Origin of the sequence: Kribbella pratensis (assembly GCF_004366075.1) — a bacterium.
Lineage (GTDB): Bacteria > Actinomycetota > Actinomycetes > Propionibacteriales > Kribbellaceae > Kribbella > Kribbella pratensis.
Genome location: NZ_SODU01000003.1, coordinates 847342 through 903845 on the forward strand (window position 1 = coordinate 847342; position 56504 = coordinate 903845).

The 56504-nt window shown below is 68.7% G+C and carries 55 protein-coding genes (2 of these 55 only partly in view); 22 read left to right on the forward strand and 33 right to left on the reverse strand.

Translation table 11 applies throughout. The features are described 5' to 3' along the window. The 3 genes in view from EV137_RS28250 to EV137_RS28260 are tightly spaced (each overlapping or abutting the next) and all read left to right on the forward strand, a layout consistent with a single transcriptional unit that may run on beyond the window. Window positions 1–233, forward strand: the 3' portion of a protein-coding gene (locus EV137_RS28250) for a GntR family transcriptional regulator (RefSeq protein WP_165549724.1). The gene continues 160 nt to the left of window position 1, outside the view; only the last 233 of its 393 coding nucleotides appear in the window; its start codon lies off the left edge, out of view; its stop codon occupies window positions 231–233. Continuing rightward, a complete protein-coding gene (locus EV137_RS28255) occupies window positions 230–1108 on the forward strand; it encodes an ABC transporter ATP-binding protein (protein ID WP_134009037.1) in 879 nt (292 codons plus the stop codon). Before EV137_RS28250 ends, EV137_RS28255 begins: the two co-directional genes overlap by 4 nt. Continuing rightward, the gene (locus EV137_RS28260; RefSeq protein ID WP_134131424.1) at window positions 1105–2148 is read left to right on the forward strand and encodes an ABC transporter permease; all 1044 of its coding nucleotides are present in this window, start codon (window positions 1105–1107) and stop codon (window positions 2146–2148) included. Before EV137_RS28255 ends, EV137_RS28260 begins: the two co-directional genes overlap by 4 nt. Here the strand turns inward: EV137_RS28260 and EV137_RS28265 are convergent. The 3 genes from EV137_RS28265 to EV137_RS28275 form a co-directional block, all read right to left on the reverse strand. Continuing rightward, entirely contained in the window at window positions 2114–3457 is a 1344-nt protein-coding gene (locus EV137_RS28265; protein WP_238175600.1) for an APC family permease, read from the reverse strand. The genes EV137_RS28260 and EV137_RS28265 overlap by 35 nt on opposite strands. Beyond that, on the reverse strand, window positions 3414–3938 hold the full coding sequence (locus EV137_RS28270; protein ID WP_134131426.1) for an HIT family protein: 525 nt from the start codon (window positions 3936–3938) through the stop codon (window positions 3414–3416). Before EV137_RS28270 ends, EV137_RS28265 begins: the two co-directional genes overlap by 44 nt. A gap of 77 nt (window positions 3939–4015) precedes the next feature. After that, window positions 4016–4573, reverse strand: coding sequence for a TetR/AcrR family transcriptional regulator (locus EV137_RS28275; protein ID WP_134009032.1), 558 nt, complete (start codon window positions 4571–4573; stop codon window positions 4016–4018). A 74-nt stretch (window positions 4574–4647) separates the two neighbouring features. Here EV137_RS28275 and EV137_RS28280 point away from each other — a divergent pair, with 74 nt between their 5' ends. Continuing rightward, window positions 4648–4902 (forward strand): hypothetical protein, encoded by a 255-nt coding sequence (locus tag EV137_RS28280; protein ID WP_134009030.1) that lies wholly within the window; start codon window positions 4648–4650, stop codon window positions 4900–4902. 432 nt (window positions 4903–5334) lie between these two features. Here the strand turns inward: EV137_RS28280 and EV137_RS28285 are convergent, their stop codons facing one another. The 5 genes from EV137_RS28285 to EV137_RS28305 all read right to left on the reverse strand — a co-directional run bounded on the left by EV137_RS28285 (window position 5335) and on the right by EV137_RS28305 (window position 9932). Beyond that, window positions 5335–6171 carry a class II fructose-bisphosphate aldolase gene (locus EV137_RS28285; protein ID WP_134131427.1) on the reverse strand — a complete coding sequence of 279 codons (837 nt, stop codon included), beginning with the start codon at window positions 6169–6171 and terminating at the stop codon, window positions 5335–5337. 11 nt (window positions 6172–6182) lie between these two features. Beyond that, window positions 6183–7097 (reverse strand): 1-phosphofructokinase family hexose kinase, encoded by a 915-nt coding sequence (locus EV137_RS28290; protein ID WP_202871183.1) that lies wholly within the window; start codon window positions 7095–7097, stop codon window positions 6183–6185. Beyond that, window positions 7085–8215, reverse strand: coding sequence for an N-acetylglucosamine-6-phosphate deacetylase (nagA, locus tag EV137_RS28295; RefSeq protein ID WP_134131428.1), 1131 nt, complete (start codon window positions 8213–8215; stop codon window positions 7085–7087). The genes EV137_RS28290 and nagA overlap by 13 nt, the downstream gene beginning before the upstream one ends. Beyond that, complete coding sequence (locus tag EV137_RS28300) at window positions 8212–9168, reverse strand: ROK family protein (RefSeq protein ID WP_238175601.1); 957 nt, start codon at window positions 9166–9168, stop codon at window positions 8212–8214. The genes nagA and EV137_RS28300 overlap by 4 nt, the downstream gene beginning before the upstream one ends. Before the next feature lie 137 nt (window positions 9169–9305). After that, complete coding sequence (locus EV137_RS28305) at window positions 9306–9932, reverse strand: TetR/AcrR family transcriptional regulator (protein ID WP_134009024.1); 627 nt, start codon at window positions 9930–9932, stop codon at window positions 9306–9308. A 237-nt stretch (window positions 9933–10169) separates the two neighbouring features. Here EV137_RS28305 and EV137_RS28310 point away from each other — a divergent pair, with 237 nt between their 5' ends. Then, on the forward strand, window positions 10170–10880 hold the full coding sequence (locus tag EV137_RS28310; protein WP_134131429.1) for a hotdog family protein: 711 nt from the start codon (window positions 10170–10172) through the stop codon (window positions 10878–10880). A gap of 47 nt (window positions 10881–10927) precedes the next feature. On the opposite strand, the gene EV137_RS28315 is transcribed toward EV137_RS28310, so the two are convergent. From EV137_RS28315 to EV137_RS28330, 4 genes are all read right to left on the reverse strand, one after another. After that, window positions 10928–11533, reverse strand: a complete 606-nt coding sequence (locus EV137_RS28315) for a CGNR zinc finger domain-containing protein (RefSeq protein WP_134131430.1) — start codon at window positions 11531–11533, stop codon at window positions 10928–10930. A gap of 4 nt (window positions 11534–11537) precedes the next feature. Beyond that, entirely contained in the window at window positions 11538–12521 is a 984-nt protein-coding gene (locus tag EV137_RS28320; RefSeq protein WP_134009018.1) for an SPFH domain-containing protein, read from the reverse strand. Next, window positions 12521–12811 (reverse strand): hypothetical protein, encoded by a 291-nt coding sequence (locus EV137_RS28325; protein WP_238175602.1) that lies wholly within the window; start codon window positions 12809–12811, stop codon window positions 12521–12523. Before EV137_RS28325 ends, EV137_RS28320 begins: the two co-directional genes overlap by 1 nt. Before the next feature lie 272 nt (window positions 12812–13083). Beyond that, window positions 13084–13791, reverse strand: coding sequence for a TetR/AcrR family transcriptional regulator (locus EV137_RS28330; RefSeq protein ID WP_238175603.1), 708 nt, complete (start codon window positions 13789–13791; stop codon window positions 13084–13086). A gap of 116 nt (window positions 13792–13907) precedes the next feature. On the opposite strand from EV137_RS28330, the gene EV137_RS28335 reads away from it, so the two are divergent. Further along, on the forward strand, window positions 13908–16085 hold the full coding sequence (locus EV137_RS28335) for an MMPL family transporter (RefSeq protein ID WP_134131431.1): 2178 nt from the start codon (window positions 13908–13910) through the stop codon (window positions 16083–16085). Here the strand turns inward: EV137_RS28335 and pdxH are convergent. Genes pdxH through EV137_RS40785 form a run of 3 tightly spaced genes read right to left on the reverse strand, consistent with a single transcriptional unit; the run spans window position 16031 to window position 19223 of the window. Beyond that, window positions 16031–16675: a pyridoxamine 5'-phosphate oxidase gene (pdxH, locus tag EV137_RS28340; protein ID WP_238175604.1), complete on the reverse strand. Its 645-nt coding sequence runs from the start codon at window positions 16673–16675 to the stop codon at window positions 16031–16033. The genes EV137_RS28335 and pdxH overlap by 55 nt on opposite strands. Window positions 16676–16684: 9 nt before the next feature. After that, window positions 16685–18574: a hypothetical protein gene (locus tag EV137_RS28345; protein WP_134131432.1), complete on the reverse strand. Its 1890-nt coding sequence runs from the start codon at window positions 18572–18574 to the stop codon at window positions 16685–16687. A 31-nt stretch (window positions 18575–18605) separates the two neighbouring features. Further along, entirely contained in the window at window positions 18606–19223 is a 618-nt protein-coding gene (locus tag EV137_RS40785; RefSeq protein WP_166680036.1) for a hypothetical protein, read from the reverse strand. 158 nt (window positions 19224–19381) lie between these two features. Between EV137_RS40785 and EV137_RS28355 the strand changes: the two genes are divergently transcribed. Further along, complete coding sequence (locus EV137_RS28355; protein ID WP_133782496.1) at window positions 19382–20494, forward strand: citrate synthase 2; 1113 nt, start codon at window positions 19382–19384, stop codon at window positions 20492–20494. On the opposite strand, the gene EV137_RS28360 is transcribed toward EV137_RS28355, so the two are convergent. Next, window positions 20491–21219 carry an AraC family transcriptional regulator gene (locus EV137_RS28360; protein ID WP_134131433.1) on the reverse strand — a complete coding sequence of 243 codons (729 nt, stop codon included), beginning with the start codon at window positions 21217–21219 and terminating at the stop codon, window positions 20491–20493. The two genes, EV137_RS28355 and EV137_RS28360, sit on opposite strands and share 4 nt — an antisense overlap. Window positions 21220–21346: 127 nt before the next feature. Here EV137_RS28360 and EV137_RS28365 point away from each other — a divergent pair, with 127 nt between their 5' ends. After that, window positions 21347–22198, forward strand: coding sequence for a phytanoyl-CoA dioxygenase family protein (locus tag EV137_RS28365; protein ID WP_133782492.1), 852 nt, complete (start codon window positions 21347–21349; stop codon window positions 22196–22198). Window positions 22199–22364: 166 nt separating this feature from the next. Next, entirely contained in the window at window positions 22365–23489 is a 1125-nt protein-coding gene (gene serC / locus EV137_RS28370) for a phosphoserine transaminase (RefSeq protein WP_134009006.1), read from the forward strand. A 264-nt stretch (window positions 23490–23753) separates the two neighbouring features. Here the strand turns inward: serC and EV137_RS28375 are convergent, their stop codons facing one another. The 3 genes from EV137_RS28375 to EV137_RS28385 all read right to left on the reverse strand — a co-directional run bounded on the left by EV137_RS28375 (window position 23754) and on the right by EV137_RS28385 (window position 26590). Beyond that, window positions 23754–24875, reverse strand: coding sequence for an SdiA-regulated/phytase-like domain-containing protein (locus EV137_RS28375; protein ID WP_134009004.1), 1122 nt, complete (start codon window positions 24873–24875; stop codon window positions 23754–23756). After that, window positions 24872–26128 (reverse strand): class I SAM-dependent methyltransferase, encoded by a 1257-nt coding sequence (locus EV137_RS28380; protein WP_238175605.1) that lies wholly within the window; start codon window positions 26126–26128, stop codon window positions 24872–24874. Before EV137_RS28380 ends, EV137_RS28375 begins: the two co-directional genes overlap by 4 nt. A gap of 96 nt (window positions 26129–26224) precedes the next feature. After that, window positions 26225–26590 (reverse strand): hypothetical protein, encoded by a 366-nt coding sequence (locus EV137_RS28385; protein WP_134009002.1) that lies wholly within the window; start codon window positions 26588–26590, stop codon window positions 26225–26227. Window positions 26591–26754: 164 nt separating this feature from the next. Here EV137_RS28385 and EV137_RS28390 point away from each other — a divergent pair, with 164 nt between their 5' ends. After that, a complete protein-coding gene (locus tag EV137_RS28390; RefSeq protein WP_166680037.1) occupies window positions 26755–27345 on the forward strand; it encodes a winged helix-turn-helix domain-containing protein in 591 nt (196 codons plus the stop codon). 10 nt (window positions 27346–27355) lie between these two features. Next, on the forward strand, window positions 27356–28657 hold the full coding sequence (locus EV137_RS28395) for an MFS transporter (protein ID WP_238175606.1): 1302 nt from the start codon (window positions 27356–27358) through the stop codon (window positions 28655–28657). Here the strand turns inward: EV137_RS28395 and EV137_RS28400 are convergent. Together EV137_RS28400 and EV137_RS28405 are read right to left on the reverse strand one after the other, a co-directional pair. Continuing rightward, the gene (locus EV137_RS28400; protein WP_238175607.1) at window positions 28587–29687 is read right to left on the reverse strand and encodes a hypothetical protein; all 1101 of its coding nucleotides are present in this window, start codon (window positions 29685–29687) and stop codon (window positions 28587–28589) included. The two genes, EV137_RS28395 and EV137_RS28400, sit on opposite strands and share 71 nt — an antisense overlap. Window positions 29688–29906: 219 nt before the next feature. Beyond that, window positions 29907–31535, reverse strand: coding sequence for an acyltransferase (locus EV137_RS28405; protein WP_134131435.1), 1629 nt, complete (start codon window positions 31533–31535; stop codon window positions 29907–29909). Between the two features lie 107 nt (window positions 31536–31642). On the opposite strand from EV137_RS28405, the gene EV137_RS28410 reads away from it, so the two are divergent. The 4 genes from EV137_RS28410 to EV137_RS28425 all read left to right on the forward strand — a co-directional run bounded on the left by EV137_RS28410 (window position 31643) and on the right by EV137_RS28425 (window position 36183). Further along, window positions 31643–32737, forward strand: a complete 1095-nt coding sequence (locus EV137_RS28410; RefSeq protein ID WP_134131436.1) for a LacI family DNA-binding transcriptional regulator — start codon at window positions 31643–31645, stop codon at window positions 32735–32737. 222 nt (window positions 32738–32959) lie between these two features. Continuing rightward, entirely contained in the window at window positions 32960–34276 is a 1317-nt protein-coding gene (locus tag EV137_RS28415; protein WP_134131437.1) for an ABC transporter substrate-binding protein, read from the forward strand. Window positions 34277–34379: 103 nt separating this feature from the next. Then, a complete protein-coding gene (locus EV137_RS28420) occupies window positions 34380–35351 on the forward strand; it encodes a carbohydrate ABC transporter permease (RefSeq protein WP_134008991.1) in 972 nt (323 codons plus the stop codon). Then, on the forward strand, window positions 35344–36183 hold the full coding sequence (locus EV137_RS28425) for a carbohydrate ABC transporter permease (RefSeq protein WP_134008989.1): 840 nt from the start codon (window positions 35344–35346) through the stop codon (window positions 36181–36183). Before EV137_RS28420 ends, EV137_RS28425 begins: the two co-directional genes overlap by 8 nt. A 1-nt stretch (window position 36184) precedes the next feature. Here the strand turns inward: EV137_RS28425 and efeB are convergent, their stop codons facing one another. The 4 genes from efeB to thpR are packed head-to-tail and all read right to left on the reverse strand — an operon-like array spanning window position 36185 to window position 40054. Continuing rightward, window positions 36185–37435: an iron uptake transporter deferrochelatase/peroxidase subunit gene (gene efeB / locus EV137_RS28430; protein WP_134131438.1), complete on the reverse strand. Its 1251-nt coding sequence runs from the start codon at window positions 37433–37435 to the stop codon at window positions 36185–36187. Then, on the reverse strand, window positions 37432–38571 hold the full coding sequence (efeO, locus tag EV137_RS28435) for an iron uptake system protein EfeO (protein ID WP_134008985.1): 1140 nt from the start codon (window positions 38569–38571) through the stop codon (window positions 37432–37434). Before efeO ends, efeB begins: the two co-directional genes overlap by 4 nt. 14 nt (window positions 38572–38585) lie before the next feature. Beyond that, a complete protein-coding gene (efeU, locus tag EV137_RS28440) occupies window positions 38586–39434 on the reverse strand; it encodes an iron uptake transporter permease EfeU (RefSeq protein ID WP_134008983.1) in 849 nt (282 codons plus the stop codon). A gap of 56 nt (window positions 39435–39490) precedes the next feature. Beyond that, complete coding sequence (gene thpR, locus EV137_RS28445) at window positions 39491–40054, reverse strand: RNA 2',3'-cyclic phosphodiesterase (RefSeq protein WP_134131439.1); 564 nt, start codon at window positions 40052–40054, stop codon at window positions 39491–39493. Between the two features lie 33 nt (window positions 40055–40087). On the opposite strand from thpR, the gene EV137_RS28450 reads away from it, so the two are divergent. Next, entirely contained in the window at window positions 40088–41530 is a 1443-nt protein-coding gene (locus tag EV137_RS28450) for an LLM class flavin-dependent oxidoreductase (RefSeq protein ID WP_238175608.1), read from the forward strand. Here the strand turns inward: EV137_RS28450 and EV137_RS28455 are convergent. Then, window positions 41513–42916, reverse strand: coding sequence for a mycothione reductase (locus EV137_RS28455; protein ID WP_134131441.1), 1404 nt, complete (start codon window positions 42914–42916; stop codon window positions 41513–41515). The two genes, EV137_RS28450 and EV137_RS28455, sit on opposite strands and share 18 nt — an antisense overlap. Window positions 42917–42970: 54 nt before the next feature. Here EV137_RS28455 and EV137_RS28460 point away from each other — a divergent pair, with 54 nt between their 5' ends. Beyond that, window positions 42971–43636: a DUF4429 domain-containing protein gene (locus EV137_RS28460; protein ID WP_134131442.1), complete on the forward strand. Its 666-nt coding sequence runs from the start codon at window positions 42971–42973 to the stop codon at window positions 43634–43636. Here EV137_RS28460 and EV137_RS28465 read toward each other — a convergent pair. Together EV137_RS28465 and EV137_RS28470 are read right to left on the reverse strand one after the other, a co-directional pair. Then, window positions 43633–44952, reverse strand: coding sequence for an MFS transporter (locus tag EV137_RS28465; RefSeq protein WP_134008973.1), 1320 nt, complete (start codon window positions 44950–44952; stop codon window positions 43633–43635). The two genes, EV137_RS28460 and EV137_RS28465, sit on opposite strands and share 4 nt — an antisense overlap. Continuing rightward, a complete protein-coding gene (locus EV137_RS28470) occupies window positions 44949–45398 on the reverse strand; it encodes a MarR family winged helix-turn-helix transcriptional regulator (protein WP_134131443.1) in 450 nt (149 codons plus the stop codon). Before EV137_RS28470 ends, EV137_RS28465 begins: the two co-directional genes overlap by 4 nt. Window positions 45399–45491: 93 nt before the next feature. Here EV137_RS28470 and EV137_RS28475 point away from each other — a divergent pair, with 93 nt between their 5' ends. Next, a complete protein-coding gene (locus EV137_RS28475) occupies window positions 45492–46583 on the forward strand; it encodes a hypothetical protein (RefSeq protein WP_134131444.1) in 1092 nt (363 codons plus the stop codon). Here EV137_RS28475 and EV137_RS28480 read toward each other — a convergent pair. Beyond that, window positions 46580–48052: an NCS2 family permease gene (locus EV137_RS28480; protein WP_134131445.1), complete on the reverse strand. Its 1473-nt coding sequence runs from the start codon at window positions 48050–48052 to the stop codon at window positions 46580–46582. The genes EV137_RS28475 and EV137_RS28480 overlap by 4 nt on opposite strands. Before the next feature lie 68 nt (window positions 48053–48120). Between EV137_RS28480 and EV137_RS28485 the strand changes: the two genes are divergently transcribed. Then, window positions 48121–48456: a DUF2530 domain-containing protein gene (locus EV137_RS28485; protein ID WP_134131446.1), complete on the forward strand. Its 336-nt coding sequence runs from the start codon at window positions 48121–48123 to the stop codon at window positions 48454–48456. A 47-nt stretch (window positions 48457–48503) separates the two neighbouring features. Here the strand turns inward: EV137_RS28485 and EV137_RS28490 are convergent, their stop codons facing one another. Next, window positions 48504–49286 carry a DUF3027 domain-containing protein gene (locus EV137_RS28490; protein ID WP_134131447.1) on the reverse strand — a complete coding sequence of 261 codons (783 nt, stop codon included), beginning with the start codon at window positions 49284–49286 and terminating at the stop codon, window positions 48504–48506. A 117-nt stretch (window positions 49287–49403) separates the two neighbouring features. On the opposite strand from EV137_RS28490, the gene EV137_RS28495 reads away from it, so the two are divergent. Next, window positions 49404–51299: an MFS transporter gene (locus EV137_RS28495; protein WP_134131448.1), complete on the forward strand. Its 1896-nt coding sequence runs from the start codon at window positions 49404–49406 to the stop codon at window positions 51297–51299. A 124-nt stretch (window positions 51300–51423) separates the two neighbouring features. Here the strand turns inward: EV137_RS28495 and EV137_RS28500 are convergent, their stop codons facing one another. Continuing rightward, a complete protein-coding gene (locus tag EV137_RS28500; protein WP_134131449.1) occupies window positions 51424–52977 on the reverse strand; it encodes an MFS transporter in 1554 nt (517 codons plus the stop codon). Between the two features lie 153 nt (window positions 52978–53130). Here EV137_RS28500 and EV137_RS28505 point away from each other — a divergent pair, with 153 nt between their 5' ends. Then, window positions 53131–53865 (forward strand): TetR/AcrR family transcriptional regulator, encoded by a 735-nt coding sequence (locus EV137_RS28505; protein WP_134008959.1) that lies wholly within the window; start codon window positions 53131–53133, stop codon window positions 53863–53865. 141 nt (window positions 53866–54006) lie between these two features. On the opposite strand, the gene EV137_RS28510 is transcribed toward EV137_RS28505, so the two are convergent. Then, on the reverse strand, window positions 54007–54390 hold the full coding sequence (locus EV137_RS28510) for a cold-shock protein (protein WP_130384459.1): 384 nt from the start codon (window positions 54388–54390) through the stop codon (window positions 54007–54009). Window positions 54391–54536: 146 nt separating this feature from the next. Continuing rightward, window positions 54537–56012, reverse strand: coding sequence for an ATP-dependent sacrificial sulfur transferase LarE (gene larE / locus EV137_RS28515; RefSeq protein WP_202871184.1), 1476 nt, complete (start codon window positions 56010–56012; stop codon window positions 54537–54539). Between the two features lie 106 nt (window positions 56013–56118). Here larE and EV137_RS28520 point away from each other — a divergent pair, with 106 nt between their 5' ends. Beyond that, window positions 56119–56504: the 5' portion of a TauD/TfdA dioxygenase family protein gene (locus EV137_RS28520; protein WP_134131450.1), read on the forward strand. 544 nt of this gene lie beyond the right edge of the window; only the first 386 of its 930 coding nucleotides appear in the window; it begins with the start codon at window positions 56119–56121; its stop codon lies off the right edge, out of view.

Below are 56504 nucleotides of genomic sequence, written 5' to 3' on the forward strand. Positions count from 1 at the left end.
TGCTCAAGGCGTACCGCGAGCTCGAGCACGAAGGCCTGGTGCAGGCCCGGCCCGGGCGCGGCACGTTCGTCACCCGCACCCTCACCGACAACACACTCGCCGCCCACGGCCCGCTCCGCCAGGACCTCCGCCGCTGGCTGGCAAAGGCCCGCAAAGCCGGCCTCGACGACGAAAGCATCGAAGCCCTGTTCCTGACCACCTTTCGGTCCGCCGCTCAGGAGGACATAGCGTGACCACAGTTCTGCAGGCTCATGGGTTGGGGAAGAAGTACGGGCGGCGCTGGGCGCTGGCCGATTGTGATTTGGAAGTGCCGGCTGGGCATGTGGTCGGGCTCGTGGGGCCGAACGGTGCCGGTAAGAGCACGTTGCTGAATCTGGCGGTCGGGATGATCACGCCGTCCGCCGGGTCTGTCGAGGTGTTGTCGGCGCCGGCGGGCACGCAACAGGCGAAGGTCGGGTACGTCGCGCAGGACACGCCGACGTATAGCCGACTGAGTGTCGCGGACCATCTGCGGCTCGGGTCGCGGCTGAACCCGGCGTGGGACGATGCCCTTGCACAGCAACGGATCCAGCGCCTGAAGCTCGACCCGAAGCAGCGCGCCGGGCGGCTGTCCGGCGGTCAGCGCGCACAGCTCGCGCTCACGCTCGGGCTGGCCAAGCGCCCCGACCTGCTGATCCTCGACGAGCCGGTGGCGGCGCTCGATCCGCTCGCCCGGCGCGAGTTCCTCCAGGACCTGATGGAGGCGGTCGCCGACCAGGAGCTGAGCGTCGTACTGTCCTCGCACCTCGTCTCCGATGTCGAGCGGGCCTGTGACTACCTGATCGTCCTGGTGGAGTCGCGGGTGCAGGTCAGCGGCGAGATCGACACGTTGCTGGCGACGCACTTCCGGCTGACCGGTCCGCGGCGTGACCAGAAGGACCTGCCACGCGACCAGCATGTCGTGACGGCCAGCCACACCGACCGCCAGTCGACGTACCTGATCCGGACCGACAAGCCGATCCTGGATCCGGCCTGGACGGTCTCCCAACTCACGCTCGAAGACCTGGTGCTGGCCTACATGGGCCGCGACGTCCAGCCCGAGCGCCCGGTCCTGGAGGTGCAGCGATGATCTGGCTGACCTGGCGACAGTTCCGCATCCAGTTCCTGGTGGTCGCCGCGGTGATCCTGGCCACCGCGGTCTTCCTGGCCGTGACCGGCCCGAATCTGCTCGACGACTACCACCGCCTGACCACCAATTTCATCCAGAGCCTCGGGTACGAACGGCTCAACCCGATCCTGTACCGCGTCGGTCAACTCCTGCTGTACGCCGTACCTCCGGTGATCGGCGCCTTCTGGGGCGCGCCGCTGATCGCGCGTGAACTGGAGACCGGTACGCACCGGCTCGTCTGGAGCCAGAGCATCTCCCGCTGGCGCTGGCTGGCCACGAAACTCGGCGTCACCGGCCTGACCGCGATGGGGATCACGGGCCTCCTCAGCCTGGCGGTGACGTGGTGGTCGGACCCGATCGACGACGCGATCAACGCCGGCCAGGACTCGAACAGCTATCTGCCGCGACTGTTTCCACCGGTCTTCGCCGCCCGCGGCCTGGTTCCGGTCGGGTACACGGCCTTCGCGTTCGCCCTCGGCGTCGCGGTGGGACTCGTCGTACGGCGGACCTTGGTGGCGCTCGCGATCACCCTGGCCGCCGTGATCCTGGTGCAGGCCCTCACACCGTCGTTCGTCCGGCCGCACCTGCTCGCACCGACGGACCAGTACGTCGTCGCGTCCGCGGAGAACATCCGGGGCTTCGGGCTCAGCGGAGACGGACCGAATCCGCAGGTGACGATGATGGAGGTCGCGACCGGATCGGTCGGGGCGTGGAAGTTGTCCGACAAGACCGTGGACAAGTCCGGCGAGGCGGCCAAGCTGCCGTCCTGGGTGACCGCCTGCGCACCAGCACCACCCGGGATGACTCAGCAACCGACGAGCACCGCGGACCGCACCGCGTGTTTCCAGCGGCTGTCCGACGAGGGGTACCGGCAGCACGTGCGGTACTTCACGGCGAACACGTTCTGGGCGTTGCAGTGGCGTGAGTTCGGGTTGTTCCTGGGGCTGGCGTTGCTGCTGTGCGGGTTCAGCTTCTGGCGGATCCGGCGCGACCTGTCGTGAAGCGCCGTACCAGCAGGGCTGCGGCGAGGGCGGCCGCGGCGACGACCGCCGACGTCCACGGCAGGGTGACCGCGAGGACGACGCACCCGGTCAGGCCGATCACGTTGACGGCGCGCGGCCAGCGGCGCTGATCGGCCGGCTGGGTGAAGGCGGACGCGTTCGCGATCGCGTAGTACAGCAGGACTCCGAACGACGAGAAGCCGATCACGCCCCGCAGATCGGTCGTGAGGACGAGGATCCCGACCACCGCGGCGAGCGCGAGCTCGGCGTGGTGCGGGACCTGGTAGCGGGGATGTACTGCGGCCAGCCACGTGGGCAGGTCGCGATTGCGGGCCATGGCGAGCGTGGTGCGGCCGATGCCGGCGATCAGGGCGAGCAGGGCGCCGAGGCTGGCAAGTGCGGCACCGATCCTGACGATCGGTACCGCCCAGACCGCACCGACCCCGTCGACCGCGGCCGCGAGGGGCGCCGTGGTCGACGCGGGGTCGCCGGTCCGCAGCAGCGCCAGTGCGACGGCCAGGTAGATGCCGATGGCAATGACCAGCGCGATCGTGATCGCCCGCGGGATGGTTCGCGCCGGCTCCCGGACCTCCTCCCCCATCGTGGCGATCCGGGCGTAGCCGGCGAACGCGAAGAACAACAGACCCGCCGACTGCAGAACGCCGTACGGCGAGGTGCTGGTCGTCTCGTGATGCTGCGGGGCACCCGTGAACAGGACGACGAGCACGAGGGCCAGTACGACGAGGGTGCAGGTGATGAGGATCCTGGTGAGGCGTGCCGTCCTCGTCACGCCCCGGTAGTTGACGGCCGCCAGCGCGAGGACCGCCGCGAGGGCGATCAACCGTCGCAACCAGCCGACGTCGGTGACGTAGGTTGCGAAGGTCAGCGCCATCGCGGCACACGACGCGGTCTTGCCGATCACGAAACACCAGCCGGCGGCGAACCCCCACCACTCCCCCAGGCGCTCACGCCCGTAGACGTAGGTGCCGCCCGATACCGGGTAGACGGCCGCCAATTGCGCCGACGACGCCGCGTTGCAATAGGCAACGATCGCGGCGAGGACGAGGCCGAGCAGCAGACCGGACCCGGCGGCCTGCGCGGCCGGCGCCCAGACCGCGAAGACCCCGGCCCCGACCATCGAGCCGAGCCCGATGAGCACCGCATCTCCCACTCCCAACCGCCGCGCCAGCGCGGGACCGCTCTGCGGAGGGCTGGGGCGCCCCGGGTGAGCCGCGTCCTCGAGGCCGGGGCGGTCGGCGTTCATCTCAGTGGTCCGCCGCCATCGCCGCCGCGATCTTGGCTTCGGCATCGGCGACGTCCTCCTTGGGGGCTTCGGGCAGCAGGTCCGCCCACAGCGGCAGCATCTCCCGGCGCGCCTCGAGCATCCCGAGCGGACGCGGGAAGAACCAGACGTGGAAGTGGGCCGAACCGTCGCCCCAACGATAGACGTGCACCCGCGCGATGTCGCCGAGGGCGAGGATCGCCCGCTCGATGCGTGCGACGACCGGACCGTAGCTCTGCGCCACCTTGTCCGGCAGGTCGGAGAACGAGTCGTGGTGACCGCGGCTGGCCAGCCACACCACGCCCGGGATGGTGACGCCGGTGGCGCGGCACAGCGCCCAGTCGTCGTCGTACCAGAGTGGCGGTTCGTGTTCGGAGTTCTCGAAGTCGTCGAGCCAGTCGCACAGGCCGCAGTGTGGGCCGCCAGGCTCACCGACGCGGGGCGGTTCGGGGATCACCCGGGGCTGCGGCTCGAGGCGGACCAGCGGTTCGGCGTACGGAAGTGTCATGGCGGTCTCCAGTGTTCAGGAGCTGATGATGCCACCTAGTGAAACATGCTCGTTGCAAGAAATGCAACAGGCGTGTTTCACGCTTCGAGGACGCCGCGGAGGACCAGGTCGAGGGTGAGCCGCCGGGCCCGGGACCGCGACCAGTGGTGCCGGCCGCGCATGTGCACGTAGGTGAAGGCCGCCGAGACCATCAGCACCTCGGCGACGTCGCTGACCCGGCCGTGCGGGTGCAGCGTGCCGTCCGCCTCGCCTTCGCGGAGGAACCGCTCGAACGGGTCCAGGAACGAGACCGGCCCGTTGCGCGCCTGCTCCTGATGGAAGACCAGGTCCGACGACAGCATCAGCGGCAGATGCCGGTCGATCACGTCGAAGAGCGCCTCCAGCGTCCGGATCAGCCCTTCCCGACCGGACCCCGTGCCGGCGAGCACCGGCCACAACGTGTCCCGGTAGTCCTCGGCCAGCGCGTCGAGCAGCGAGTTCAGCAGCATCTCGACGGTGAATCCCTGCCGCCACAGCGTGACCCGGGAGCGTCCGACCTTCTCCGCGACCCGTTCCAGGGTCACGCCGGACCAGCCGTGCTCGGCCAGTACGGCGATGGTCGCCGTCCGGAGCGTCTCGTCCACCGCCACCGTCATCCGCGACCCCTCACTCTTGTGCAACGAGGTTGTTGCACTGCACGATGACTGTACCAACCACCGAGGGAGCACGCGTGGAGACCAGGACCGAGATCCAGGTGCGGTTCACCGAGCAGGAGCGGGACGGACTGACCGCGCTCGCGGCCGGTCTGCGAGGAGTGGCCGAGTCCGACCTCACCGAGGAGGACGCGCTGGTCGCGGCGCTGGAGCTCGCCCTGACCCGCCTGATCGAGGATTTCGAGGTCCCCGACCCGGCCGCCCGCGACCAGGTCCAACGCGCCCGCGACAACCTCCGAGCCAACTGGATCCGCGGCAGCGCAACCCTCTGACCAACCACCCGCCCTCGCCCCGCCGCCCTCCCTCGCACCCGCCCTCCCTCGCCCCCCTCGCCCCCCCTCGCCGCACAATGCTCACCGCACCACGCTCACCGCATCGCGCTCACCGGGCCGCCGTCTACCGCCGCACTCCCCAACACGAGGGGATATCCGTCCGCGTGTTGGGTTCTCCCCTCGCATACCAGGGGAGAACCCCTGACGAGACGGGATATCCCCTCGTGTTGGGGTGGGTGGTTGAGGTGGCGCGATGACGGGCGGCGCGTGCAATCTGGACAGGAGGTGTCGGGTCGCTGGGTAGTGCACCTGAGCGTGAGTGTCGTCGTGCGTACGGTGTCTCGCTGGTGCTCTACCTGTCGAGCTTGTACGCCGTCGGCCGGGGCGGGCGTTCGGGGTGGTGACAGGTTGTCCCCGTGGTGGGGTGGGTGGTCAGGCCGCGTTCAGCACGCCGAGCAGGCGGGCGACCTCGGTGGCGACGGCGTCTCGGGCCGGGCCGAGGTACTTGCGGGTGTCGACCAGTTTGGGGTTGTCGGCGAGGACCTGGCGGACCTTGTCGGTGAAGACGTTGTTGAGGTGGGTGGCGATGTTGACCTTGGTCATGCCGGCCTCGACCGCCCGGGTCAGGTCGGGGTCCGCGACACCGGAGGAGCCGTGCAGGACCAGCGGTACGGCGACAGCCTCGTGCAGGCGGGTGATGAGGTCGAAGTCGAGCGTCGCCGTACGCTCGGTCATCGCATGCGAGGAACCGACCGCGACGGCGAGCGCATCCACGCCGGTCGCTTCGGCGAAGGCGACGGCCTCGTCGGGACGGGTACGGGCGCCGGGCGCGTGGACACCGTCCTTGCCGCCGACCTCGCCGATCTCCGCCTCGACGAAGACACCGTGATCGTGGCAGTAGGCCGTCACCTCAGTGGTCGCTGCGACGTTGTCGGCGTACTCGAGCTTGGACGCGTCGTACATCACCGACGTGAACCCGAGCGTGACGGCCTCGGTGACCAGGTCCCGATCCATCGCGTGGTCCAGGTGTACGACGACCGGCACCGTGGCGGCGGCCGCCGCGGCCAGCGTCGCGACCCCGATCGGCTTCAGCGCACCGTGGTACTTCACCGCGTTCTCGCTGATCTGGAGGATCACCGGCGCACCGGCCTGCTCGGCACCCGCGATCAGCGCGATCGCGTGCTCCAGCTGGATCACGTTGAACGCGCCGACCCCACGGCCGGCCTTGGCCGCGGCCAGCACGACCTCGGCACCGGATACCAACGGCATGGGAACTCCTTCTAATTAACGATGACCTGGGGTTGCCAGCGCCGATAAGCGGCGAGATCGATGTCTCCGGCAACAGGTGTCAGCACAGCGGCAGCAGAAGCGGCGACAGCGGACTTGAGTACGACGGACCAGTCCGGCTCCGGCGATTCCGCGACAGCTGCCGCGACGACCGCCGTACACGCGTCGCCCGCACCGGTCGGGTTGCCGCGCACGGTCTCGACCGGTAACGCGCGCCAGACGCCCTTCTTGCTAGCAGCAACCATCCCGCGTGGTCCGTCGGTGATCACGGCCGCGGTCGCACCGAGCGCGACCAGCTCCGACGCACCCTCCTCGACCTCGACGTCGCCAACGGCAGCACGCAGTTCGGCAGCGTTCGCGCGCACCACCGCACCGGCGCGCGCAGCGGCGTTCAGCGCATCGCCGCCCGCATCGATCACCGTCAGTACGTCGTGGTGCCGGGCGCGGACCGCGATCTCGGCGTACGCGTCGGCCGGCAGCCCCAGCGGCAGGCTGCCCGAGCAGGCGAGCACCCCGAGCCGTCCCCACGGCATCCGGTCGCCGAACGCTCGCCACTCGTCCGCGGTCACCGTCGGCCCGGCCTCGTTGAAGATCGTGGCGTCCCCGTCCACATCATTGACGATGGCAACGGTACGGCGGGTCTCGCCGGCGATCGGGGTGAGGAGCGCGGTCAGCCCGGCGTCGAACAGTTCCTCGGCGACCAGCTCACCGGTGACCCCGCCGACGAATCCGAGCACCAGCACCTGGTGCCCGAGCGTCGCTGCCACCCGCGCGACGTTCACGCCCTTACCGCCCGCGCGCCGCCGGATCCGGTCGACGCGATGGCTGCCGCCGACCCGCAACTCGTCGACCTCGTACGTGACGTCCAGCGCGAGGTTGAGGGTGACGGTACCGATCAATCCAGCCACGACCCGGCCCGCATGACCTTCTGTACGGCGTACTCGTCGTCGAGCAGCACCAGGTCCGCCCGCTTCCCGGTCTCGATCGAGCCCACGTCGTACCAGCCGAACGCCTGCGCCGGCGTCGTCGACGCCATCCGGGACGCATCCACGAGGGATACCCCGGACTTCACCGCATTGCGGTAGGCGACATCCATGGTCAGGGTGCTGCCGGCGATCGAGTGGCTGCCGTGGGCGAGCGTCGCCAGACCGTCCTTGACGTCGACCTCGAGGCTGCCGATCTTGTACCGGCCGTTCGGCATCCCGGTCGCCTCCATCGCGTCGGTGATCAGCGCGATCCGGTTCACCCCGGCCGCCGCGAGCGCGACCCGGACCACCTGCGGGTCCAGGTGCATGCCGTCGTTGATCACCTCGAGCAGCAGCCGTTCGTCGTTGAGCGCGGCGCCGGCCGGGCCCGGGTCGCGGTGGTGGAACGGCCGCATCCCGTTGAACAGGTGCGTCGCGACGGTCGCACCGGCGTCGGCCCCCGCGACCATCTGCTCGTACGTCGCGTCCGTGTGCCCGAGAGCGGCGACCGCGCCGGCGTCGACGACCTGACGAATCGCGTCCAGCCCGTTCTCCAGCTCCGGCGCGATCGTCACCATCTTCACCGCGTCGCTCAGCACCTTGGTGACATCGTCCTTGAGCGGCGGCCGGAGCAGCGTCGGCTCATGCGCACCGCAGCGTGCCTCGGACAGGAAGGGTCCTTCGAGGTGCACGCCCGCGATGACACCGTCGGCGATCAGCTCGGCGAGGCAGTCCGTCTGCGCGACGAGTTCGTCGAGCGGCGCGGTCACCAGGCTGGCCAGCGTGGTCGTCGTACCGTGCTTGCCGTGGAAGGCCGCGACCTTGCGCGCCTCCTCCGGATCCGTGGTCGAGTACGTCGACCCGCCGCCGCCGTGCGTGTGGATGTCGACGAACCCCGGGACAACGGTCACGTCGCCGAGGTCCTCGGGCCGCTTGCCGTCGGCCGGCATCCCCTCGGACCGCCGGCCGAAGGCGCGGATGTCCTCGCCCTCCACCTGGATCCAGGCGTTCTCCAGAACGTCGTCCGGCGTCACCACGCGACCCACGCGATAGGTCGTCATCCCCTGTCCTCCTCGTCGGCGGCTGCGCGGTCCCAGGCCATCTGGGCGGCGCCGAGCATGCCGGCTTCCTCGCCCAGGACGGCCGCCACGATCTCCGGTTCGCGCTGGAACGTCAGTCGCGCGTGGACACCTTCGCGCAGGGGCTGCAGCAGGGTCTCGCCGGCGCCCACCAGACCGCCGCCGATCGCGATCCGGGTCGGGGCGACCAGGGTCGTGTAGAGCACCAGGGCGTCGATCAGGGCGGCCAGCGCGTCGTGCCAGACCTGCGCGGCGTCCGGATCCCCGGCCGCGAGCAGTTCCATCACCTCGCGCGCGCCGTCGACGGTCCGCCCGGTGCGGGCGGCGTACCGCCTGGCGAGCGCGGCCGCGGACGCGACCGTCTCGAGGCAGCCCCATTGACCACACGCGCAGAGTTCGGCGGCGTCGCCGTGGATGAACTTGGAGTGCCCGAGCTCACCGGCGTACCCGTCGCCGCTGACCAGGGAGCCGTCGACGATCATCGCGGCCGCGATCCCGGTGCCGAGCGGGAGGAACATCGAGTTCGTGGTGCCGGCCAGCGCGCCGTGGCGCAGTTCGGCGTACCCGCCGGCGCGGACGTCGTGCGCGAGCACGATCGGTACGCCGTCGCCGACCGCGGCCTTCAGCTCGGCGAGGACCGGCGTGCCGGTCCATTCGAGGTTCTCGGCGCCGACCGTGCCGTGCTCGGCGTCGATGACACCGGGGACGACGACACCGATGGCGCGCACGTGATGACCCTCCGCGGTCGCCTTCTGGCTGAGCTCGACGACGGTCTCCAGCAGGGCGTCGAGCACGGCACGGCCACCGTCTCGCGCGTCGGCCCGGGGCGTCGGCCTGGTCTCGCGGTGCAGCACGGCACCGTCGGCGGCGACCAGGCCGCACTTCATCCGGGTTCCACCGAGGTCGACGGCAACCACGACTTCACAGGGGTCCACGGAGCGCCATTATGCAGCGTTACCTGGCAGTCCGAACATCCATGAGCAGAATCCGGACAAACTCACACGGACCAGTGCGCAAGCTGGTCCTCAAACTGACTGGGAACCGTGGGCAGGGAATCCACGGTTTCCAGGTGTCAGGAACGCAGGCCGTGGTCGAACGCGGCCACCAGAAAGGTGACCAGGTTCTCGGCCAGTTTGCCCGGGTCCTCGGTGCCGGCGGCACCCGGCGTCGGGGACAGCGCCTGCGACTGATGGAGCGCGAGCAGGCCGAGCATGTTCATGTACCCGAACGCGACCGCGTCCGGTGATGCCTGCGGCAGCGCCTGCTGCAGCGCCGCCAGGTACCTGCTCTCGATCGGCTCCGACTCGACCGCGTACAACTCACGGATCCGGCGGCTCGGATCGAACGCGATCCGGCCGATGAACCGTGCGACCACGGCGCCGCGTTCACCGCGGCGCAGCACCAGTTCCAGTCCGGGCTCGACGAAGGCCCGGATCAGGGCCTCCGGTGTCGGCGGAGCACCCGCCTCCAACTGGTCCAGCCGGCGCCGCCGTTCGGCGTTGACCGGCGCCATCGCCCGCGCCACGGCAGCGCGGAGCAGGGCCTCTTTCGAGCCGAAGTGATAGTTGACCGCCGCGATGTTCGCTGCCGCCGCAACCGTGATGGCGCGCAGCGACGTTCCCTCGTAACCCCCTTCACCGAACCGTTGCTCGGCGACGTTGAGCAACCTCTCCCGGGTCGTTTCGACCGGTGTCTCCACAGAGTTCTCCTTCCCCCCGGCTACCGCTCGCGCAGGCACCCCACCTGCTCACGCGCAGTAGCCTGCAGTCAGCATAGTTCAAACGGTCATTTGAACTGGAGGGCTCAGCTCACTTGTTCCGAGAAATCCTCAGATTTCTCTGAAACCCTTTCCTTCCCAGCACTCTCACCCTTCACACCTCCACCACGGCACGTACACAAACGAGTGATTCCTGTGAGTGCATTAGGGTCGTGGGCCATGACTGTTGTGCGGGTCGAGCGGCGATTCCAGGGGCCGGACAGGTCGGGCAACGGCGGGTATGTCGCAGGTCTGGTCGGGACCTCGCTGGCAGCGGACCTCGCGCCGGAGTCGGTGCCGAAGGTGACACTGCGGATGCCGCCGCCGCTGGAGAAGGACCTCGAACTGTGCGCCGGCCGGTTGACGGACGGTGACGCCTTGGTGGCGGAAGCGCTGCCGGTCGACAGTGAGTTCCTCGCTGACGCGACGATCGATCCGGTGCCGCCCGAAGAGGCTCGCGCGGCCGAGGCGGCGTACCGCGGTCTGCGCAACCACCCGTTCCCGAGTTGCTTCGTGTGCGGGCCGGCGAACCAAAGCGGTCTGCGCCTGAAGCCCGGCCCGATCGGCGACGGCCGTACGGCGTGCACCTGGACGCCCGCCGCGGACCTCGCAACCGACGGCCTGGTCGACGAGGTGTTCCTGTGGGCGGCGCTCGACTGCCCCGGCGGCTGGACGATCGACCTCGAAGGACGCCCCTCCGTGCTCGGCCAGTTGACCGCGTGCATCGACGCGCGCCCGGAGGCGGGCGAGGAATGCGTCGCACTCGGCCGCTATCTCGGCGAGGACGGCCGCAAGACGTTCACGGCCAGCACCCTGTACGACGCCGACGGCCGCGTCCTCGCCCGCGCCAAGCACACCTGGATCACGGTCGACCCAGCCGCCTTCAATTAGCGCTGGGGAATCCCGCTGATCACTTCAGGTGCGTAGCAGTCCCCACTTCAGCGAGCGCGGGCGGCGTGGGCGCGGACCTTGGCGCGGTTGCCGCAGGTGGCCATCGAGCACCAGCGGCGGCGGCCGCGGGCGTCGAGGAACAACCAGCCGCACGACGGGCAGGTCCGCACGTGCTCGCGAGACGAGCCGGTCAGTAGCTCGCCCGCGAGCAACGCGAGATTGTGCAGCGGGAGGTCCAGATCCTCCGGCAACTCCCAGACCGGACCATCCTCGGAGCGCACGAGTTGTCGTCTCCCCGAGGCCTTCTCGATCAGCCGGGCCGCGGCCGCGAACGTGTGATCGGTCGCCTGCCCGGTGAGTACGTCGTACAACTCGGACCGGAAATCGAGTGTGGTCTGCAGTCGCCGGCCCATTTCGATCGGACTGCTCCCAGCCCGCTCGATCAGCCGGAACACGGTCGCCGGCGGCAGCAGGCCGACGTACGAGTTCCAGATCAGGAAGGCCTCGTACGACGTCAGCCACTCGGTCCGGGCGGTGCCACGGGTGGTCCACTCGGACCGGGTGTTGACGAAGTCGAGCACCGGATGCGCGCCGACCGGCTTGGGCAGGACGACGCCCTGCACAAGCTCGAGATGGGACGGCAACGCGCTCATCGAGTTACCTGGCCGGCGTCGTGGGCTGGGTGGTCGGTTGCTGGTTGGTCGTGGTCGGCACCGGGATGCTGACGTTGCCGTTCTGCGGGATGACCATGAACTGGATCTTGCCCGACTCGATCGCGGTCTTCAGCAGGTAACCCTGCGCCCCGAGCATCGCGACCTGCTGCTTGACCGACTGCAGCTCGACGTTCACCTGCTGGTTCTTCTGCTCCTGCGTCGCCTTCGCGAGCTCGGCGCGCTGCTTGGCCTCCAGGCCGTCGATGATGCCCTTGTCCAGCGGCATCGGCTTCTGGACCGTGAAGGACAGCTCACCGCAGTCGTTGCTGCCGTTGTAGCCCGGGCCGCAGAAGTAGTCGCCGCCGACCGCGGCCGGCAGCAGCCGGGTGAACTCCTTGGCCGCCGCGGACTGGAACGCCGACTTCATCTTCTCGTTGTTGTACAGCTCCGCCCAGCCGTAGTTGGTCGCGACCGCGGACAGGGCCCGGTCGATCTGCGGGCGGAAGTAGCTCTGCAGCATGTCGTTCCAGCCGCTCTCCTCGTACGCCTCGGTCTTCAGACCGATCCGCTCGTGGAACGACTTCAGCACGTCCTTGTTGCGGTTCAGCGTGAAGTAGACCTGGACGCGGACGCCGAGCCGGACGTTGTCCTTGCTGACCACGGTGACCTCGTCGGCAGCATCCGTGTCCGCGCCGTCGCCGCCGATGATGTACGAGCGCTGGTCGATCGGGTACGTGTACAGCGTGTCGCCCGGGCCGATCAGCTTGTTCGTCGAGCCGGGCGGAACCACCGACTTGAACTTCTTGTCCTCGATCACGCCGCCGCCGTAGTGCAGACCGATCCGGTTGGCGTCGGTGTTGGCGAAGTTGAAGATGTTGAACAAGATGATGATCACGATCACCACCAGGATCAGCACCCCGATCACCTTCACCTTGCCGCCGCCCCCCTTGGGCTTGATCGCCGCCGCGGCGTTCCCCAGCTTTGCCATCAGTCGTGTAGCTCCTTGCGTTCCACCAGTCGCCGGACGTCGGCGAGGGTCAGGTCGGCGGTGACCGCGACGTCCCGCGGCACCGACGGATGCGAGCTGAGCGTACGCAGACCCTGCTCCGCAGCCGCGACTGCCCGCTCCAGTGCCCTGACCTCCTGCAGCAGCGCCCGATGTTCGGCGTTCAGCGTGGCCAGTGCCTGCTCCGCGGTCACGGCCCGCCGGTACGAGGACCACGCGAACCAGGCAGCGCCGATCAACAACACGATCGCCGGCAGTCCGAGTCTGATCATGCCGTCGATTGTGGTTCATCCCAGGGCGAAATTGTGTTGAAGCCTCAAGCGGGTGGCAGTAAGTTCGCAGTACACGCGAAGGGAGGTGGTCCAACGCATGAATTGCTATCGGACTCGTGAGGTGGCGGCGGGCTAACCGCCAACCACAGTTAAGTGGGCAAGTGGTCGGCCGAAACCAACGCCAGCCACCGGGCCTGCGGGCAGTCAGGTAGTCCGCCTGACCCTGAGTTCGGCCACCCGGTCGTGTCTCTGGAAGCGCCCGCAGGCTTCTCTTATTCGGGCGGCGGGCAGTCCAGGCCGAGCGCCCCGCCGATCTCGAAGAGCTGCGCCTCGAAGTACGCCGCGGCGTCCGGCAGCACCCAGTGGAGCTGGCCGAAGACCTCCATGCAGATCAGTCCGTAGAGCCGGGTCCAGTAGTTCAGCGACAGATAGATCGCGCCGGGCGGCATCCCGTGGAAGTGCTCCGACTCGGCCGTGAGCTGCTCGACCAGCACGGTCCCGAGCTCGTCGTCGGCCGGGTGCGGGAACGGCTTCTGGTGCCAGATCTGCGCCACGAGTTCCTTGAACAGCGCCCCGAACCGCATCGCCGCCTGATGCCCGGGCGTCTCCTCGTGACCGTCGCCCTCAGGATCGGGTACGGCGGTACCGAACAGCAGCCCGAACTCGGCCGGATGCGCCAGCGCCCAGTCCCGCAGACCGTTCGCGAGCAGGTAGAGCCGGGCGCCGAGATCGACGTCCTCCTCGGCGCACTGCAGATCCATCAACGCGGTCGTCAGCTCGTCGTACAGGTCCGCGATCAGGGCGCTGACCAGCGCCTCGTGGCTCGGGAAGTACCGGTACAGCGCGGGCGGGGTGAGGCCGAGCTCGCGCGCCACCGCGCGCAGACCGACGGCCGCGGTCCCGCCGGCGACCAGCAGCCGGCGGGCGGCCGCCTTGATCTCCGCCAGCGTCGCTGCTCGCCGCCGGTCTCGGCTATCCACCTTCAAAACTCTCCTTGACATCGCCGTGGGGCAGGACCTTAGAGTGAACACCGTTAACAGTTAACGCTGTTCACTCATGCTCCTGCCGCTCAATCTACGCCCTGGGAGACAGTTTCGTGTTCGAGACGCTCGGCCGTTTCGCCTACCGGCGGCGCCGTCTGGTGCTCGCCCTGACCGGTGTCTTCGTCGCCCTCGGCCTCGTCTGGGGCACCGGCGTGTTCGGCTCGCTGGCCAACGGCGGCTTCGACGCGCCGGACACCGAAGCCGCGAACGCCGTCAAGACCATCGAGGAGAACGTCGGCCGCACCGGCACCGACGTGATCGTGCTCTACCGCGACCCGTCGTCGACCGTGGCCGATCCGGCCTTCCGGCAGTCCGTCGAGAGCGATCTGGCCGAGTTGCCGACCGCCGACGTGACCGCGGTCTCGACGTACTGGAGCACCAAGTCCCCGGTGTTCGTGTCCAAGGACCAGCACAGCACGTACGCCGTCCTCACGCTGGCCGGGGCGACGCCGGAGGACCGGCTGGAGACGTTCCACAAGATCGCCTCGCAGGTCCGCTCGGGACCGGCGGGTCTGGACACGAAGGTCGGCGGCGAGGTCGCGGTCTTCGACGAGGTGAACACCCAGACCGAGCACGACATCGTGAAGGCCGAGACGATCTCGACGCCGATCGTGCTGGTGCTGCTGGTGGTCGTGTTCGGCGGCCTGGTCGCCGCGTCGCTGCCGCTGTTCGTCGGTGCGCTCGCGATCCTCGGCGCGTTCGTGCTGCTCCGCGGCCTGTCGGCGGTCACCGACGTGTCGATCTTCTCGATCAACATCGTCACGATGATCGGCCTCGGACTGGCCATCGACTACGCGCTGTTCATCGTCACCCGGTTCCGCGAGGAGCTTGCTCGCGGCAACGATGTGGAGACGGCGCTGACTGCGACCATGGCCACGGCCGGGCGGACGGTGGCGTTCTCCGGCGTGACGGTCGGCGTGGCGATCAGCAGCCTGGTCCTGTTCCCGGTGATGTTCCTGAAGTCGATGGCGTACGGCGGTGCGGCCGCGGTGGCGATCGCGATGATCGCGGCCCTGACCGCGTTGCCCGCGTTGCTCGCGGTGCTCGGACACCGGGTGAACAACCTGCGCATCTTCAAGCCCCGCAAGGCTTCCAGCGATCACGGCGCCTGGTACCGGCTGGCGCACAGCGTGATGCGACGCCCGGTGCGGTACGTCGTCGTGCTCGTCCCGGTGCTGCTCGTGCTCGGAATTCCCTTCCTGGGCGCCCAACTCGGCGGCGTCGACCACCGGTCGTTGCCGTCCGGTGCCACCTCGCGGACGGTGACCGAAACGCTGCAGCGCGACTTCCCGGGAGCCGGCGGGTCGGACATCTACGCGGCGGTGCGGTTCGACTCCGCCCCGAGTGATCCATCTGCGGCGTTGGCGCCGTACATCGCTGAGTTGAAGCAGGTGCGGGACGTCGAGGACGTGCGGATCGGCGGGTACGAGCATGGCGTCGCGTCGGTTGTCGTGCACACTCGCTTCACCGGGCAGGAGTTGCCGGCGCGGGATGTCGTGCACGGGGTGCGGGCGGTGCCGGCGCCGTCGGGGACCGACGTACAGGTCGGTGGTGAGACGGCGGCGGTGATCGACCTGCTCGACGTGCTGAAGGAGCGGGCGCCGTACATGGCCGGATTCATCGTGGTGGTGACGTTCCTGCTGCTGTTCGTTGCCTTCGGCTCGTTCGTGCTGCCTCTGAAGGCATTGGTCATGAACGTGCTGTCGCTGTCCGCGGCGTTCGGCGCGATGGTGTGGATCTTCCAGGACGGGCATCTGTCCGGGTTCCTGGACTTCACGCCGGCCGGGTTCCTGGACGCGACCAACCCGGTGCTGCTGTTCGCCGTCCTGTTCGGGCTGTCGATGGACTACGAGGTGTTCCTGCTCAGCCGGATCCGGGAGGAGTACGACAAGACCGGCGACAACACCCAGGCGGTCGCGCTCGGGCTGCAGCGGACCGGCGGCATCATCACCAGCGCGGCACTGCTGCTGATCATCGTGGTCGCGGCGTTCTCCACGTCGGGCATCGTGTTCGTGAAGATGATCGGTGTCGGGCTGGTGATCGCGATCGCGCTGGACGCGACGATCGTGCGGGCGTTGCTCGTGCCGGCCACGATGCGGCTACTCGGACGCGCGAACTGGTGGGCGCCGGCGCCGCTGGCGCGCTGGTGGAAGTCGCACGGTTTCCGGGAAGAGCCTCAGGGCTGGAGCCGCGACAGCTCCCAGTCGCCGCCGGAGCTGGTCCGGCGGTAGGCCAGGCGGTCGTGCAGACGGCCGGTGCGGCCCTGCCAGAACTCGAACGCCTCCGGGGCCACCAGGTAACCGCCCCAGAAGTACGGCGTGGAGATCTCGGTGCCCTCCGGCCACTGCCGCTCGTACGACTCGTACTGCAGGTCGAGCTCCTCACGGGAGGCCACCGGCTGGCTCTGCTGGGACGCCCAGGCACCGAGCTGTGACTCGCGCGGGCGGCTTGCGAAGTACTCGTCGACCTCGTCGCCGGGCAGCTTGGTGACGGTGCCTTCGACACGGACCTGCCGCTCCATCGCGTGCCAGGGGAACACGAGGGCGCAGTGCGGGTTGGCAGCCAGGTCGTCGGCCTTGCGGGACTGCTGGTTGGTGTAGAAGACGAACCCGCGCTCGTCCACACGCTTCAGCAGCACGGTCCGCGCCGACGGGCGTCCGGCCTGGTCAGCGGTCGCGAGCACCATCGCGTTGGGCTCGGCCAGGCCGACTTCCCTGGCCTGCTCCAGCCAGGTCTGGAACTGCACGACCGGGTCGGGAGCGACCTGGCTCTCCAGCAACTCACCGAGTCCGTACGTACGCCGCATCTCCGCAAGGTCCACGCTTCGAGCCTACTTACGTCCGAACCTGCTCCGTCGATAGGCCCGCCACAACTTGGTGCGCCCGATCCTGCGGACAACCGGACTGCGGCGTCTCATGGCGGTTGACGGCTCAGGGGCTGGTTGCTGTTGAGCTTTGGGGGCCGGGGTGATCGGCAGGTGGCGGTTGACCTCGTCGAGGTGCTGATCGAACGTGGCTCGCCAGAGCGCCTGACGGAGCGTGGCTTCACCCGCAGCCGAGCTGGCGCCGGCCACCGAGGCAGCCCACAACGTGTCGAGGGACTCGAAGCCGTCAACGTCCTTGAGGAGCTGCTCGATCAGGTCGCGATCGGCGGCGTCAGCGAGGCAACGGACCTTCGCCGGGCTCCTGCGCGTGCTGACCGTCGGGCTGGGTTTGAAGAACGGTACGTCGGCCCACGCGGGCACCAGCCGCCGGACGAGCTCGCAGTGCAGTGCGTTGTCGACGCGTTGCGCGGGATCGAGCGCGAACGCCGACCGGACGAACGAGGGGATCAGGAGGGGCGAGACGACGCCGGCGCGCTCCCCCGTCGTACCCCAGCGGCGGAGGCGTTCGACGACGTAGAAGTAGTCGAGCATCGTCGCGTTCTCGATGCCACCGTGCACCGCGGTCCGCAACACGCGCTCGACCTGCTCGGTAACGGCCGCACGCGCTGCGCCCGCGGGTCCTGCTGCCGCGACCAGACGGGTCTGGAGGTGGTTGCTGAAGGCATCCAGCTTGCTCGGCAGCGGGAGTGCGTCGAGTTGCAGCACGTCGCGTGGGTAGAAGTGGCCGTGCGCCACCTCGCCGCCGGCGCCACCGATCGCTAAGTGGGCAACGCCCGCAAGCGTTGCGGGTGGCGTGTGGAAGAGATAGCTGGCCGGGCGCAAGCCCTCGGCGTACCGGTGCCAGCGCAGCGCTCGATTGACCATTTCCAGCGGCTGCGGCTTGGCGATCGGTTTGGCAGCGACCGGTTTACCTGGGGTCTTCCGACTCACCACGTGTTCGACTGGCTGCTCCAACAGCTGCACGAGCGACTCAGCGACCTCCAGCTCACCAGGGACCGCGTCGTAGCTGTTGAGCTTCAGATCGACACCCGCGGCCAGGAATGCACCTGCGACGACACGTGAGTCGCGGCCGCCACTCAGGTCGACCGTCGGCCGTCCCGGCCACAGGCTGCCGACCGATCGCGCCACGTCCTGCAGTGCGGCAGCGGTCTCCTCTGCTGTGTCGGCATCGTCTGTCGACCACACGCTGGTCATCTCGATCCGGCTGACGGTCCGCTGCCGACGGTAGCCATCGGCAACGATATGCGTCGCACCGGGAACAGCCAGCACACCGTCGTACGGCGTGCTGTCGTCCATGAACCAACCGCAGGCCGCGGCGAAACTCCAGCCACGCGCCGCTGCCACAGCGGGAACGCCCGCGAAGAGCAAGGCAGCAGCAGGCCGGTTGGTCCAGATCCACCCGTCGGGCAGTCGCAGCTGGAACAGCCGTCCGACACCGATCGAGTCGGTGAACAGGTCCAGGCGTTCCTCACTCGGGTCCAGCACCGCCATCGTGAACGGTGGCGCCAACTCGAGGAAGCCGGCCGGAGTACGCCGTACTGCCTTGGCCAACTGCGCCGGGGCGTCACACGGCTTGATGTCGCCGATCACGCGCTGATAGCCGAGCGGGGCGTGCACGCTGGCCACGCGGATCTCACCGTTGTCGTGCCAGGACGGCCAGAGACACGTCCCGTCATGGCGATCCCACATGTGCAGTCCGACCGTGAGGCCGTCGTACCCCTGGTGCTTGGCCTCGTGCTTCCAGAGATCGCCGTAGTACGCCTCCACGCGGGCACGACCGGCGGCGGCCCGCGCGGCGCTGTCGCGCGCGAACGTGTAGGCGATCAGCGTTTCCATGCAGAGCCTGATGCAGGCTCCGCTGGGAAAGTTATTGCTGCTGGCCCGGGTACTGCGGTGGCTGGTTCTGGGGCTGGCTCTGGGGCTGGTCCTGCGGCTGACGGTATGGCTGCGGCGGCTGGTACGGCTGCTGGCCCGGGTAGCCGCCCCACTGCTGCGTCTGCGGGTACGTGGACTGGTAGCCGCTGCTGCCCTGCGCCAGCCCAGGGGGCATCGGAGTCCTGGCGAGCTTCGACTCCTGCGTCCAGCGCCGGATGCCGACCAGCAACAGCGGTATGCCGAACAGGATGACGGACCCGTCGAACAGCAGGTACGACGAGCCGTACCGCGAGCCCGGGAACTCGAAGAGCTTCATCAGGTCGATCGTCTGCCGCACCGGCAGCAGCATCGCGGCCAGACCGACCGCCGTCAGCAGCAGCCCCGACCCGGTCGTCACACCCGCGCCGATGGCCGGCGCCATCATCAGCAGGCCGAGCACGACCGCGATCACGACCAGCAGTGCGAGCCAGGGCAGCGTCTGGCCCGGGTCGTCGCGGAACATCTGCAGGCGCCGCGTCAACCGGGTGGTCGCGTAGGACGAGGCACCCACCGCGACGTATGTGGCGATGACGCCGATCACGAGCCCGAGGGCGGGGAGGGGCTTTGTCATGAACCGAGACTAGACCTCCGTACGGTCCACCCTCGGGAACCTCCGAACCGGTCACAAAACTGCCCGCGCGTCGGTGCGGACAACTATGCTGCCTGAGCGCCCAGGTGCGCGGGCTCTCCTGGTGGGCCTGCGTCCTGACACGAGGACGAGGGAGTCGCATGTCTGATCCGAGGACCGAGGTGCAGCACGGGCTGGAGGGTGTGGTCGCGTTCGATACGCAGATCGCCGAGCCGGACAAGGAAGGTTCGGCGCTCCGGTACCGCGGCGTGGACATCGAGGACCTGGTCGGCCGGGTGCCGTTCGAGAACGTCTGGGGCCTGCTCGTCGACGGCGCGTTCACGCCGGGCCTGCCGCCCGCCGAGCCGTTCCCGCTGCCCGTGCACACCGGCGACGTGCGCGTCGACGTACAGTCCGCGCTGGCGATGCTCGCACCCGCCTGGGGTCTGCGGCCGCTGTACGACATCGACGACGTGCAGGCACGTGAGGATCTGTCCCGGGCGGCCGTGATGGCGCTGTCGTACGTCGCGCAGGCGGCGCGCGGGACCGGGCAGCCGATGGTGCCGCAACGCGAGGTGGACAAGGCGACCACGATCACCGAGCGGTTCATGATCCGCTGGCGTGGCGAGCCGGACCCGAAGCACGTGCGGGCGGTCGACGCGTACTGGACGTCCGCGGCCGAGCACGGCATGAACGCGTCGACGTTCACCGCGCGGGTGATCGCATCGACCGGGGCGGATGTCGCCGCGGCGCTGTCCGGCGCGGTCGGTGCGATGTCCGGGCCGCTGCACGGCGGGGCACCGGCGCGGGTGCTGACGATGATCGAGGGCGTCGAGCGCAGCGGTGACGCCCGTTCGTACGTGAAGGGTCTGCTGGACGCGGGCGACCGGCTGATGGGCTTCGGGCACCGTGTCTACCGGGCCGAGGACCCGCGCGCCAGGGTGCTTCGCCGTACGGCGCGTGAACTCGCCGCCCCGCGGTACGAGGTGGCCGAGGCGCTGGAGCAGGCCGCGCTGGCCGAGCTGCGGGAGCGGCGTCCGGACCGGGTTCTGGAGACGAACGTGGAGTTCTGGGCGGCGATCGTCCTGGACTTCGCGGAGGTGCCGCCGCCGATGTTCACGTCGATGTTCACCTGCGCGCGGACCGCCGGCTGGAGCGCCCACGTCCTGGAGCAGAAACGCACCGGCCGCCTGATCCGCCCGTCGGCGATCTACTCCGGCCCGGCATCTCGCCCCGCCGACGCAATCGAGGGCTGGAACCCCAACTGGGCTTAGCGATCCTGGCTGGGGTTCCGGCCGGTTCGTTGTTTGTACTGGCGGCTGAAGTACGGGACGTCGGTGTAGCCGAGAGCGGCGGCCGTTTCGGTGACGGTCATGCCGCTCTCGGTGAGCAGCTGGTGCGCCCGGTCGATCCGCGCCTGGATCAGGTACTGGGCGGGTGACATCCCGAACTGCGCGACGAAACGGCGGGTGAACTGGGCCCTGCTGAGCGACGCGCGGCGCGCCATCTCCGCGACGGTCCAGTCCATGCCCGGGTCCTGCCGGAGCTGCCTGGCGATGTCGTCGACCGCGGTGTCGATGACGCTGCGGCCCGGGTGGTGGACGGCGTCCCAGATCAGCGCGACCAGTTGCTCGAGGCACAGTTCGGCCTGATGCCGGCCGAGGGCGTCACCACGGCGGTACGACGCGTCGCTGGTCCGCGCGAGGACGCCGAGCAGCTCGCGGTCGAGCACCTCACCCCAGCGCGGATCAGGTGCTGCGGTCGTGGTGGTCTCGAAGTGCATGCCGAAGACCAGAAGCCTTCGGTGCGGGTCGTGAGTGGCTCGTGGGGCATCGCCGGGTTGGAAGACCGCGCAGACGCCGGGGCGTAGTTCCTGGCGGTTCCCGTCGAGTTCGAGGGCGCCCCGACCGTCGACGACGCACCAGAGCAGGTGGTCCCGCAGCGGGCGCGACGTCCAGGACCAGCTGGGTTCGCAGCGCCAGAAGGTCGGGGCGGACATCCGCTCGAGCCGGAGTCGGTGCAACAAAAGTTCAAGTCCTCGCGTGAATCGTCCGTGGTCCCGTGCGGTGTAGCCGCAGGAAAATGAGGTTCAACGGAAGACTAGGACAGATTCGCGGGAGCCGTGCATGAGCGTTTCATCCAACGTTGTCGACGTACATCAGGAAGAGTTCGAGCGCACCGGGTACACGTTGGTGCGGGGGTTGTTCTCAACGGACGAGGCCGAGCGGCTGCGGGACCACTACATGGACGTACGGCGCCGTGGACCACAGGCGCACGACTTCGCGGGGCACACGTCGACCGACCGGGACCCGCTCAAGCGGTACCCGCGGATGGCGCAGATGCACCGGTGGGACGACGTGTCGCTGCAGTGGATGATCGACCCACGCATCGATCAGGTGATGACGGCGCTGCTCGGCAGGTCGCCGTACGCCGTGCAGACGATGCTCTACTTCAAGCCGCCGGGCTCCCGCGGGCAGGCGCTGCATCAGGACAACTTCTACCTGAAGGCCGATCCGGGGACCTGTGTCGCGGCGTGGATGGCGCTCGACCGGGTCGACGAGGCGAACGGGTGTCTCGAAGTCGTCCCCGGGTCGCACCGCTGGCCGATCCTGTGCACGGAGAAGGCCGACACCACGGTCAGCTTCACCGACGTCACGGTCCCGCTCCCGTCCACGGGCGCGGCCGTACCCGTGGAGATGGAGCCGGGTGACGTGTTGTTCTTCCACGGCGCACTGGTCCACGGCAGCAACCCGAACATCACGACCGACCGCTTCCGGCGGGCGCTCATCGGCCACTACATCCAGGGCGAGGCGGAGCGGGTCGCGCAGTACTACCACCCGGCGCTGCGGATGGACGGGACCGAGCTCACCCTCGAGGTCGCCGAAGGCGGCGGCGCCTGCGGCGAGTGGACCGAAACCCCCGACGGCCCGGTTGCCCTCCTCACCGGCACCGAACGCACCACCCGTAAGCACGAATAGCCCCTTCGCGCGTCTCCGGGCGCCGGATCCGTACGGCGGGACGCTCGGCGTACGGATCCGGTGCACAAAGTGGACCCCGGGTGGTGGGTCGGGTGGGATGTGCGAAGATGGAGCGCGCTGACAGCGTCGTCGGCCTTCTTGCTGCAGACGACGAAGGGGACCGCTGGTGACCAGCGAAATCAAGATTCCTGAAGAGCTCAAGCCCGCCGACGGCCGCTTCGGGGCCGGGCCGTCCAAGGTCCGTCCGGAAGCCGTCGCCGCCCTGGCGACCGAGGGCGCGAAGCTGCTCGGCACCTCCCACCGGCAGGCGCCGGTGAAGAACCTGGTGAAGCGGGTCCAGGAAGGCGTCGCCGAGCTCTTCCAGCTGCCGGACGGGTACCAGGTGGTGCTCGGCAACGGCGGCTCGACCGCGTTCTGGGACGTCGCGACGTTCGGGCTGATCCGGGAGAAGAGCCAGCACCTGAGCTTCGGTGAGTTCTCCTCGAAGTTCGCGAAGGCCTCGCAGCTGGCACCGCACCTCGGCGACCCGTCGATCGTGAAGGCCGAGCCCGGAAGCCGCCCGGTCGCGGTGGCGGAGGCCGGCGTCGACCTGTACGCGTGGCCGCACAACGAGACCTCCACCGGCGTGATGGCGCCGGTCAAGCGGGTCGAGGGCGCCGACGAGGGCGCGCTGGTCGCGATCGACGCCACCTCGGGCGCGGCCGGCCTGCCGGTCGACCTCAACGAGGCCGACGTCTACTACTTCGCACCGCAGAAGGGTTTCGCCTCCGACGGCGGCCTGTGGATCGCGCTGATGAGCCCCGCCGCGCTAGCGCGGGTCGAGGAGATCGCCGCCTCCGGCCGGTGGATCCCGGCGTTCCTGGACCTGGCGACGGCGGTCGACAACTCCAGCAAGAACCAGACGTACAACACGCCGTCCCTCGCCACCCTCTTCCTGATGGCGGAGCAGACCGACTGGATCAACAGCCAGGGTGGCCTGGAGTGGAGCGTCGCCCGTACGACGGACTCCAGCACCCGCCTGTACACGTGGGCCGAGAAGTCCGAGTACGCCACACCGTACGTCACCGACCCCGACGCCCGCTCGCTCGTCGTCGGCACCATCGACCTCGACGACTCGATCGACGCCACCGCGGTCGCCAAGACCCTGCGCGCCAACGGCATCGTCGACACCGAGCCCTACCGCAAACTCGGCCGCAACCAGCTCCGCGTAGCCATGTTCCCCGCGGTGAACCCCGACGACGTCGAGAAACTGACCCAGTCCATCGACTACGTGGTCGAGAACCTCAAGTAACCCGTACCACCAACATCCGCCGACCCCACCCGGGTCGGCGGCTGTCCCTATCCCCACCACACCCCGCACGCGGCATGCAGGCTGGCGGGTTATGTGTGCGATGGCGGGAAGTAGTAGGCCAGCGGTGACATAACCCGCTACTGGTGACCTGCAGGCGGGCTGGCATGAGGCCGCCGCACCGGCGAGAGGCTGTACGCAGGCACACCTTCACGCTCAGGTGGCACTGCCCAGCCATCCGGCACATGCGGGCCGGACCGGCTGGGGTCAGGAGTGTTGGCGGCGGCGCGGGGTGGGTGGGGATTGGCCTGTCAGGCGGGCGTTCTCGGCCTGGCGGTCCAGGCGTTCGCGGCGGCCCGGGGGGAAGGTGATGACGGTGATGATGAGGGCGAAGAGGGCGGCGCCGACGATGATCCAGCGGAGGTTGTGGCTCTTGCCGGAGTCGGAGTTGTTGCTGTCGGCGCTGGTTGCAGGCTTGGGGGTGGCGCTGGCCGAGGGAGGCGTGGAGGCGGCCGACTTGGCCGGCACCTGGACCTGGTAGACGCCCGAGTTCGCGCCCTCGCTGCCGACCAGGACGGTCCCGTCGGTGGGACCGACGGCGACGGTCTCTCCCTGGCCGAGCGGAGCGGCGCCGCGGGCGATGGCGTTGGGCGTCTCACCCCAGGCCACGGTCGTCACATCGGCATACGTGCGCAGCACCACCCGTTGACCGTCCGGCAGGAACGTCCCGTCGGTGATCACCCCGGACGGCGCCGCCGCGAGCTTGGTCAGGTCATTGGTGCCCTTGCGGGACGGCGCGGGCGGCGCCGCGTAGATCGCGCCGGTACCTTTGAGCGCCTTCGTCACGATATAGAGCTGGCTGGTCCCCGGCTCGATCAGCAGAGTCTCGGCGTCGTGCGCACCGTCCGGGTACTTGAAGTCATACCGGTGATACGTGACGTTGGACTGGTCCTCGAGCGTTTCCGGCTCCGGGATCGTGTAGATCTCGATCTGGTCCCGGTTCTCCTTGTTGTCGCCGATGTCCGCGACGTAGATCGTGCCGTCCCGGTCCACCCCGAGCGCCTCGACGTCGGTGACCTTCGCACCGAACCGCAGGACTGCTTCCACCTTGCCGTTGGCGTCGAGCGCGAACACCCGCCCGGTGTCGCCGGAGTCGTTCACGGTCCAGTAGGTCCCGGGGTGCTTGACGCTCTTCGCCAGCCCGGACGACTCCTGGATCCGGTCGTCCCGGATCGTGAACAGCTTCTTCGGCGCCGGCGTCGTCGGCCCCGCATCCGAACCCGCCGAACCCGCTGAGCTCGCAGCGGCCGTCGACGCGGGCAGCGCCACACCCGCCAGCGTGCACAGCGTCGCCCCCAGCAGAGCGAGCGCGGTCCGGACCTGTCTCACGACACCACCTCGGCGGCCGGGTTCTGCTCGGCCGGCGGGAGGAGCAGCTGGGCCAGCCGCGGCGTCACCTGCCATTCGGCGACCATCGACCGGTACTCGGCCTGCAGGTCCGCGGTCGGCTTGGCACCGGTCCGGGCCGCGCGGAGCAACAGATTGCGCGGCGTGTGCTGACTGTCCACGAACTGCACGACCTCCACCCGGTAACCGACCTGTCGGAGCACCGCTGCCCGCAGGGAGTCCGTCAGGACGTCGGCGAACCGCTCACGAACGATGCCATATCTCGTCATCAGCGCATAAGGCGCCGGTGGTGTGACGCTCTTCAGCTGCTTTTGGATGTCGTGATGACAACATGGGGCCGCGAGAACCAGTGACGCCTCCCAGCCGACGGCTCGCGCGAGCGCGTCGTCGGTCGCGGTGTCGCAGGCGTGCAGCGCCAGGACGACGTCCGGCCGGACGTCCAGCTCCGCGCCCTCGATGGTCGCATCCAGGAACCGCAGGTGCTCCTGCCAGCCGAGCGCCTCGACCACCCGCGTGTTCCGCTTCCGCGCCGCCGGGTTGTGGTCGATACCGGTCATCCGGACGTCGTGACCGGCCGCGGTGAGCAGGTGGTACGCCGCGAGCGTGAGGTAGGCGTTCCCGCAGCCGAGGTCGACCACCTGCAGCGGCCGTCCGGCCGCGATCCGCCCGGCCGAAACCGCGTCGTCGAGGGCCGGCGCGAGCAGCTTGCAGAACTCCTCGATCTGCTTGTACTTCGCCTGCCGGGACGGCTTCACCCGGCCCTGGTGGTCGCTGATCCCGAGCTCGATCAGGAACGGCGCCGCCGGATCGAGCACCCGGCGTTTCACCCGGTCGTGACCGGTCTCCTGCTCCCGGTGGTCCTCCTGCCGGTGCAGCAGCTCCTTGCCCTTCTTGGTGTACCGCAGCCGCAGCGTCTGGCTCGTCGTCTCGATGTGCCACGACCCGTACGGCAGGTCGAGAAGCTCGTCGACCGCCTTCTCCAGGTCCGCGCCCGCCACGTTCCGCGTATGCGCCTGGCGCTCGTCGAACTCGGTGATCTGCAGGTGCCGCTGACCCTTCAGATCGACGTACCGCAGCTCGACCCGGAGGTACGACGGCGGCTCCAGGCCGCGGCGCCGGCCCGAGGCCAGACCGCGCACCAAACCACTCTGATCGAGCAGGGCAGCACGGACCACCGCCCGCGCTCCGGACTCCTCCGGCAGCGCCGACTCGTCCGACCGCACCTCTGGCTGCACCGCGCCATTGTCCCCGACCCGTCGGGTCGATCACAAAAGGGTCTCGTCCACCCACCGTCGCAACCGATGAACTCGCCGCAGTCACCCCCCGCCGGCTCATGGGAGTTGCTGGTCGTCGGCGAGCAGCCCCAGCCCTCTGAGGCGGGTGATGATGCCGCCTTCCTGGCGGCCCAGGGCCTCGACAAGTTGCTCCAGGGTCGCGCTGTTGTTGTACATCTCGATCAGGGTCTGCTCGTCCTCGGGACTCCACTGGCGGAACGCGTTCGGGTGGGTCTTCCGGGCGCGCTTGATCTTGTGGGTCATCGAGCGCGGGTTCATCGGCTCGAGTGACCGGATCCGGGCCTGCCGGTGGCGGCCGACCTCCTCGCCCTCCCGCCAGAACACCACTGCCCCGTCGTCGAACGTCATCAGGTCGGCCGGCACGTCGCAGTAGTCGGCGTCCTCGAGCATCACGCGCATCATCGCTGGTTCTCTCCGTCTCCTCGGTGGATGCGTGGTCGACAGAGAAGATGCCGCGATCCCGCCGCCTCTCGACGCGCAGATTCGCGACCTGTGGACAACCGAATCGCACACCTTCTTTGCAAAATCGCTTTGCAAAGACTCTTTGCAGTCCTATCCTCGGAACCATGAGCGACGAGACGCAGAGCGTGGAGCCCGCACGGACAGTCCGGCTGGACCGCCACCTCGTGCGCGCGCTGGCGCACCCCATGCGGAACCGGATCCTCGGCCTCCTCCGGGTCTACGGCCCGCAGACCGCCACAACCCTGGCCGGACGGCTGGGCGTGAACACCGGCGCGACCAGCTACCACCTCCGCCAACTCGCGGACGCCGGCCTGGTGGTCGAGGACGACAGCCGCGGCAACGCCCGCGACCGCTGGTGGAAGTCGGCCCACCAGGGCACCGAGTTCAACGCGGCCGAGCTGCTGGACCAGGAGCCCGAGCTGGCTCTGGGCTTCCTGCACGGTGTCGGCCAGACGTACGCCGAGAACATCTTCGGCTTCATCGACGCGATGCAGACGATGCCCGACGACTGGCGCGACGCCAGCATGCTCTCGGACTACTTCTTCCACCTCCGGGCCGACCAGCTGGAGGCGATGATGCGCGAGGTCATGGCGGTCCTGGAGAAGTACAAGACGCCGGACCTGACCGCTCCGCTCCCGGAAGGCGCCGAGCAGGTCACCGTCCAGATCCAGGCGTTCCCGCGCGAGACGCGCTAGCAGCACAGGGGTGAGGCGAACAATGGGCGACAAGGGCAATCGGGCGCCGTTGGCGGCGTTCCTGGTGGCGAACGTGGTGTCGATCTGCGGGACCCGGGTCAGCGCGATCGCGATCCCGTGGTTCGTCCTGATCACTACCGGCTCCCCGGTCAAGACCGGCCTGGTGGCGCTGGCAGAGATGGCACCGCTGGTCGTGGTGAAGGCAGTCGGCGGCCCGCTGATCGACAAGGTCGGTGCACGCCGGATCAGCGTCGTGGCAGACACCGCCAGTACGGCGGTGGTCGCGCTGATCCCCCTCCTGCACGAGCTAGGCCTCCTGCACTTCCCGACCCTGCTGGTGCTGGTCGCGATCGCCGGCGCTCTCCGTGGACCAGGAGACGCCGCCAAGGCGACCCTGATCCCGGACATCGCCCGGGTGGCCAGGGTCCCCCTGGAGCGGGTGACAGGCCTGGAGAGTACGACGGAACGCCTGGCGGGCTTCTTCGCGTTCGCTCTCGCCGGCGGCCTCATCACCCTGGTCGGAGCAGTCAACGCCCTCTGGATCGACGCGGTCTCGTTCGGCATCTGCGCCGTACTGATCGCCCGCTGGATTCCCAAGCACACGACGCCCGCGCCAAAGGAGGAGCAAGGCTACGGTCGTCGGCTGCTCGAGGGCTGGACCTTCCTGCGTACCGACAAGCTCCTGCTGCCGCTGGTCGTGATGATCGCGGTGACCAACCTGCTCGACGCCGCGACCGGCACGGTATTACTGCCCGTCTGGATCAAGGACCACGGCTACGGCCCCGGCCACACCAGCCTGATCCTCACGTCGTTCGGAGTGACTGCGACGCTGTTCGCCTTGCTGGCCTCGGCCATCGGCGACCGCATCCCGCGCAAGCTCGTCTTCACGGTCGCGTTCCTGATCGCCGGAGCACCGCGCTTCGTCGCGATGGCCACCGATGCGCCGATCTGGACCCTGATGGCGGTGTACGCCGTCGGCGGCATCGGAGCCGGCTTCATCAATCCTGTGCTCGGCGCGATCCAGCTCGAACGGATCCCCAGCCACCTGCGCGGACGGGTCAACTCCCTGTCCAACGCTGTCTGCTGGACCGGCGTACCCCTGGGTGGTCTCGTGGCCGGTGGGGCCGTCGCCGCCATCGGTCTGGCACCTGCACTGCTCGCAGGTGGCGCGGTCTATCTGATCGCGACCATGTCACCGGTACTGATCGGCCGACACGAGCAATGGAGAGCTACCCAGCCAGCTACACAGGGTCCGACGGATCCTCCGGAAACGGCGGCAGATCCAGATCGGGTGGCAGTCGGAACGTCTTAGCCTTCGTGGCGTTGTCCAGCTCGCGCCGCATCCGCTCTCGCTCCGCTCGCAGCAGACCGAGCATCACCAGGTCCAGCAACATCCCACCGGCAGCCGCGAACTGGGTAGCGGCGAACTGGAAGACCTGTGTCATCAGCAGCGACACCAGCACCGCCAGCTCGAACAGCCGGACCGCCCTGGCCCGATTGCGCCTCCGCAACGCCAAGGCGCCACGCACCGTGAACGTTGCCGACAGCAGGCTCCCTGCCGTCACACCGAGCACCGGAAGGCGGTTGAGGCCCTCACCTAGGACAGCGGCGATGACAAGAGCAGCCACGAACTGGACCGCCAGCGCGGCGACAGCGATCGGCGGTGCCATCGGGTGGGTGGCGAGCCGCTCGAACCCGCGCTGCAGCGCCCGCCAGGCCGCGTCCACCGGAGCGGCCAGCTCGACCTCGTCCGGCGGACACGCGGCCAGCAGCTCGGCAGTCTCCCGACGGCCCTCGATCTGCGGGGGTACGGCGCGCAGCAGCTCGGCTGCCTCGGCACGGCGCCGCCGGGACAGGCCGCCCGCGACCCCTTCGACCGAGTGGTCGATGACGTTCGCCAGCTCCTCCCGCGGGTCGATCGGCCGCCGCGTGGTCAGGAAGCGGAACCCGAGCACGATCAGCACGAAGACGACGTACACGATCGCGGCTGTCGGCTTGTAGAAGTAGTTGTTGTCCGAGGTGACGAACTTTCCCACCTCGTCGATGAACAGCCCGAACCCGATCCCGCCGACCGTCGCCGCGGCCGGCCGCACCACGGGACCGACGTACCCGAGCAGCAGGGAGATCGCCACCAGCATCAGCAGCCCTCCCGGCAGCACGTGGGCGATGTGCAGACCCTTGCCGCCGATCTGCGGGTACCCGCTCAGGCTGAGGATCAGCCGGGTGATCAGCACCGTCGCGACACCGGACACCACGAACGTGGTCAGGTGCTCCCCCGAACGCACGTTCCGGACCAGCCCCGCCCGCATGAGGTACGACGAACGTTCACCAGTCGCCGTCATGAGTCACAGTCCCATGACCCGCCGCGACGGAGTCGCAGCATGTGCACAGTCATGGGGCCACACGTTAGCGTCAGCGGACCAGTGCCGCGACCACGACGATGGCGACCAGGGCGGCCAGTACGAGCGAGGTCACCAGTCGGCGCGTGCGGGGGTCCACGAGGTCAGGGTATGGGGAAGTTCCCGCCCAGCGTCCCGTGGGGGTCGGTGCGGACGGGTGGTTCAGCGGAGGCTGACCAGCGGCTCCGGGCGGTGGACACCGCGGGGGTGGTAGCCGAGGGCGTCGGACAGGCCGAGGTAGTCGGACAGGAGCCAGATGATAGCCAGCCACATCTCGGTACCTTGCAGGCCCGGGATCGCGCGGTCGTCGGTGCCGTCCGGGGCGAAGGCGAAGCCGGCGCCGTCGACCCAGCGGGTGAGGATCGCACGCAGCTGCGCCTCGGCCCAGCGACGGCCCTCCTGCTCGCCGTACGTCGTCTGCTTGCGCGCCAGCCACAGCGGGTGGATGACGTCGAGCACGTTGCACGCGTTGTAGTTGTCGCCGGTGAACATCCGCCGGTCGTTGCTGTGGGCAAGAACCGTGGCGACGGTCTGCTCGGGGTACGGCAGCGGGAGCCCGAACTGGGCGTAGGTGCCGCGAGTGAGGCGGTAGAAACCGTTCACGACCTGCAGCAGTCCGTCGTCGGGATGCGGCGAGCCCCAGGTCCCGGACGCCGGATCGGCCCGCGTGAGCAGCCATCCCATCAGCGATTCGAGCGCGCCGGATTCCTGGTGATCGTGGAGGTTCCGGGCCAGCGCCGTACCGAGTGCGTCGATGCCGGAGCCGGCCGACCAGGCTCTTCTTGCCCAGGGCAAGTTGTCGAGATCGTCGAGGGTGAAGTCGGTGGTGATCGGATGCTCGAAGCTGCTGCCCAGGACCTGGAGGGCGTAGCCTACGCACAGGACGTGGTAGCTCGCGGGCCCTTCCAGGACTGAGAGTTCGGCGTCCGACGGCTTGCCGAGACCGTCGTCGGAGAGGTCTCCGGGTGATACCAGTCCGGTGGCCGGGTCCTGGCGTGCGCGGAGCCGCCGGACGAGGTCGTCACGGGTGTGGCCGGCCGGCGTCCGACGTACCAGCAGGTCCGCGATCTCGATCGCGTCGCACCAGGGGCGGATCTCCGGTTCACGGTCGATCCCGGGACGGTCGACGAAGCGGGCGCCGTCCCAGCAGCGCGCGAGTACGTCGTCGGTCTGCTCGCGAGCCTTCGCGGCAAAGTCTTTGAGCACGGCGGGTAGATCACCTGACATGGATGCTCCTGTCCGCGAGCGGAGGATGCGGGCGGGGTTGCCGGCCGCGACCGAGTTGGCCGGGATGTCCTTGGTGACGACGGCGCCGGCGCCGATGATGGTGTGCGGTCCGACGGTGACGCCGTCCAGGATCGTCACGTTGGAGCCGATCCAGACGTCGTCGCCGATCGTGATGCCGACGGCGGTGTGCGGCTGCTTGAAGATCGGCTCGCCGGGCGCCGTGCCGTGGTTGAACGCGAGCAGCGAGGTGTGCGCGCCGATCCGGACGCCGTCGCCGATCGTCACCACACCGCGCACCGCGGTGAACGGATTGATCGTCGAGTCGGCACCGAGCGCGATCCGGCCGGTCACGTAGGCGTGCGCGGCGATGTACGACCGGTCCCCCATCCGCAGCTCGTCGCAGTACACCGCGGCCGACTCCGCGACGTACACGTCCGGGGCGAGCTCGAGCGACCCGCCGAGCCGTGCCTGGCGTTCGGCCTGCCGGTCACGCTCTGCCTCGGAGGCCTTCCGGGCGTACTCCCAGGGCAGGAAATCCAGTCGCAACGGCTCGTTCGGCACCATGGGAAAACGCTATCCAATTCCCGGGACGCAGACCAGCCCCGAAAGGCCGCTGCTAACCTCCCGTCTGACATGAACACTTTTCCGTCTGTGCGAGGGGCGGCCGGGCGATGACGACGAGCGGACCCGTGGCAGACGGCGACGACGGCAGCGACGGTGGCGGCGACGGTACGGCGGGCAGCACCCGCCGGAGTCACCGGGTCACGATCAGCGATCTCGCACGCCGCCTGCACATCTCGAAGGCGTCCGTCTCGTACGCGCTGAACGGCCGCGCCGGGGTCAGCGACGAGACGCGCCAGCGAGTGCTCGACCTTGCCGAGGAGCTGGGCTTCCACCCGAACTCCGCCGCGGTCGCGCTGTCGGCGAGCCGCACCCGGACGATCGGGATCGTGATCGCCAGGGACCCCGCGCTGATCTCGACCGAAGCGTTCTACATGCGCACGCTGGTCGGCATCGAGCAGTACCTGAACGAGGTCGACTCGTCGCTGCTGCTCCGGCTCACGGGCGAGCACGGCGAGGACCTCGACGTACTGCGGCGGTGGTCGCGGCAGGGGCGCGTGGACGGGTTCATCCTGTTCGACGAGCACGACGACGACCCGCGGATCCCGGTCCTGAAGGAGCTCGGGGTGCCGTGCGTGGTGGTCAGCTCGAACGCGCCGGACGACTCGGTCGGGCGATTGATCAGCTCGCCGGAGGAGACCGTCACGCTGCTGCTCGATCACCTGCTCGAGCTCGGGCACACGAACGTCGCACACATCAGCGGGCCGTTCACGTTCATCCATGAGCGGTTGCGGGTGCAGACGCTGCGGGAACACGCGGCGCGGCACGGGATGACGGTGCGGCACATCGAGGGCAGTTACCGGTACGACGACGGCGCGGAACTCACCCGCCAGTTGCTGACCGGCCCCAATCCGCCGACAGCGATCGTGCTCGGGAACGACCTGATGGCAGTCGCGGCGCTCCGGGTCGCGATGGATCTGGGTACGGCGGTGCCCGGCGAGGTCTCGATCGTCGCCTGGGACGACTCGCCGCTGTGCGAACTCGCGCGGCCCGGGATCACCGCGGTCGACCAGAAGACCATGGAACGCGGCCGCGCCGCCGCCGACCTGCTGCTCCGGATCGTCACCGGCGACCACGCGCTCCACGAGGAGGCTCCGGCCGGCGAACTCCGTCACCGCGAGTCGTCGGGCCCAGCACACTCCTGAACCGTCGGCACAGTTTGAAGACTGTGTGAAATCGGGCTCTCGCAGAGAGTGTTGGATTGCGCTTGCCGGGCTCCGGGTGAAGATTGGCCGGGTCACGAGGTCGTAACGAAGACGCCTCTACTGAACCGGTTAGGGTTACGGAACTTAACCGGTTAGGCCAGTATGGGGCCGATCCGCCTCCGCAGCTCTGCGGGGGCTCGAGACGGGACGAGGGAGTCCGACGTGAGACTGCGTTCGCTTGTAGCCGCGGTTGCGGCGACCGCCATGGGAATCAGCCTCGCCGCCTGTGGTGGCGGCGACAAGGACGATTCCTCCGGCGGCAGCACCGGTGACCAGACGCTGACCTACTGGGCCAGCAACCAGGGCACCAGCCTCGACAACGACAAGGAGGTCCTGACCCCGGTCCTGCAGAAGTTCACCCAGGAGACCGGGATCAAGGTGAACCTCGAGGTGATCGGCTGGAACGACCTGCAGACCCGGATCCAGACCGCGATCACCTCGGGTCAGGCGCCGGACGTGGTCAACATCGGCAACACCTGGGCGGCCTCGCTGCAGGCCACCGACGCGTTCCTGCCGTTCGACGGCGACGCGATGACCGCGATCGGGGGCAAGGACAAGTTCGTGCCGACGGCTCTGGCGACCGGCGGCAAGGAAGGCACCGACCCGACCTCGGTCCCGCTCTACGGTCTGGCCTACGGCCTGTACTACAACAAGGCGATGTTCGCCGCGGCCGGCCTGCAGCCGCCGAAGACCTGGGAAGACATGGTCGCCGCGGCCAAGAAGCTGACCAACCCGGCGAAGAACCAGTGGGGTATGGCGCTGGCGGCCGGCAGCTACACCGAGAACGTGCACTTCGCGTTCATCAACGCGGCGCAGAACAAGGCCGACTGGTTCAACAGCGACGGCAAGCCGACCTTCACCGGTGACGGCAACGTACAGGGCGTCCTGCGGTACCTCGACCTGATGCAGAAGGACAAGGTCGCGAACCCGTCGAACGCGCAGTACGACAACGGCACCAAGTCGGTGAACGACTTCGCCACCAAGAAGGTCGCGATGGTCATCAACCAGAACAACGCCGACTCGTCGATCGTTGCCAACGGCATGAAGGCCGGCGAGTACGGCGTCGTACCGTTCCCGGCTCCGACCGGTGGCGAGCAGGTGGCCAGCCACGTGGCAGGCATCAACCTGTCGGTCTTCAAGAACACCAAGCACAAGGACGCGGCGCTGAAGTTCGTGAAGTACATGACGGACGCGAACACCCAGACCACGCTGGGCAAGCCGTTCTCCTCGCTGCCGGTGCTGAAGGACGCCAAGCCGGTCTTCACCACCGACGCGGCCGAGGCGGCCACCTTCCAGGACGTCTACAACACCAAGTCCAAGCCGCTGCCGCTGGTGCCGGCCGAGGACCAGTTCGAGAGCACTGTCGGCAAGGCGATGAACGCCATGTTCGCCAAGATCGCGACCGGCGGGACAGTGACCGCCGACGATGTGAAGGCGGCCCTCAAGACCGCCGAGGACCAGGTCGCCGCCAGCAGCTGACGTACGGCGCTTGCGTCCGGAGAACCGGTGGTACCTCTCGCCGGTTCTCCGGACGCAACGCACGTGTCCACTGCGATCCGAGAGACAGGAGGCGACCACCCGGATGTCCGTCGCAACCGAAACCGCCGCTCCGGCACCGGCCCCGCCGAGGAAGCGGAGCCGGCTCGAACACCGGCCCGGCCTGAACCGGTGGCTGCCGTACGCGCTGCTGGCCCCGGCAGTGCTGCTGGAACTGTTCATCCACATCATCCCGATGCTGGTCGGGATCTGGATGAGCTTCGTCAAACTGACCAAGTTCTTCATCGCGAACTGGTCCTCCGCGCCCGGTGCCGGGCTCGGCAACTACAAGGTCGCGCTCGACTTCAACAACGCGGTCGGGCAAGGGCTGCTGAAGTCCTTCGGAGTCACCGTCGTCTTCTCGCTCGTCACGGTCGCGTTCTCGTGGGTGCTGGGGATGGCCGCCGCGGTCGCCCTGCAGCCGGAGTTCCGCGGCCGGGGCATCGTCCGCACCTTGTTCCTGGTGCCGTACGCGCTCCCGGCGTACGCCGGAATCCTGACCTGGAACTTCATGCTCCAGCGCGACACCGGCGCGGTGAACCACGTCCTCGAGCAGCTGCACCTCAGCGACGGCAGGACGTTCTGGCTGATCGGCGGCAACGCGCTGATCTCGCTGATCACGGTGGCCGGCTGGAAGCTGTGGACGTTCGCGTTCCTCACGTTGATGGCCGGTATGCAGAGCATCCCGCGGGACCTCTACGAGGCAGCGTCGGTGGACGGGGCCGGCAACATCCGGCAGTGGCGCAACATCACGCTCCCCTCACTGCGGCCGGTGAACCTGGTGCTCGTCCTCGTGCTGTTCCTGTGGACGTTCAGCGACTTCAACACGCCGTACGTGCTGTTCGGTACGGCGCAGCCGCCGGCCGGTGACCTGATCACGTTCCACATCTACAACGCGTCGTTCCTGACCTGGAACTTCGGCACCGGTGCGGCGATGTCCGTGCTGCTGCTGATCTTCCTGATGATCGTCACCGGCGCCTATCTGCTCGTCACCGGAAGGAGGTCGCGTCGTGCGTGAGACCAGGGGTTTCAAGATCTACCGCGGTGTCACCCTCACAGTGCTCGGGTTGTTCGTCCTGGTGCCGCTGTACGTGATGATCACGTCGTCGCTCAAGCCTCTGAAGGACGTGCAGGGCGCGTTCACCTGGTGGCCGTCGAACCTGACGCTGGCGCCGTTCGTGGACATGTGGAAGACGGTGCCGCTGGCGAAGTACTTCGTGAACTCGACGATCGTGTCGGTGGCGGCGACGGTGTTCTCGGTGGCGATCGCGATCCTGGCCGCGTTCGCGGTGTCGCGGTTCAAGTTCCGCGGGCGGACCGTGTTCACGACGACGGTCCTGTCGACGCAGATGTTCCCGGGTGTGCTGTTCCTGCTGCCGTTGTTCCTGATCTTCGTGAACATCAACAACTCATTCGGGCTGCAACTGGTCGGGACGCGGCTCGGGCTGATCATCACGTACCTGACGTTCAGCCTGCCGTTCTCGATCTGGATGCTGGCCGGGTACTTCGACAGCATCCCGCGCGAGCTGGACGAGGCGGCGCTCGTGGACGGCTGCGGTCCGATGGGCGCGCTCTGGCGCGTCGTACTGCCCGCGGCGCGACCTGGTGTGATCGCTGTGGCGATCTACTCGTTCATGACGGCGTGGGGCGAGGTCCTGTTCGCGTCCGTGATGACCACCGAGGCCAACCGCACACTCTCGGTGGGTCTGCGCCAGTACTCCACGCAGACCAACATCTACTGGAACCAGATCATGGCCGCCGCCCTGGTCGTCAGCGTCCCCGTCGTCATCGGCTTCCTCCTGGCCCAACGCCACTTCGTCGCCGGCGTCACGGCAGGTGCCGTGAAGTAGATCAGACGAAGAGCTTTTCGCCCCAGTACCCGCCGGGGGTGACCCCGGCGGGGCAGGCGAAGATGCCGGAACCCACGTGGTGGATGTATTCGTTCATCGTGTCGTTCTTGGCCAGTTGGTTCTGGATGGGGATGAACTGTTTGCGCGGGTCGCGTTGGTAGGCGAGGAAGAACAGGCCCGCGTCGAGGCGGCCGAGGCCGTCCGAGCCGTCGACGAAGTTGTAGCCGCGACGTAGCAGTTCGGCGCCGTTGTTGAACTGCGGGTGCGCGAGCCGCACATGCGAGTCCATCGGCACCTTCGGCAGGCCGTCGGAGTTCTTCGCGGTGAAGTCGATCGCGTCGAACTCGTCCGCCTTGCCCAGCGGGGCGCCGGTGCCCTTCCCGCGGCCGATGATCGTCTCCTGCTCGCCGAGCGACGTACGGTCCCAGGTCTCGATGTTCATCCGGATCCGCCGCGACACCAGGTACGCGCCGCCGACCATCCACTCCGGGCCGTCCTCGGGCTGCACCCACAGCTGCTGCTCGAGCTTGTCGGCTTCCTCGAGCTTGAGGTTGTTCGTCCCGTCCTTGAACCCGAACAGGTTCCGCGGCGTCGCCTGCGCCCGCGACGTCGACGACGTACGGCCGAATCCGAGCTGGGAGTACCGTACGGCGACCCGCCCGAACCCGATCCGCGCCAGGTTCCGGATCGCGTGTACGGCGACCTGCGGGTCATCCGAACACGCCTGTACGGCGATGTCGCCGCCGGACCGTGCCGAGTCGAGGTCGTCGCCGATGAAGTGCGGCAGGTCGACCAGCGCCTTGGGACGCTTCGCCGCGAGCCCGAACCGCTTGTCGAACAACGACGGCCCGAATCCGACGGTGATCGTCAGCCGCGCCGGCGGCAGGCCGACCGCCTCACCGGTGTCCTCCGGAGGCGCCTCGCCCGGCCCGTTCACGGCGCCGTACTGACCGATGTCGCGACCGGCGGTGAGCAGCGCCGCTGCGGCGGTCCACTCCTTCAGCAACGCGATCAGGTCGTCCCGCTTCGTCGTGGTCACGTCGAAGGCGGCGAAGTGCAGCCGGTCCTGGACCGGCGTGGTGATCCCGGCCTGGTGCGGGCCGTGGAACTCGACCGGCCCGTTGTTGTCCGCGGCGTGCGACTCCTCACCGGACAGCGCCGAGTGCGCGGCGTACCCCGCGACTCCAGTCGCGACCGCGGCACCCGCGGCCCCGAACAGGCCGCGGCGAGAGATCCCCTTGCGCTCACTCATTTCTTCGCGAGCACCCCGGCGACCTTGCTGACCGGCTCGGCCAGCCCGTCGACGACCGCGCCGAGAGCCTTCTTCTCGGCCTCGGTCGCGGTGTACGGCTTGAAGCCGTCACCGTCGCGGTACTTGTCCAGCGACGCGAAGACGGCCTTGAACTGGGCGTCCAGCTGGGTGACGAGCGCCGCGTCGCGCTTCTGCAGGGCCGGGCGGAGCGCCTGGATCGCGGCCTGTGAGCCCTCGACGTTCGCCTCGAAGTCCCACAGGTCGGTGTGCGAGTAGCGGTCTTCCTCGCCGGTGACCTTGCCGGTCGCGACCTCGTCGAGCAGTTCCTTGGCGCCGTTCGCCAGCTGCAGCGGGGTGAGCTTGACGACCTTCGCCTTCGCGACCACCGTCTTCACATCGGTCAGCAGCAGGTCGGCGTACTTCTCCATGCCCTTGGTGGAGTTGGAGACCCACAGCGCCTGCTCGATCCGGTGGTACCCGGTCCACTCGGTGCCCGGCTCGACGTCGTTGACGCGGGCGTCGATCTTCGGGTCGAGGTCACCGAACGACTCGGCGACCGGCTCGATCCGCTCCCAGTACGTGCGCGACACCGGGAACAGCGCCTTCGCCTTCGCGACGTCGCCGGCCTTCACCGCGGTCACGAATTCGGTGGTCTTCTGCTCCAGCGCGACCGCCTGCGAGTTCACGTACCGCTGGTAGCCCTCGGTCGCCTGCTTCAGCGCGGTGTCGGTGTCGGCCTGCGCGGGCGCGTCGCCGGTGACGGTGAGGTCGCCGCGGATCCCGTCGCCGACCATGCCCGGCTTGCAGACCGCCTGGTACTTACCGGTCGGCAACTCGACGATCAGGTCCCGCTTCAGGCCCGGTCCGATGTTCTCGACCTCACCCATCACCCGGTCGCCGTCGGCGTACACGTAGAACTCGGTGACCTTGCTGCCGCCGTTCGTGACCGAGAACGTGCTGGTCCCTGACTTCACGTCGCGGCGGCTCAGGTCGCAACCCGAGTCGGACGCCTTCACCGACACCGGGCCGGTGCTGTCGTCCTTCGCCGCGGGCTCGTCCTTCGCACACGCGGTCAGCGCGGCGAGGCCGAGGACGACACCGAAAATGGAGGCCCGACGGGCCAGTGAGGTGGACATGGTTCTCCTGGTGTTCAGGCCGCGTTGTGAGCGGTCGTCGCCGGTACGGCGGGTGGTGTGGAGCTCTTCACCGGACGGAAGTAGAGCACCATCACCGGGACGAGATAGACGACCCACGCGATCGCCTCCAGCACGGACGGTGCCGGGTTGAAGTTGAAGATGCCCTTCAGCAGTACGCCGTACCAGCTGTCCGGCGGGATCACGTGGGAGATGTCGAAGGCCAGCGTGTGCAGGCCGGGCAGGATGTTCGCCTCCTGCAGGTCGTGGAAGCCGTACGCGAAGATGCCGGCCGCGACCAGGATCAGCACCGCGCCGGTCCACTTGAAGAACACGGCCAGGTTGATCTTCACGGCGCCCTTGTAGATCGCGACGCCGAGCAGCACCGCGGTCGCGAGCCCGAGCAGGACGCCGACGAACGGTACGGCGGTGGTCGCGGTGGCGGCCGACGCGTACACGATGAACGCGGTCTCGATGCTCTCCCGGAACACCGCCAGGAACGCGAGAATGACGACCGCGCGCGACCCCACCTCGAGCGCCTGCCCCATCCGCTCGCGCAGTTCCCTGGCGATGCTGCGGGAGGCCTTGCGCATCCAGAAGATCATCCAGGTGACGAAGCCGACCGCGAGGATCGACATCACCCCGCCGACGGTCTCCTGGGTGGTGAACGACTTCGCGGTCAGCGCGGTGACGAACTGGAGCAGACCCCAGGCGGCGACCGCCACGGCCAGCGCCGTGGCGACACCGATCCAGACCAGTTTGAGTCGATCCCGGTGGCCCGACTTGACCAGGAAGGTGGCGAGGATGCTGACGACCAGCGAGGCCTCGAGTCCTTCACGAAGTCCGATCAGGTAGTTCGCGAGCATGGCGGGACTCTCTCAGTGCGGTGTTACGGCATTAGGTACGGCTAACCTTCCTGAGGTTAACCTAAGAAGTCCCATTCGCCTACCGTGATGTACGCCGCACTGTGGCCCGGGCCTTCACCCAACCGGGACTCGATCAACTGCAGGCTGCCCGCGGTCCAGACCGGACCGTTGTAGGTGTCGAAAACCCTGACCCACTTGGTGACGTCGATCGGCCGCCGCAACCGCGCCAGTGTCAGGTGCGGGGTGAATTTCCTTCCCTCCACGGTCACTCCGGCGCGACTCGCTGCCGCCCGGGTGGTCATCGCCAGGTGCTTGAGCGACTCGGTCTCGTCGCGTACGCCGGCGTACAGCACCCGGGCGTCCGGGACACCGGGGAACGCGCCGGCTCCGGTGAGTTGCAGCTCGAACGGTTTCTGTCGCTTGGCGGCGAGCTCCAGCCGCTCCTCGAGTTCCTCGGTCTTCCAGTCCGGCACCTCGCCCAGGAACGCCAGCGTGAGATGCCAGTGCTCGTCCGACGCCCACCGGATGTCGTCGTCCGGATGGTCCCGGCGCGGCTCGACGAACTCGCTCAGATCCTCCACTACCTCGTGAGGTGGCACTACTGCCACGAACAATCGCATCCGAAAATCGTATCGGTGGTGGAAACTGCTTTTGTGTCCGAGTTCAAGCTGCCGTCGCCGTGTGTGGTGATCCTGGTCGGTCCGGGAGCGTCCGGGAAGTCGACGTGGGCGGCGGAGCATTTCGGGGCTGAGCTGGTGGTGTCGAGTGATCGGCTGCGGGCGTTGGTCGGGGCCGGTGAGGACGACATCGCGGCGAGTGCCGACGCGTTCGCGTTGCTGGAAGAGGTGGTGCGGCAACGGATCGGGCGGCGGCTGACGACTGTCGTCGACACCTTGGGGTTGGACCGCGAGAAGCGGGTGCGCTGGCTCAGCCTGGCTCGCGAGGCCGGGATGCCCTGTGTCGCGGTGGGTTTCGACACGCCGAGCGAGGAGTGCCGGCGGCGGAATCGGGAGCGTACCGCGAAGCAGATCCCGGCCGACGTACTGGCGTCGCAGCTACGGACCTGGGCTTCGGTGAAGCAGGAGCTGCCGACGGAGGGGTACGACGACGTACTACAGCCGACTGCCGTGCGAGTGGTGCCGAACGCCTTCGTGGAGTCGACCGCGGCGCACGCGCGGCAATCCGAGACGCCTGTGGGGTTGCGGTTCGGACTGCAACTGAGCAGATATCCGGGTCGGGAGGGCCTGGCTTCGTGGGTTCGTGAGGTGGCGGAGCGGGCCGAGGCGGTCGGGTTCGACGCGATCTACGTGATGGATCACTTCCGGCAGATCCCGCAGGTGGGGCGGGCGTGGGAGGACTTCCTGGAGAGCTGGACGACGCTCGGGTACCTGGCCGCGTGTACGACCCGCGTTCGGCTGGGGACGCTGGTCTCGGGCATCACGTACCGGAACGTCGCCCACCTCGGAAAGATCGCGGCGACGCTGGATGTGTTGAGTGGTGGGCGGGCCGTGTGCGGGGTCGGGCTCGCGTGGTTCGAAGCGGAGCACAAGGCGTACGGCTGGCCGTTTCCGCCAGTGAGTGAACGCTATGCGTTGCTCGAGGACGCCTTGCAGTTGTTGCCGGTCTTATGGGGCCCTGGCAACAAACCGTTCCGCGGCAAGGTTCTCGACGTACCGGACACCACTTGTTATCCGCGTCCGCTGCAAGAACGCCTGCCCGTGCTCGTCGGCGGGAGTGGGCCGCGGACACTGCGCCTGGCCGGGCGGTACGCGGATGCGGTGAATGTGTTCGGGGACGTCGCCGCTGTCCGGAAGGCTGCCGGCTACCTGGGCGATCGACCGGTTGAGCTGACGCATCTGTCGACAACTCTGGTGGGCAAGGACTCGCGGCAGTTGGACGAGCTCGTACGGCGGTTGCGTCCGCGGAACGTGAACCCGGCCAAGTACGCGGCCTCCGTGAACGCCGGCACCGTCGACGATCAGATCGGGCGGTTCCGTGAGCTGTCCGAGGCGGGGGTGGCCGAGGCGATGATCAGCCTCCCCGACCTCGACACCCTCGACACGGTGGCCGATGTGATCTCAGCCTTTCGGGTCTAGTTTCAGCTTCAGCAGGGCGTTCTCGATCAGTTCGGGCATGGCCGGGTGGATCCAGTACTGGCCGCGCGCCATCGTGTACGCGTCCAGTCCGAAGCTCATCGCCTGGATCACCGGCTGGATCACGGTGGGCGCCTGCGGGCCGATCACGTGGCAGCCGAGGATCTGCCCGCTCTCCGGGTCGGCGAGCACCTTCGCGAACCCGGTGGTGTCCTCCATCGCCCAGCCGTACGCGATGTCGGCGTACTGCTGAACCGCTTTCACATAAGGGATTCCGCGTTCCTGCGCCTGCTCCTCGGTGAGGCCGACGGACGCGATCTGCGGCGCGCTGAAGACCGCGTGCGGGACGAAGCGGTGGTCGGCCTCGATCCGGTCGTCGGGGTTGAGCAGGTTGTGCTTCACCACCCGGGCCTCGTGGTTCGCGACATGCTTCAGCTGGTGCGGAGTGGTCACATCGCCGAGCGCGTAGATGCCGTCGACGTTGGTCTGCTGGTATTTGTCCACGACCACGCGGCCCTCGTGGTCGACCCCGACGCCGGTCGCGTCCAGGTTCAGCAGGTCCGAGTTCGCTTCCCGCCCGACTGCGACCAGCAGCTCGTCGACGACCAGCTCGTCGGAGCCTTCCGGATGCAACATGCCGAGCAGGATCGAGCCGTCGTCACGCCGTGCCACTCGGACGGTTTCGTGGTTCAGGCGTACGTCGTACTTGTCCTGGGCGATCTCGGTGTAACGCTCGGCGAGCTCGCCGTCCTCGTGCCGGAGCAGCAGGCTGGAACGGGCGATGATCGTCACCTCGACGCCGAACGACGCGAAGACGTGCGCGAACTCAGCCGCGACGAACCCGCTGCCGATGATCGCGAGCCGGCGCGGCAGTTCCTCGAGCCGCATGATCGTGTTCGACGTGTGGAACCCGGTCTCCTCGAGGCCCGGAATCGGCGGCACGATCGGCCGGCTGCCGCTGGCGATCACGAACCGGTCCGCGCTGAACACGCTCGTCGAGCCGTCCTTGCCGTCGACCGTCATTTCCTTGAACCCGGTGAACCGGCCGGTCCCGTCGTACACGTGGACGTTCGCGTTGTCCGGGTTGTGGTGCCGGTACTCCGAGCCGCCCGCCGCGATCGGATCGATCCGGCCGAAGATCCGGTCCCGGACGTCGGTCCAGCGGACGTCGAGCAGCTGCTCGTCGACGCCGTACCGCGCACTCACCGACGGGGTCGCGGCCACGTCGGCGGCGTGCACGAACATCTTTGTGGGGATGCACCCGACGTTCAGGCAGGTGCCGCCGAACGTGCCGCGCTCGACGATCGCCACCTTCCAGTCGGCGAACCGCCGATTGACGATGGTGTTACCGGAGCCGGTCCCGATGATGACGAGGTCGTAATGGGTCACACCTCATTGTGCGCGTTACGCGCAACTGGCCCGGTGACCGGGGAGGATGAGCAGGTGGCACTCGGTGAGCTGACGAGCACGTACGGCACGGTCGTCTGGGACGGCATCGGCACTCTCCGGATCCGGTACGGCGGGACGCTCGTACGGACTCGTCTGGGTGAGCGGATCGTGCCCGTCGAGGCACTGCGCGCCGTTGAGCTCACCGAGGCGGGACTCCGGCTCGTACTTCGTGACGGCGCCGACCCGCTGCAGTCGGTGACGCAGCCGATCGAGCTCTACGACTTCCCGGGCGTCGATCACCAGGTCGCCGAGGGGATCGCCCGTGACATCGGCCAGGCCCTCGTGCGTCGCGACGTACCGCAGACGGCCGCCACCGCGTGGCTGGTCGCGCCGCCACCCGCGCCCGACCGGATCGAGGGGCGGGACGCGACGCTCGCGGTGGCGAACGGGCAGCTCACGTTCAAGTACCACCGGTCCGTGGGCCGTCAGAAGAAGGCATTCGGCGATCCGTGGTCGGTGCCGCTCGGGGACATCGTCGACGTGGCATGGGCGCCGTCGCCCGGCCTCGGCGCGCGTGGGTTCCTCCGGATCAGCACGTCCGCGACCCCCGACGTACGCCCGAAGCCCAAGCACGACCCCGCGGCAATACTCACCCGACGCGCAGCCGAAGCCGACGCACTCTTCTTCGCCGCCCGCCTACTGACCCGAATCCGCCCCTAGGCGACCTGGGGCTTCTTCTGAGGTACGTCGGGTGCGTCGACGACTGCCTTCTCGCCGAGTAGTTCGGTCTGGGGCAGGACCTCGAGGTGGGGGCGCGGGAGCAGCCGCGGACGGATCGCCAGACCGCGCCGGCGGGAGAAGTACAGTACCGAGCCGACCGTGCCGAGCACGGTGAGCCCACCGCCGACGATCAGCGACCAGCGGGCGCCCATCACCTGCCCGATCCAGCCGATGAACGGCGACCCGAGCGGCGTGCCGCCCATCAGGACCGTCATGTACAGCGCCATCACCCGGCCGCGCATCGTCGGCTCGATGCTCAACTGCATCGTCGCGTTCGCCGAGGTGAGCATGGTGAGGGAGGTCAGTCCGACCAGGGGCAGAACGAGCGCGAAGGTCAGGTACGTCGGCATCAGCGCACTCACGATCTCGAGCAGACCGAACGCCACCGCCGCACCGATCACGAGCCGCGCGCGGATCCGGACCCGCCGGGCCGCGAGCAGGGCGCCGGACAGCGAGCCGATCGCCAGGATCGAGCCGAGAATGCCGTACTCCCCCGCGCCCTTGTGGAACGCACTCGTCGCCATCAGCGCCGAGGTCATCTGGAAGTTCAGCCCGAAGGTGCCGGCGAAGAAGACCGCGACCAGGACCATCATCAGGTCGGGCCGCCGCCACAGGTACCGCATGCCGTCGCGGATCATGCCCTTGTCCCGCGCAGCGGGCTTCGGCGTGTGCAGTTCACCGGTGCGCATCAGCCGCAGCGACACGATCACCGCGGCATAGGTGAACCCGTTGATCATGATCACCGGACCGGTGCCGATCCAGTTGATCAGCAGACCGGCCAGCGCCGGACCGAGCAGCCGGGCCGCGTTGAAGGAGGCCGAGTTCAGTCCGACAGCGTTCGAGAGTTCGTCGCGGCCGACCATCTCGACCACGAAGGCCTGCCGGGTCGGGGCGTCGAACGCCGTACCCACACCGAACAGGAGAGCCAGCAGATACACGTGCCACGTCTGCACGACGCCGGCGATCGTCAGACCACCGAGGGTCAGAGCGACGGTGGCCATCGCGATCTGGGTGAGCGTCAGCACGGTCCGCTTCGGAAAGCGGTCGGCGATCAGACCGGCGTACGGGCCGAGCAGGAGCGCCGGCAGGAACTGGAGGCCGGTGACGATGCCGAGCGCCGTACCCGAATGGGTCAGCTCCAGGACCAGCCAGTCCTGGGCGACCCGCTGCATCCAGGTGCCGACGTTGGAGATGATCGCGCCCGAGGCGTAGAGCCGGAAGTTCCGGACCTTGAACGCGCGGAAGGTGGGGCTCATCGAGCCGCCAGTCGTTCGAGAACAGGTGCTGCCTTGCGCAGGATGTCGCGCTCCTCAGGGGTCAGTTGCTTGAGCTTCTTGTGCAGCCACTCGTCGCGGCGCTTGCGGTTCGCCAGGATCAGCTCGTCGGCGCGAGCGGTCAGCTCGACGACGATCTGCCGCTTGTCGGTCGGATGCGGGCGGCGGACCACCAGGCCCGCCTCCTCCATGTTCGTCACGATCCGCGTCATCGACGGCGGCTTCACCTGCTCGTGGGCGGCCAGCTCGCCGATCGTCATCGCCTCGTGCTTGGCCAGCGCGCCGAGCACGCTGAGCTGGTTCGCGGTGAGGTCGTGACCGGGCTCGCGCTGCCGGCGGATCTGCCGGGACAGCCGCAGGGTCGACGACCGCAGAGCACTCGCCAGCCCGACATCACTCTTCACCTGCTGCGCTACGACTTCGGGCATGTCTTTACCTTAACTCATTACCTTTGCTAACTAAAAACGTTGGACCGCCAGCTGGTATTCCCCGCGAGGTGGCGGCCGATAGAGTTCGCGCTCATGGGGACGACGGCGGAGCTGGAGCGGTACGAGCAGAGGTTCCGGCGAGCGGGACTGCCGCTGTTCATCGAGGACTTCTCGCCGACACACGACATCTTCACGCGGGCGGCGCCGTTGCTGGTGCTGGTGTTCCTGGCCGAGATGCTCGGTGCCACGTCGCTCGAATGGGACTGGTGGCAGAACCTGCTGGCCGCGATCGGCGGCCTGGTCGCACTGATCGCCGGGTTCGGCCTGCTCAACGGGCTACGAGGGCGACCGTTCGGATCGTTGCCCACCCGCTTCGGGACTCCGGAGCTGGCGGTGTTCGTCTTGCTGCCGGCGTTGCTCCCGGTAGTCACGCAAGGACAGGTCAAGCAGTTCTTCGGCGTAGCCTTCGGCAACCTCGTGCTGGTCGGACTGGTGTACGTCGTGGTCGGCTACGGCTTCATCGCGACCGTCGTCTGGGGAGTACGCCAACTGGCCCGCGAGCTGGCCAACTCGGTCGCCAGCTTCGTCCGGGCGCTGCCGCTCCTGCTGGTCTTCTCGCTGGTGCTGTTCATGACCGCGGACATGTGGCAGGTGTTCGCGTGGATGCCCGCCGCCTTCATCGTCTTCTCCGTGATCGCCTTCACCTTGCTGAGCACGGTGTTCCTGCTGATCCGGTTGCCGCTCGAGGTGGACGCGATCGAGCGCACCGCCGGCTCCGGCCCGCCGCTGAGCCGCAGCCAGCGCTTCAACGTCAGCGTCAGCCTGGTGATCCGGCAGTGGATGCAGGTGCTCGTGGTGAGCGCCGGCGTCGGGCTGTTCTTCATTGCCTTCGGCATGCTCGCGATCAGCGAGCACATCTATCGGCAGTGGGGCGTCGACGCCGGCTCGTGGTCGTACAACGTCGAACTGCTGAACCATCCGCTCGTCCTCAGCGCCTCCCTGATCAAGGTCGCCGTCGGCATCGCGAACTTCACCGGCCTCTACTACTCGATCGCGTTGCTCACGGACTCGACGTACCGCACGGAATTCCTCGACCACGTCAGCAACGAACTCCGCGAACTCTTCACCGCAAGAGCCGAGTACCTCGAACTCCGCCGTACCGCTCAGCCGTTCCCGCGGGCCTAGGTCAGCCAGGCGGACAGGGGGCCGATGGCGAAGTAGATGACGAACAGGGCCGCGACGACCCACATCAGCGGGTGCACCTGGCGGGCCTTGCCGCGGACGGTCTTGAGGATCACGTACGAGACGAAACCGGCGCCTATACCGGCCGAGATCGAGTACGTGAACGGCATCAGGACGATCGTCAGGAACGCCGGGAACGCGACCTCGAGGTCGTCGAAGTCGATGCCCTTCACCTGCGTCATCATCAGGAAACCGACCAGGATCAGCGCCGGCGTCGCCGCCTCGTACGGGACCAGCGTCACCAGCGGTGCGACCACCATCGAGATCAGGAAGCAGATCCCGGTCACCACACTCGCCAGCCCGGTCCGCGCGCCTTCACCGACGCCCGAGGCCGATTCGATGTACGACGTGTTGCTCGAGACGGACGCGGCGCCACCGGCGGCGGCCGCGACACTGTCCACGATCAGGATGCGCTGCGAGTTCGGCGGGATGCCGTCGGCGTCGTTCAGGCCCGCCTCGGCCCCGATCGCGGTCATCGTGCCCATCGTGTCGAAGAAGTCGGCGAGCATCAGCGTGAAGATCAGCAGCAGCGCCGACACCACACCGACCTTGTCGAACGAGCCGAACAGGTTGAACTCGCCGACCGTGTCCAGGTTCGGTTTCGTGAACCACTGGTCCGGCAGCTTCGGCACGCTCAGACCCCAGCCGCCGGGGTTCTTGTCGGTGCGGGCGCCGATGTTCGCAACCGACTCGATGACGATCGCCAGCACGGTCGCGGCCAGGATGCCGATCAGGATCGCGCCCTTCACCTTCCGGGCGTACAGCGTGACGATCAGGATCAGGCCGACCACGAAGACCAGCACCGGCCAGCCGCGGAGGTTGCCGCTGACACCGAGTTCGACGGGCGGGCCGCTGAGCGCCGCGGGACGCCGTACGAAGCCCGCGTCGACGACGCCGATGAACGCGATGAACAGGCCGATGCCGACGCTGATCGCGACCTTCAGCTGCAGCGGCACCGCCTCGAACACCGCTTTCCGGAAGCCGGTGAGCACCAGGACCAGGATGATCAGGCCCTCGAGGACCACCAGGCCCATCGCGTCCGCCCAGGTCATCTTGGTCGCGATCGAGAACGCGATGAACGCGTTCAGGCCGAGACCGGTGGCGAGTGCGAGCGGGAAGTTCGCGACCAGGCCCATCAGGATCGTGACGACCCCCGCGACCAGCGCCGTCGCGACCGCGATCTTCGCGATCGCCGCCGCCGGGTCGGTGCCGCCGCCGACGAACTGGCCGGCGCCGTCCTTGACGGTGCCGATGATCAGCGGGTTCAGCACGACGATGTAGGCCATCGTGAAGAACGTGACCAGTCCGCCGCGGATCTCCCGGCCGAGCGTGGATCCGCGTTCGCTGATCTTGAAGAACGAGTCCAGAGGACCGGAACCGGAGCGGGCCGTCGCGGCCTGGGGCGAGCTCATGACCGCATCGTGCCAGTTCCTACCGGGCAGTTGCGAGTACTAATCGCAAACGAAGCTAAGGTGGTGCTGTGACGGAGGAGCAGGAGCCGAGCAGGGAGCGCACGGAGCGCACGGACAAGAAGCGCACCGACCCGACCAGCCAACTCGCCCGCGGCGAACTGGTGCACGCCGAGGTCAAGCCGCTCGACCTGTCCGGCATCCCCAGCGTGATCACCGGTATCACCCTCTGGGCCGTCGCGTTCGTCGTACTCTTCCTCTTCCGCGGCCGCCTCGAGGACGACGGCCTCGACTGGTGGCTCTGGGTCCCGGTCGCCGGCTTCGGCCTCGGCCTCATCGGCCTCTGGTACTGCAAACGCCGCTGGACCGCCATCCAGGGCGGCCACCGGTCCGCCACCGAGGACTGACCCCGCGCGTCACCAGTAGGCCGGAGCTCACCGCCCCGGCTTTGCGATCAGTCCTCGGTGGGGGTCAGGTCGAGGGTGTCGTAGCCGGTGGTGTCGAAGGCGTGATCAGGCGTCGGGGGTTCGGCCAGGTCGATGGTGGCGTCGGAGTGGGCGCCGCAGCCGTAGTCGTAGGCGACGACGCGGGCCTCGCCGGGAGCCATTTCGTTGGCGCAGACGCCGAAGGCCTGGCCGAGGCTGTCGGCGAGGCGGATCCAGTAGCCGCACGAGAAACACTTGTACGGGACGGCCTGTGCGATCGCGGACGTCGGACCGAACTCCCCGCCGTACCAGCGCTCGGCGGCGTCTTCACGCCCGTACGGCGAGAGCACGCGCTCACGACCGAGGCCGAGCTCCTCGACGACCGTGAGCACATCCTCCGGTGCGTCCGAGGTCTCGGTGAACCCGGGCTCGAGGCGCGGGTCGTCGGGAAGGGTCGGGAACAGGTCGCCCGGGCGGAGGTCGCCGGGCTGGACACGTTCCGACCACGGGACCCACTCCGGCGCGACGACGGCCTCGTCGCCGGGCAGCATCACGACCTCGTTGATCGTGACGGTCTTGGCGCGGGCCGCACGCGTCACCGTGACAGCCCAGCGCCAGCCGCGGTACCCGGGGTGGGTGGAGGCGAAGTAGTGGGTGACGAGGCGCTCGCCCTCGACCAGATGACCGAGGTGCTCCCCGACCTGCGCGGCGCCGGCCTCGGCGATCGCGGCCTCGCGGGCCGGTTCGACCGCCCCGACGCAGACGGCGTCGGGCTTCGCACGTACCGGTTCCGGGCTTTTGACGGGAGTCACAATCGCCCATTCTCGCACGCCGCCCGCCGTACGCCGAACCGCCGTCACCCACCCCCGATCAGGGGTCCTTTCGCGCCGTGCCTGCCGTCTGTCCCCGGCACGAGGCAGGATGGATTCATGCAACCCCGCGACCCGAGCGCCTCCGGCGGCAAACGCGACGGCGATCCCGCCGCCGGACGGCCGCGCGCGGACGCCGGGCCCGGCACCACACACACCGGCAACGGCAAGCCGAACGCCGGCCCTGGGAAGGCGGACGGGAAGTCTGCGGGCGAGCGGTTCAGCGATGCCCGGGACCGGGTGGGGACTGCCGGCAAGAAGGTGGGCCACGCCTCGAAGATCGGCGCCGAGGGCGTTGCTTCGGCGTCCAAGAAGGCCGCTGAGGTCGGCGGCAAGGTCGGGCGCGCGACCGGCCGCAGGATCCGCGGCCTGACCAGCGCTCAAGGCGCCGGCGAGTCAGGCCTGTCGCGGCTGATCGAGCTAGGTGCGGTGAACGCGGCAGGCGACACGGCGTTCGCGGTCTCCCTGGCAGGGACGGTGTTCTTCACCGTGCCGAGCGACCAGGCCCGCGACCGGGTGGCGCTGTTCCTGCTGCTCACGATGGCGCCGTTCGCGTTGATGGCGCCGCTGATCGGCCCGATCCTCGACCGGTTCCGGCACGGCCGCCGCTGGGCGATCGGCGCGACCCTCGGCGTCCGCGCGTTCCTGGTCTGGAGCCTGGCGTCGTCGATCGCCGGCCACGGCTCCGCCTGGTTGTATCCCGCCGCCCTCGGCTGCCTGGTCGCATCCAAGGCGTACGGCGTGACCCGCGCGTCCGCCGTACCGCGGCTGCTCCCCAAACAGATCACGCTCGTCACGGCCAACTCCCGGATCTCGCTCGCCGGTGTCGCCGGCGCGACCATCGGCGCCGGGATCGCCGGCGCGTTCGCCGCGATCGGCCCGCAGTGGTCGCTGCGCTGGGCCGCGCTCGTGTACATCGTCGGCCTGGTGCTCGCGATCCGGCTGCCCTCCGCGGTCGACTCCCCCGCCGACGAAGAAGTGACCGGTACGGCAGGACGGGACGCGCGCCGCCGCGCGATCACGGCCGCGGTGGCCCGCGGGATCCGCTGCAACCTGGGACTGCGGTTCGTGTCCGGGTTCCTGACCATGTACCTGGCGTTCCTGCTCCGCGACCAGCCGATCAGCGGGATCAAGGGCGCCGTCGCGGCCGGCGCGGTGATCGCCGCGGCCGGGATCGGGAACAGTCTCGGCACCCTCGTCGGATCGTTGCTCAGGGCCCGCAAACCGGAAGTGGTCGTGCTCGTGGTGCTGCTCGCGGACGCGACCGTGGCGGTCGCGGTCGCGGTATTGTACGGCCTGCCGATCCTGATAGCCCTGGGCCTGGTCGCGGGTCTGTGCAGCTCGCTCGGCAAGCTGTCGCTGGACGCGATGATCCAGCGCGACGTCCCGGAGTCCGTCCGTACGTCGGTGTTCGCGCGATCCGAGACGGTGCTGCAGCTCGCGTGGGTGCTCGGCGGCGGCTGCGGGATCGTACTGCCGCTGATCCCGCGACTCGGGTTCGGGTTCCTCGCGGGCGTGCTGCTGATCGTCGTGTTCCTGGTACTGCGGATGCGTCCGACCGACCGCCCGGCCGAAGGGCCGCTGCGCCCCGGCGGCCTCGGCGGGCCCCGCACCGGCCACGCGCCGCATCGGCACCCGACGGAGCACCGGCATCCGGCGAGCGACGAGCGCCCGGAGAGCACCACCCGGACGATCCTCAGCGTCGCCGAGCAGCGGGCGAACCGCCAGCGCCGTTCGAGCTCGCACGACGAGCCGACCGTCGAGTGGCGCTCCGGCGATCAGAAGCCGCCGCCCGACCAACCCATGGGCCGCTGGTGGAGCGGTCAGACCGACGAGGACGAGACCACCGGCGAGAACACGGCTCCCTGGTCCGAGGAACCAACCGTCGAACGCGACCGGAACCACCCCTTCAAACGCCGCCCCGGCGGCGATGCCCCGCGCCACCCACCCCGCTGACGCTGGCCGCATCTGATGGGTTAACCCATGAGATGGCGGGTTGGCCCATCGCATACCAGCTGCAAACCCACCATCTCGGGGGTTGACCCCTGAGATGGTGGGCGGCCGCCGCTCGTTGGCGGGTTCAGGCTGCGGGGACTAAGTCGGCCTCCTCGGGGGCGGGTTCCTCAGCGGGGGCGGTGGCGTGGGTGGTGCCGCGCAGGGTGAGGGTGGTGGCCACCGCGGTGGCGAGCAGGAGGACGGCACCGACCAGGGCGACGACGTTCATGCTGTGGGTGAAGGCGTGGCGGGCGGTGGCCAAGACGGTGTCGGCCAACTGCGCGGGCAGGTGGGCGGCTGCGGCAGTCGCCGCGGGCAGACCCTCGCGGACAGGAGCCGCGACACCGGCCGGCAGATTGGACGGGACGTCGGCGCGGTAGACCGCAGTACCGATCGATCCCAGGACCGCAATCCCGAGGGCCCCGCCGAACTCCGCGCAGGTCTCCATCACCGCGGACGCCGAGCCGGCGCGCTCCGGAGCAACTGAACCGACGACGGCCTCGGTCACCAGAGTCATCACCATCACCAGACCGGCGGCCAGCAGACCGGCACCGGCGAGCGGCACCGCCAGCGACGAGCCGACGTGCACCTGAGTGAGTACGCCGTAGCCCGAAGCCGCGAGGACGAACGCGCCACCAATCACATAGGCACGGTCCATCTTCCCGGCGAGCGCGGTGGCCAACGGCGCCGCGCCACCGACAAGTACCGACGGGGCCAGCGACCACAGCGCCGCCTTCAGCGGGCTCAGACCGTGCACCAACTGCAGGTACTGAGTCAGGAACACCGCGTTGCCCACCAGCGCCAAGGTCCCGATGGTGTTCGCCGCCAGCGACCCGCTGAACGCGCGATTCCGGAACATCGACAGGTCGACCATCGGGTGCGCCGCGGTCCGCTGCCGCTGCACGAACAGCACCCCGAACACCAGCCCCGCCACGATCGCGACCACCGGCAGCGCAGACACACCGTGCGCAGCCATCTCCTTAACGCCCCAGATGACGGGAAGGACGGCGGCCAGCGACAGCACCGAACCGAGCAGGTCGAACCGCCCGCGCACCGGAGCCTTGAACTCGGGCAGCAGCACCGGCGCGAGGACGACCAGCAGAACCATCGCCGGGGTGTTGATCAGGAACACCGAACCCCACCAGAAGTGCTCCAGCAGGAACCCGCCGAGCACCGGACCGAGGGTGATCCCGCCCATCATCACCGCGCTCCAGAACGCGATCGCCTTCGACCGCTGCTTCGGGTCGTGGAACATGTTCCGGATCAACGCCAGGGTCGACGGCATCAAGGTGGCACCGCCGATCCCGAGCAGCGCGCGGGCCGCGATCAGCTGCTCCGGGTTCTGTGCGTACGCCGCCGCGACCGAGGCGACCCCGAAGCCGATCGCGCCGAACAACAGCAGCCGGCGGCGGCCGATCCGGTCGCCGAGGGAACCCATGGTGATCAGCAGGCCGGCCAGCACGAACCCGTAGATGTCGAAGATCCACAGCTGCTCGGTCGCGTTCACGCCGAGGTCCGCGCTGATGAACGGAACCGCGAAGTACAGCACCGACACGTCCATCGAGACCAGCAGCAGCGGCAGCGCGAGCACCCCGAGCGCGATCCACTCCTTGCGTCCCGCCCGTTCTGTCGAACCCATGACACCCTCCGGAGTTATCTGTCTACGCCGCACACTGTGTGCGCCATACACAGATCATACACAAGACTGTCTATGCTGTAAACAGATAGGATTCAAGGAAGGTAAAGAGAGCCTCGCTTCGCTCGGCGGAGGGGAGGGAGAGGATGGCCGGCCATGGACGAGAACGAACTGCCGCGGGTGTTGCAGCAGCTCTGGGGGATCGAGGGGCGGAGCCGCCCGGGGCCGAAGCCGGCCTTCCACATCAGCGACATCGCGCGGGCCGCGATCAAACTGGCCGACGCGGGCGGTCTCGGCGCCGTCTCGATGAGCAAGGTGGCGGCCGAGCTCGGCTTCACCACGATGTCGCTCTACCGGTACGTCGACGCCAAGGACGACCTGTACGTCGTGATGCTCGAACACGCCTTCGCCGAGCCGCCGGTCCTGGACCCTGAGCTCGACTGGCGCGGCCGGATCACCGCGTGGGCCGAGGCGTTCCGCGACGCGCTCCGGCGGCACCCGTGGATTCTGCAGATCCCGATCCAGGAGCCGCCGCTGTCACCGAACCAGCTCGCGTGGATGGAGTCGGGTCTGGACGCGTTCGACGGCACGCCGCTCACGCCGCAGGACCGGCTGTCCGCGATGCTGCTGGTGAACATCTACGTCCGCGGTACGGCGCAACTCACCGCGAACATGCGCACCGAACCGGACGAGGTCCGTGAGGCCGACCGGCTCTACACCGAGCGCCTGACGATGCTCGCGACCCCGGACCGTTTCCCCGGGATCGCGGCCACCCTCGAGCAGCCCGTCGACGAGGGCTACGCCGGCGACTTCGACGCAGCCGAGTTCGGCTTCGGCCTGAACACCGTCCTCGACGGCATCCACACCCGCATCACCCGCCAAACCCCCTGACTTCGCCGCAACCGCATTTGCCTGGTTGACCAGGCACATCGGGGGTTCCTGACCGCTGACCAGGGTCCAGAACCCACCACTTGGTGGGTCAGCCAGGCAAATTGGTGGGTCAGCCAGGCAAATGCGGACCGGGTGGGTGGGTCAGACGTCGAGTTTGTCGGCGACGCCGCGGAGGACGGTCGCGACCTGGCGGGCGGACTTGCTGTCGGGCTGGCGGCCGCGGCGGTAGCCCTCGCCGAGGCGGTCGAGGAGCTTGATCAGGTCCTCGATGACGACCTGCATGTCCTCGGGCTTCGGCCGCATCGCCTTCGCCACCGACGGCGGCGGGTCGATCAGCCGGACCTGGAGGGCCTGCTCGCCCTTGCGTCCCTCGACGACACCGAACTCGACCTTCTGGCCCGGCTTCAGGTTGGTGACACCCGACGGCAAGGCCTCGGCGCGGACGTACACGTCCCCGCCCTCCTCCTTGCTGAGGAATCCGAACCCCTTCTCGGAGTCATACCACTTCACCTTGCCAACGGGCACGGGAGACCTCTCTTTGAAACAAGCGCAGTAGACGTCAATCGTTCGGAACCAATCGAGCGCGAAGCGCGACTGAAAACCCAGCCTACGTGAACCGGCGCGGCGGCGCCTCCGGGAAACTACCTGATCGAGAAGACTTCCCGCACCCCTTACAAGTTCCGGTACTTTTCCGGCTCCGGCAGCCGCTCGTTCATCGATCCGGACCGGAACCCGCGCGGATCCACCCGCGCCGCCGGGAAACCTTCGGCCATGACCGCATTCACCAGCGACTCGTGGTCCACCTGGTCCAGCAGCGCGGCGTCGATCTCGATCGAGGCACTGTCCCCGAGGTCCCGGACCCGCACGTTCTGGACGCCGTACGACGCCAATCGCGAACGGACCGCCTGCTCGGCGCGATCGACGCGGGCGAGCAGGTTCGGGGTGATCCGGATGCCGTACGCGATCCGGCTGGACAGGCACGCCGCGGCCGGCTTGTCCGAGGTCTCGAGTCCCCAGCTGCGCGACGCCGTACGGATCTGCGCCTTGGTCAGCCGCGCGTCCTTCAGCGGGGTCAGCGCACCGCGCTCGAAGGCGGCCCGGATCCCCGGCCGGAAGCCGGCGATCGCGTCGTCCGCGTTCGTCCCGGTCGCGATCGCGGTGATCCCGAACTCGTCCGCGATCGGCTGCAGCGTCTCGACCAGCTCGGCCTTGCAGAAGTAGCACCGGGCGCCCGAGTTCGCCTGGTACCCCTCGCGCTCCATCTCGTGTGTGTGCGGCGTGACGTGGCGGACGCCGAGGGTGTCCGCGAACCGCGCCGCCGGCTCGAGCTCCGCGGCCGGCAGCGAAGGCGACACTGCCGTCGCCGCGACGACGTTCGCCGGGCCGATCGCCCGCGCCGCCGCCGCGAGCAGGAACGCCGAGTCGGCGCCGCCACTGAACGCGACCACCATCTTGTCGTACGTCGACAGCCGCCGCATGAGCGCTTCGAGCCGCTGCTCGAGCACGTACTCGTCGAGCCAGGCCGGGAACTCGGTCAGATCGTTCAGCACGACGTCGGCGCCGTACGCGCGCAACTCGTCCGCGGTGAACGGGCCGGTCGCGACCGACACCGCGAGCGCGCCGGCCGCATGCGCTCCGTCGATGTCAGCAGTGTGGTCGCCGACGTAGATCGTGGCCCGGTGCTCGCGCAGCGCCGTACCTTTCTCGGCGCCGTGCAGGTCGCCGACCGGTTCGTCGACGTCCAGGCCGAGGTGTTCGAGGTGCAGACGGACCGACGGGGTGTATTTCGCCGAGACGACCATCGTCCGCCCGCGCAACGCCCGGATCGCGGCCAGCGACTCGGCCACGCCCGGCAGCGGCAGGCTGCCCGTGATCGCGTGCGACGGGTAGTGCTCGCGGTACCGCGCGACCATCGCCTCGACCTGCTCGGGCGGGAACCAGTTCGCCATCTCCCAGGTCAGCGGCGGCCCGAGCCGGCTCACCACCAGGTCGGTGTCGATCGGCACGCCGGTCTCCGCGGCCAGCAGGTCCCAGACGGCCTGGATCCCGGGCCGGGAGTCGATCAGCGTCATGTCCAGGTCGAACCCGACCACCAGCTCCGGGACGTCGGCGGTATCGGGAGTGGGCTGGATCGCGGCGGTTGACACGTCCCCAACCCTAACAAGCGCCTGACGGTCCGCATCCCGAAACGTCGCTTAAGTCCACTAAATCAGTTGGATTATGGGACATAACAACCGACCCGAGGGAGCACGCATGACCACGCAACTCGAAGCGCCGGAGATCACTGTCACCAAGGCCGGCGGGGCGATCGGCGCCGTGATCGGCAACGTCCAGCTCGGCGGCGACCTGGCGCCGGAGACCGTCGCCGCGATCCGGCAGGCCCTGCTCGACCACAAGGTGATCTTCTTCCGCGACCAGCACCACCTCGACGACGCCGGCCAGCTCGCCTTCGCGAAGTTGCTCGGTACGCCGACACTCGCGCACCCGACCTCGAAGAGCCTCGACGGCGCCGCGAACGTCCTGCCGATCGACTCGGACTACAGCAAGGCGAACAGCTGGCACACCGACGTCACGTTCGTCGACCGGATCCCCGCGATCAGTCTGCTCCGTGCTGTCACGCTCCCGGCGTACGGCGGGAA

Bases quoted from the DNA above. Each gene is read 5' to 3' on its own strand.
- EV137_RS28260 (WP_134131424.1), top strand. From the start codon at position 1,105: ATGATCTGGCTGACCTGGCGACAGTTCCGCATCCAGTTCCTGGTGGTC.
- EV137_RS28265 (WP_238175600.1), bottom strand. From the start codon at position 3,457: ATGCCGAAGCCAAGATCGCGGCGGCGATGGCGGCGGACCACTGAGATG.
- EV137_RS28270 (WP_134131426.1), bottom strand. From the start codon at position 3,938: ATGACACTTCCGTACGCCGAACCGCTGGTCCGCCTCGAGCCGCAGCCC.
- EV137_RS28275 (WP_134009032.1), bottom strand. From the start codon at position 4,573: ATGACGGTGGCGGTGGACGAGACGCTCCGGACGGCGACCATCGCCGTA.
- EV137_RS28285 (WP_134131427.1), bottom strand. From the start codon at position 6,171: ATGCCGTTGGTATCCGGTGCCGAGGTCGTGCTGGCCGCGGCCAAGGCC.
- nagA (WP_134131428.1), bottom strand. From the start codon at position 8,215: ATGACGACCTATCGCGTGGGTCGCGTGGTGACGCCGGACGACGTTCTG.
- EV137_RS28310 (WP_134131429.1), top strand. From the start codon at position 10,170: ATGACTGTTGTGCGGGTCGAGCGGCGATTCCAGGGGCCGGACAGGTCG.
- EV137_RS28315 (WP_134131430.1), bottom strand. From the start codon at position 11,533: ATGAGCGCGTTGCCGTCCCATCTCGAGCTTGTGCAGGGCGTCGTCCTG.
- EV137_RS28320 (WP_134009018.1), bottom strand. From the start codon at position 12,521: ATGGCAAAGCTGGGGAACGCCGCGGCGGCGATCAAGCCCAAGGGGGGC.
- EV137_RS28325 (WP_238175602.1), bottom strand. From the start codon at position 12,811: ATGATCAGACTCGGACTGCCGGCGATCGTGTTGTTGATCGGCGCTGCC.
- EV137_RS28345 (WP_134131432.1), bottom strand. From the start codon at position 18,574: ATGGAAACGCTGATCGCCTACACGTTCGCGCGCGACAGCGCCGCGCGG.
- EV137_RS40785 (WP_166680036.1), bottom strand. From the start codon at position 19,223: ATGACAAAGCCCCTCCCCGCCCTCGGGCTCGTGATCGGCGTCATCGCC.
- EV137_RS28355 (WP_133782496.1), top strand. From the start codon at position 19,382: ATGTCTGATCCGAGGACCGAGGTGCAGCACGGGCTGGAGGGTGTGGTC.
- EV137_RS28360 (WP_134131433.1), bottom strand. From the start codon at position 21,219: ATGTCCGCCCCGACCTTCTGGCGCTGCGAACCCAGCTGGTCCTGGACG.
- EV137_RS28365 (WP_133782492.1), top strand. From the start codon at position 21,347: ATGAGCGTTTCATCCAACGTTGTCGACGTACATCAGGAAGAGTTCGAG.
- EV137_RS28385 (WP_134009002.1), bottom strand. From the start codon at position 26,590: ATGATGCGCGTGATGCTCGAGGACGCCGACTACTGCGACGTGCCGGCC.
- EV137_RS28390 (WP_166680037.1), top strand. From the start codon at position 26,755: ATGAGCGACGAGACGCAGAGCGTGGAGCCCGCACGGACAGTCCGGCTG.
- EV137_RS28400 (WP_238175607.1), bottom strand. From the start codon at position 29,687: ATGACGGCGACTGGTGAACGTTCGTCGTACCTCATGCGGGCGGGGCTG.
- EV137_RS28405 (WP_134131435.1), bottom strand. From the start codon at position 31,535: ATGGTGCCGAACGAGCCGTTGCGACTGGATTTCCTGCCCTGGGAGTAC.
- EV137_RS28410 (WP_134131436.1), top strand. From the start codon at position 31,643: ATGACGACGAGCGGACCCGTGGCAGACGGCGACGACGGCAGCGACGGT.
- EV137_RS28420 (WP_134008991.1), top strand. From the start codon at position 34,380: ATGTCCGTCGCAACCGAAACCGCCGCTCCGGCACCGGCCCCGCCGAGG.
- efeB (WP_134131438.1), bottom strand. From the start codon at position 37,435: ATGAGTGAGCGCAAGGGGATCTCTCGCCGCGGCCTGTTCGGGGCCGCG.
- efeO (WP_134008985.1), bottom strand. From the start codon at position 38,571: ATGTCCACCTCACTGGCCCGTCGGGCCTCCATTTTCGGTGTCGTCCTC.
- efeU (WP_134008983.1), bottom strand. From the start codon at position 39,434: ATGCTCGCGAACTACCTGATCGGACTTCGTGAAGGACTCGAGGCCTCG.
- thpR (WP_134131439.1), bottom strand. From the start codon at position 40,054: ATGCGATTGTTCGTGGCAGTAGTGCCACCTCACGAGGTAGTGGAGGAT.
- EV137_RS28465 (WP_134008973.1), bottom strand. From the start codon at position 44,952: ATGAGCCCCACCTTCCGCGCGTTCAAGGTCCGGAACTTCCGGCTCTAC.
- EV137_RS28470 (WP_134131443.1), bottom strand. From the start codon at position 45,398: ATGCCCGAAGTCGTAGCGCAGCAGGTGAAGAGTGATGTCGGGCTGGCG.
- EV137_RS28475 (WP_134131444.1), top strand. From the start codon at position 45,492: ATGGGGACGACGGCGGAGCTGGAGCGGTACGAGCAGAGGTTCCGGCGA.
- EV137_RS28480 (WP_134131445.1), bottom strand. From the start codon at position 48,052: ATGAGCTCGCCCCAGGCCGCGACGGCCCGCTCCGGTTCCGGTCCTCTG.
- EV137_RS28495 (WP_134131448.1), top strand. From the start codon at position 49,404: ATGCAACCCCGCGACCCGAGCGCCTCCGGCGGCAAACGCGACGGCGAT.
- EV137_RS28500 (WP_134131449.1), bottom strand. From the start codon at position 52,977: ATGGGTTCGACAGAACGGGCGGGACGCAAGGAGTGGATCGCGCTCGGG.
- EV137_RS28505 (WP_134008959.1), top strand. From the start codon at position 53,131: ATGGACGAGAACGAACTGCCGCGGGTGTTGCAGCAGCTCTGGGGGATC.